Source organism: Olivibacter domesticus (genome assembly GCF_900109575.1).
Classification (GTDB): Bacteria; Bacteroidota; Bacteroidia; order Sphingobacteriales; family Sphingobacteriaceae; genus Olivibacter; species Olivibacter domesticus.
Genome location: NZ_FOAF01000001.1, coordinates 2,219,449 through 2,277,119 on the forward strand (window position 1 = coordinate 2,219,449; position 57,671 = coordinate 2,277,119).

The window sequence follows — 57,671 nt, forward strand, 5'->3', positions numbered from 1 at the left end:
GAGAGCGGGTCTGCCGAAATCGTTCGCGAAGATCACTGTTATACATTAAGGAAAGGGCACTTATACTTAACGCCACCTTATACACAACATGGCTACACCTGTACGGGTGATCTATCGCTCTATTACATCCATATTTATGAGGCTTTGGGTAAGCAATTGAGTATTTTCGACATCCTTGATTTTCCTGTTGAGATCAAAACCGACGAGTTACTTGTTTTCCTCATCAAGCGCCTGGCAGCTATCAACCCCCAGCTTAAATTACAGGCCTTTGATCCGAAACATTATGATAATTCGCCAACACTGATGAGGAACATTAGTCAGCATACCCATACGCGTCCTGCTTTGGAGATGGAAACTGAAGGCATCTTGAAACAGATTCTATCACGCTTTCTGGCGCAAGCTTCTGATAAAAATTTAGGACTGGATGAACGCATATTACAAACTATTCACTACATTCACAGTAATATCGACAAAGCGATAAAAATTGAAGCGCTAGCGCAAATATCTTGCCTAACAGAAGATCATTTTATTCGCCTTTTCAAAAAGCAGATGCAATGCACACCTGGTAAATACATCAACCAGAAAAAAATCGAACAGGCGCAACTGATAATGCTTGTTAAGGACATCAGCATTAAAGAACTTGCATATCAGCTGGGTTTTGAAAATATATCTTATTTTAATCGTCTTTTCAAAAAAATAGCAGGTGAAAACCCAGGCAAGATGCAACGCAACATCCTGGCAAGCAGAGAGTCACTGCGATTGAGGTAAAATCGGCTTTTTTTGAAATTTCTCGTCTATGAAGACTATTTCAACTTGGAGATAGATCGACTTTCATGTACCCCTATCCAAAGCTTTACCACCAGAAGCTTTGAACGAAGCTATTTCTCTCGTAGGTCACCCCGTTACTCACTGATAATTTTCACATCCCATGCACCAAGCGTAATCTCCTTACCAGTTGATTGTCCCGAAAGGAGCTCTTTTCCACTGGGATAGGGATTATTCATCGTTTGGCTTTTACCACTGTAATTGAATAGATAATGAAGCGCTTTTCCTGACTGATTTTTCCCGGAACGGATAATAATAGGAAAGTGGTAATTATTTTCGACTGTGATGATGCCTGCATCCTTTGCTGTTTGGAAGACAATTTTTTCCAGCAGTTCTTGCGAAGGATAGGTGCCAACATATACCAGCTTCCCTTTTCCGTAACTATTTTCCGTTATAACCGGCCATTTGCCATAGAAAGGATGATCAGCATAGGCCAAGGGTTTTGCCGTTTCGGGTACTAAAAACTCATACCATTCACTTATCTCTTTTCCGCTTAATCCAAAAGCATTATCTTTTAAAGACAATGGAGGGATGTTCGCATATTCTTGGTAATAAAAGCCAGTGGCTTTTCGTAATGGCCCTGGCGCAAGTGTGGCGCGAACGGCGGAATGCTCGTTGGTGTACCCACTTTTATATAGCATCACCACATAACCGCCATTTTTTACAAATTCATCTATTTTCATCAATAAATTATCGTTAGCTACATACAATGGTGGGATAACCAACATTTTGTATTTGCTAAAATCCGCCAACTCATCACAAGGAACGATATCAGTTTCAATATTTTGATTATACAAGGCACTATGAACGAGCCCTGCTGGGTAATGTGCTTTATTCGTATAAGGCATAAAGCTTAAGGCATGATAAGAATCATGACTAAACAAGATGGCCACTCTATTTTCCTTTTTCAGGTTTACCAAGTCTTCACCAATGTGCTTAAGCTCTTTGGCAGTGGTAGCAAATTCGTTATAAATTCGATTAGGCTGCAGATCTTGCCCCAATATACCGCGCCAATAAGTTTCTTGTCCGTAATGCAGGGTATGCCAGTGCCAATACTCTACCATATTAGCACCTGAAGCCAGGTGTGCAAATACGTTTTGCCTTAGTTGTCCGTCGTAAGGAGGTTCTTGTTTTCTGGCATCCCAGCCCGTAGCCTGCGCATTCGTTTCCGTTATCAGATAGTTCCCTTTCGCCACGGTACGCATATAATCGCCTGAATAAGCAATAAATTGCCCGTTTTGCCCGTCTTGCACATCATGGTAAACATTTATTGCGGGGTATTGCATTTGCCTGAAGCTCTCCAACTGGTCAATGTTTTGGAAAGACGGCATGAAACAATGGGTAACAAATTGATCTTTTCTTTTATACTCGTTTACGATATCAACCTGCCAGTTCAGAAACTCGGCGACGCGATAACGATTGTAGCGCTCCCATTCGTTTTTATAGGACGGGTTGGTTACTCCGTCGCGGGGATAAAATTCTTCCCAAGTGTTGATGTTCATTCCCCAATAGTTCAGTCCCCATTCCCTGTTCAGTAATTTAAGATCTCCGTGGAATTTGTTTTTCATATAATCAACAAAACCCTGAAAATACCCAGGATTATTAATCCCTCTTGCTTCCACTTCATTATCTACTTGGAAGCCTATAATGGCGGGGTGTTCGGCAAAGTGTTCCATCATTTTACGGATCACTCTTTCAGATAATTTCCGGTACACAGGATTGGTGATATCCATATTCTGACGGATACCATAATAGGCTTTTCTTCCCCCGGTATGCGCTGCTAACACCTCAGGGTATTTATGGGCCATCCACGCCGGAATGGAATAGGTGGGCGTGCCTAAGATCACTTTGATACCGGCAGCATGCATTTTATTGAGGATGGTATCCATCCAGGCAAACTCAAAAACACCTTCCTGCGGTTCAAACAACGACCATGTCGATTCACCTACCCGCACTACCGTTAGGTCGGCTTCTTTCATCATCTGTATATCTTCATCTAAACGGGGAGATGGCATATATTCATGATAATAAGCTGCGCCGTAAAGCACATTGTCAAAACGATATTGAGCCCTCGCCTGAAACATGAGCAGACAAGCCAATATTACAGGCAGATAGATTTTGCAGAGATTTGATATTACAGTACGATAGCCTATTAATTTTTGTTTCATAGCAGTGTTTCCTATAATGGTTAGTTTATTCATTAATTGTGAGCAGCGGAACTAAAAGTCACTCATTGGCTTACCAATGTACCGATAAAACAATACATTTTAAAAGCTGAGGAATGCCAAACTCGTCGACACTCCATTTACAACAGTAATTAAAGCTATTTGAATGAATACTATGGTTTTGAAACACGATAATCAAAGTAATCAAAATAGGCCTTTGATGAGGTTTTTTGTCCGTTAGACGAAGCATAAAGCCCAATCATAACCCCTGTAAAACCACCGGCCACTTCAGTGCTAAGATACCTAGTATCCAAACTTTTTAACTCTACAAACTTACCGGCCTTCGTATTGAAATAGCTAAAAGTATAATTCAAGGGTTTTCCTACTACTTGAAGGCGAACCTTCGGCTCATCGATCAGCTCTTCCGCGGCAAGGTAGGAAAGGGAGCCAACGACTACCCGAAGCTGAATAGCAAACCGTTTTCCTTTACGTTTAAGCAGCAGATCATAATGATGCGTATTGTTTTGTATAAGGGTTAAACCAGCCTCCTCTTCTTCCTTAGTAGACACTATTTCCAAACTAGTTTCTGCTGTAAAATCGTGTTCAGTTTGTCGTCGGCCAATAAAACTGACTGCTGCAGGCTCATTGAGTGTAAAGGGCGAAGCACTCATCCGCAAAAATCCTTTTCGCTCGGTTAGTGAATAATTTGATGAGACAGGATTTCTGAGGTATTGCCATTCATAACCTAGTTTGGGCGTGTCAAAATCGGTTCGATTTGCTTGTTCTTCAAACGGCTGGAGCGGCAAAGTTGGCACTTGCATATCGATGTTTATAATGCCGTTTCCATTAATCTGTGGCCATCCGTTTTTAGGCCAGTCTACCGGTGCAAGAAATGTCTCTCTACCCAATACGTGATAGTATGAATAAGGTTGAGTAACCCTAAAGCCCAGAAAAACGGCCCACCATGAACTATCGGCTGCTTGAATAAGATCGGCATGCCCTACTCCTTGTATCTGATTACCTTGCCCCATTCGATTGCTATGCGATAGGATAGGATTTAACGGGCAGCTTTCGTAAGGACCAAAAAGATATTTACTGCGTCCTATCGTTGCACTATGAGCATACTCGGTTCCACCTTCGCCAAGCAACAGGTAATAATAATCATCTTTTTTGTAGACATGGGGTGCCTCAGGAAAACGGCCACCCGTACCACCCCAAACTAAGCGTTCAGGTGAAAGTGTTTTTCCGGTGTGGATATCGATTTCCGTAATCCGTATTCCCTCATTACCCTGTGTTACAAAATATGATTTACCATCATCATCCCAAAAGATATCCGGATCAATGCTTTTTATACCCACCCAGATCGGGTCACTCCAAGGGCCGGCGGGATTATCCGCTGTGCAATAAAAATTGCCACCACCTGATACGTTGGTGCAGATCACATAAAATTTGCCATCATGATATCTTAACGATGGAGCGAAAAGCCCACCGGAAGAAAATGCCTTATGCAAGGGAAGCTGGGATTCACGTGTTAAACAATGCCCTATTTGCTGCCAGTTAACTAAATCTTTACTGTGGTAAATGGGTAATCCGGGAAAATATTCGAACGATGAAGTAACTAAATAGAAATCGTCATTCACCCGGCAAACACTTGGATCTGGATTAAAGCCACGTAATATTGGATTTTTATACCCTTGTTGGGCAATAAGCGCTTTGGGCAAAACGAATAGAAGTGCACAGATAAAATAGAAACTGAACTTTTGAATCATAATGTATTGGTCTATTATTTAATTTGAAAATAAGTTAAGCGTTTAATCAGCGATGTAGAATCCGCACAAAGCTAGCGGATACCCGATGTAAACAAGGGCTGCTTTTGTTAATATTTTAGGGTTATTTTGTTAACTCGCTGAATGGTGTTCGATAAGATGTATTGAATGTCGCTAATGAACACCCTGTATATCATATATAGATCACACCTCCCTATTCAACATTCTTACTTCTAATTTAAACAAATTTACCCGTCATATAAATACTGTTTTATTAGCTTTGTTAATAGGAAGGGAAGAGCGGGAAATGCACCAAACAAGAAAAACGATCTTTCCTAACGCTAACGAACAAGACAATAATCAATTATATAAGCTTTCGGCTCATACCATGCTAACGGTAAAACTTGAAAGCAGCCATACAATTCATAGACATTACCGGGACAGTCAGGAATCAACAGCTGCTTCTATGATAAGCTTTGATTTATAGCGAGGCTTTCGGTAAGTGCCAGTAAACCGATATGATGATGAAAATCAAAAATTTAATTCCACTGGTATGCCTGCTGATTATCCCTACTATAACCAAAGTAGCAGCACAATCGGGCAAATTGTTTACGCTTGAATCAGGACTATCCAGTAGTATGGTAACGGACATTCATCAAACCCGGAATGGTTTTGTATGGGTGGCTACAGAAGATGGACTAAACCGTTTCGATGGGTCTAAGAACACGCTGTATAGAGCCGACAAAAATATACCTGGTTCGGTGTTAAACGACATGATAGTGACATTAGGATCAGACGCAAAGGGCGTGATGTATGTAGGATACTTAAATGGGCTACAGTACTACCATGATGCCAATGATTCTTTCTTTAATGTTCCACTTTGGACGGATGAGGGGAAGCTTTCAGAACCTCATGTAACATCTATTCTGCAGCGGAAAAATGGACAATTGCTGGTTGGTACCTCAGGTTACGGAATTTTTGAAATACATCACGGTGAAGACGGCCAACCCTATGGCCTTCGATTGGTAAATTTTGAACCCAGTAATTTCATTGTTCGTCTTTTTGAAAACAAAGCGCAAGAGCTCTGGATTGCAACGGAAAACGACGGTTTATTCAAATTTTCGAACCAGCAAAAACAATGTTATTTTTCCAACAAAAAAGGTCAAAAAAACGTGATCATGAGCATTTGTGAGGACAAATATGGCACGCTACTAGTAGGTAAATTAAATGGTGGCCTACATCGCTACGATGCATCGACAGATATTTTTGATCAGGTCCCCTCCGCTGACATTTCGAACTCAACCGTTTTAGATCTTTATGTGGGGACCGATAACCGCATCTATGTAGGAACCGAGGGTTACGGTATGAAAATCTATCATCCAGAGACAAATGCCTTGATCGATCTGAATCCGGCACTCACGACATTCAATCTTTCTACCACCAAAACAAGCTCTATCTTAGAAGATCACGCTGGCAATCTTTGGGTAGGGATTTCTCAGAAAGGTGTATTTCTTTTACATAGACATAAAAACAGGTTCAGCTATATAGGAAATCATTCAAGCAAGCAGGACTTCATTGGAGATAATGCCGTCACATCGATATACGAAGATCGATCGGGATGGTTATGGGTTGGAACCGATCGGGATGGTTTGTACCAGTTAGATGGCAGCCATGCGAAGAGTATACGGTATAAAGCAACCAGCAAATGCCAACCGCCTGCGTCTATTATGGCGATATTTGAAGACACTGACGGTGATTTCTGGCTAGGCGGAAGTAAGGAAGGGCTTATCAATTTAAATCGCCGAACCGGTATTTGTCGAAGGATACCTGGATTGACAGATAAAAATGGTGATCAGGTAGAGCTGATTCACAGCATTTGTGAAGATAAACGACACCGATTGTGGGTTGGAAGTATGGGGGCTGGACTGTTTTGCCTGGAGAAAAAGTCGGGTGCAATAAAAAACTTTTGCTTCGTCAAATCTAAAGACACTCATGCAGGAAAAGGTTACCTGCCCAACAACTGGATCAATTGCTTACTTATCACACCATCAGACAAATTATATATTGGAACTTACGACGGCTTAGCCTGCTTAGACCTCAACCATGAAAGCTTTATTTCCACTTTTGGCACCGACAAGCTCTTTGCCGGCAGTGTAGTCTATTCGCTGTTAGATGATCAAAAGGGCAATTTATGGGTAGGAACTTCAAAAGGTCTAATGCGTTTAGATATGGAAACAGGGAAAACACTCCACTATCAGATGGAGCATGGACTCCCCAGTAACACGGTTTATGCGATTGAAATAGATACGCAAGGTAATCTCTGGCTAAGCACTAACCGTGGCTTGGCCAAAATGGACATCCACGAAAACCGTTTCATCAATTTCTATTCCGACGATGGTCTTCAGGGCAATGAATTTACAAGAGGAGTCTCCTTGCTTTCTGAATCTGGAGAATTATATTTTGGCGGGATAAATGGTATATCGCACTTCAACCCTTTGGAAATTCAAGTGCGCCCAAAATCGCTATCTGTCAATATTGTAGATTTTTACGTCCATGACAAACCGGTAAAAACAGGAATGAAATCAGGTAAATACCAAATAATTGACACCGTGATCACCAGTGCTAATGTATTCAATCTGGCTCATAACGACAACTCGTTCACTATTGAGTTTTCAACCATGGATTTTAACCAATCCGACCGTGTACAATTTGAATATCAGGTAAATGATAATGACTGGGTTACATTGAGAACGGGGTTGAATCGTGTTACTTTTGATCACTTGGAAACGGGTAATCATCGCTTACGCTATCGGGCAAAAGTTAATGAAACCTACTCGCGCACACGGCACGCCCAGATTATAATAAATCCGGTATGGTTTCTATCTTTTCCTGCTAAAATACTGTATGCACTTTTTATAATTCTTAGTGCCATGTGGATTTTAAAGACCTTACAAAATCGACAACTATATAAAAAACAAATGCTTGCCCATCGACATGCTGAAGAAATTAACGAAGCAAAACTTCAGTTTTTTATACACATTGCTCATGAGATCAGAACCCCTTTAACCTTAGTTATAAATCCGCTAAAAAAACTGCTAGGTCGAACAGAAATGGGCGATCAAGATGGCCTCTATCGGCTTATTGATCGCAATATCCAACGAATGTTAGACCTTGTTAACCAATTGATGGATATCCGCAAGATTGAAAACGGTCAAATGAATTTACACGTCGATCGAGTGGAAATGGTTAGTTTTGCTAAAACGGTATCTTCCTTATTCAGTGAAGAATTTGCTATAAGAGGAATAAAGTTCTGCATATCCCATCAACCGGATACGATATATGCGCAAATTGATATACGCAATTTTGATAAAGTACTGATCAACCTGCTATCTAATGCGTGTAAGTTTACACCAGATGATGGCGAAATCCGCATGGCAATGATAAAAAAACACAGCACTGTGCCAAATAGACCGCCAGTGCTTCGCATTGAGATCGCTGATTCTGGCCAGCTATTAAGCGATGACGAGTTTGAACGTATCTTCAATTGCTTCTATCAAGCGGAAAATTCAAAAACCTATCAAGGCTATAGCACCGGCGTTGGATTGCACTTAACCCGTCAACTAGTAGAAATGCATAACGGTAGCATCCGTGTGGAAAATGTACGGGATTGGGGTTATGCCTTTATTATTGAAATCCCACTCGACTCCGATCAGGAAAGTGCAGTACATATTAATGAACATGCCTTTGGTAGTCGCCCACAACCACTTGTGCTAACTTCACCCTTCGGAAAAAGAAGAAGGATCCAGAGAAGCACTAAGCGAATCCTTGTTGTCGACGACGACATCGATATCCGTGAATACTTGAGAAAAGAGCTTTCTCCCACCTATTTGGTTAACACCTTTGCAAATGGCGAAGATGCTTATAAAAGTATGCTGAGTGCAGTTCCAGATTTGGTAATTAGCGACGTTATGATGCCTATTATGGATGGAATGATACTTTGTAAGAAAATACGTGAAAGCCCACTGGTTCATCATATACCCATTGTATTGTTAACTGCCAAAAGTGAAGACAACCATCAATTACAAGGTTTAGGCCTTGGAGCAGACCTCTATATCATTAAGCCATTTAATATGGAGGTTCTAGCTGAAAACATTAAGACTTTACTGAGAAATCGTGAGATTGTACGTATTGATGAGCGCGAAGCACAATTGCAGGAAGCCTACATTTCGAAAGTCAATCTGAAAAGTTCAGATGAGAAGTTATTGGAAAAAGTACACAAACTGATTGAAAAGCATATTGGTGATCCTTCTTTAAGTGTAGAAATGATTGCTTCCGAAATTGGCATTAGCCGTGTACACTTACATCGAAAATTAAAGGAACTTACGCATTTAACAACCAAAGACCTCATAAAGAACATCCGGCTGAAACAAGCAGCAGATCTACTAATTTCTAAAAAACTAACGGTATCAGAAGTGGCTTATGCCGTTGGGTATAATGACGTTAATAGCTTCTCAGTAGCGTTTAAGACGCTTTATGGTGTAGTACCAAAAGAATTCGCCACACAGAAAAATGCGTAATATACATCATCGGGCCTTGCACAGTTTGTGCAGGCCCGATGATGTATATATTATTCTATATCCCAGAATACGCGAACCGATAAATTGTCGCCTCCCATTGCAGCAACAACGGCCTGATAGTTATTCGGGTTCTCTGACATTTCATCATTCGGATAGGCCATCCGCCTTACAAAGCCACCATTGAGATTATTGTTGTATCGATTAGGGGTCAATGCAGGAAAGCCGCTTCTTCTGAAATTAGCGAAGGATTCCGTTCCATTGCCAATGTTGGATACCCAATATTGGGTATTGATTAGCTCCAATGCATTGTTTGTATTGAATGCAACCAGAGGATCCCTCACATAGCTTTCTTTTTCTTCCTCACTGATTGCACGATCAGGCGTGTTCGGGTACAGTGACCACTGATCCATGCTGGCGCGTATTCCCTCCTCATAATAGGCTTGGGGTGAACCACTGATCCAGTTACGATAGGCCGCTTCGGCCATCAAAAGTTTTGTTTGTGAGTGTGTGATATAAAAAAGAGGCGCAAATGGATTTCCGATAATGGCATAATTGAGCTGTGAATAATTAAAGCCTGTACCTGCTCGACCACGGAAGTTAGGATGTTGAGCCACATTGTTTTGATCGTAGCCAACAGGAAACCCAAATTGGTTGGTAAGTGTTACATCGGGCACCGAACTCAGTACGGCATTCGGATCCGCATACTTGCCAGCGATGTATTTTGCGCGCGGGTCATTGGTAGATTTCAATTGATTGACGAAGGGTTCTGCCAAGTAATAATAGTAAGCATTAACCACGGCACCATCGTTAAGTGTGCTGTTGTAGGCGTTTGTAAAGATCATATAAGCATCATCGTCATTTGATTCCATCACACCCCCATCCACGGCCTCTTGAACAATTGCACGGGCTTTCTCGGGATCAACTTTTGAATAGCGCATACCTAATCTCAACAACAAAGAGTTTCCTAACCGCTTCCATTTAACCACTTGTGCCGCCGCTGAACCTGTTGCTCCATAGAAAAAGTCTTCGGTAACATAATCAGCTGCGGGGTTCATATTGGCAACAGCAGATTTCAATTCGTTATATAGATCTTCATAGATCACCCTGTCGTCGTCATAAACCGGATAAAAAATAATCTGCTGATATGCTTTCCCAGCCTCGCTATAAGGCACATCCCCATAGGTATCTACCAGGGTCATAAATACGTAAGCTTTCCATATCCGCATCATGCTCATCAGGTTGACTCGCTCCGGCGTTTCTTGCGCCATTTGGATTGCTTCAACCAGTAACTTAACAGCATTCTCATAACAGCTATTCCACTTTGGGATGTTGAAATTATTATTGTCTTCATTAAAGTTGAAACCGGCTGTAGCACCCAGGTTATATGCATTCACAAATTGTTGAACGATCGTTTGTTCCCCTTCCCAAGCGCCAACATGGGTTAACCTCTCCGCATTAGAAAATAAAAGCGCTGGATCAATATTGGTAACGCCATATTCATTAGTATTGATTGTTTCAAAATTCTTATCACAACTGCTTAATGAGAAACAGATAGATCCTAAAAGGGCTAAAAAATATTTTATCTTTTTCATGATCGTTAGAATATTATGTTTAAGTTGAAAGCGTAGTTACGTGTGGTAGGCACAGTTGCTTGCTCATATCCTATTCTATTGTCGCCCGAAGAGGCGAATGCTTCGGGATCGTAATCTGGCAAATCTTTATATAAGATCGCAACATTCCTGCATGAGGCTGTCAAGGTCAGTCCTTTGATAAAACCAAATTTGTTTTTCACGTAATCACTCAGGTTATACGTTAACGCAATGTTTCTTAATTTAATGAAGTCTGATTTGAAAATGAAGGGATCTGCTATCTGTAGGTTGCGATAATCCGTATAAAAGTCTTGCGGATTAACGGCTATTGTATTGGTCTCGCCATTCTGATATACACCATCAAACACCACTCCATTTTCACCCTCGCGACGACCAACCAAAGATGCTTTGGTATGTCCTTGCCGCAAACCGTTTAAGGCGCTTGAAGACAATACTTTTCCACCAGCTTTGAAATCAATATGCATGGAAAGACTCAGGTTCTTATAGATAAAGGTGTTGGTCCAGCCCCCCACCCATTTCGGAAGGGCGCTACCAAAATTCACAACAGGTCCCTGAAGCAGACGTCCGTTATCATTTAAAAGTATTTCCCCATTTTCATTTCTCAGATAGGTGTTAGCAGACAACTGATTCAGGGGTAATCCGACCTCATACACCAACGACCCAATGAATTCGTTCCCTTCAAAACGTTGAGCAACAAACCGTTCGGTACCAGGAGCGATAGACAACACCTTAGTCGTGTTTAATGATGCATTGAAAGCACTTGTCCACCTAAAATTATCTCTTTTCATAGGTATTACTTCCAGCATAAACTCCATACCCCGATTTTGCAGCGAACCGACATTTTGCTGCGTATCTGTGTACCCTGATGCATTTGAAATCTGCACTGGCAATATCTGATCGGTTGTAACTTTTTCATAGGCCGCGATATCAAGGTTTACCCTACTATCAAAGAACCGTAGCTCTACACCAAGTTCCCGCTCTTCTACACTAAAAGGCTTCAATAAGGCATTTGGAGAACGCGTACCTAATATGGTACCCAATGTCCTTCCGTGTAACTGATTCGGTAGGATGTCATAAAAAAGATGGTTGGAAAAGGGAGGAATTCCGTTTGCACTACCCACCTGTGCCCAGGAGCCTCGCAGCTTACCATAAGAAAGCCATGACTGATCTTTCATTAATTCCGAAAAAATGAAGCTACCCGATACCGATGGATAAAACTCGCTATTAGCGTCTGGGTTCAACACAGAAAACCAATCCTTCCGGCCCGTCAAATTAACATAAAGCATCCCTTTATATCCAACTTCGGCAAATGCATAAAGTGAATTGGTCTGATCCCTAAAGATGGTATAATTGTTAATCGTTTTATTGATGCCATTTTGGATAGAATAAAGGTCTCTAACCGTAAAATCCTCCACTTCGTCAATAAAGGTTCCGACATCCCGTTTAAAAATATTCCCACCCACGCTTAAATCGACCGAAAAGTCGCCGAATTCCTTATTGGCACCAATGAGGAAATCTGTGTTAATTTCTGTACCCTTTGCCTGTTCAATATGATACATCCCATTAAAGCCCGGGCCCTGTCCGTTATTGTTAAATGCTGTAGAAGTTCCTCTCCCGGTGGGTGTATTAAATTCGAGCTTAGAAACGGAGTAATCGTAATTATATCTTCCCTGCACATACAACCAATCGGTCATGTCGTACCGCAAGGTTGCCGTTCCGAGAAAACGGTCCCGATCGTTTAGGATAAACTCCCGGCCTTTGGCAAAATAGGGATTCAACAAGGTACCTTGAAATCCGGATGTTTGTCGCTCGGTTCCATTTTCTGCAACCGCACTTTCCCGAAAGGCCGCAAGCGGTATGGAGGTTGACATTCTAGTAAGAAAGTTGGGTGCTCCCGGTCCCTGAGCTCCTACCTGCGGTGGATTCTCATTATTCTCTTTTGTATAATTTACGTTGAAGGAAAAATGCAACCTCTTGGTTAAATCCTGATTTAGACCTAAATTAAAAATACGTTTCGTATACCGATTATCTGGTGCAGGGGTAATCCCCTTTGCATCCGCATTGGAAAAAGATGCTCTGAAATTGCCCTTATCACTTCCGCCCGATAAGGCAACGGTATTAGTAAACACCGCACCATCTCTGTAGAACTCCTTAATACGGTTCGGGTTTGAGCTGTATGGACGCATAATTCCATCAAAATTGATAATCGGCTCGCCATCCATCCTACTCCCCCAGCCCAACATACCTGTTGAAATGGCGCTGCCAACATCTGTGGGCCGCTGTCCGCCCTGCCCTTGACCGAACTCCTGTTGGAAATCGGTAAAATCCAACACACTATTAACCGTAAAATTTGACGTATATTCGATACCTATACCTTGATCACGTTGACCATTTTTAGTGGTAATGATAATGGCTCCATTAGCAGCACGCGAACCGTAAATGGCCGCAGCAGTGGCCCCCTTCAACACCGTCATACTTTCAATGTCGTCCGGATTAATCTGCTGCATATTATCGCCAAGGTCATAGGCAGGTTCCCACCCATTCGAACTGCGAGCTCCCTGATCCATTGGTAGCCCATTGATGACAATGAGCGGAGAGTTTGCTGCTCCGGCAAATGCCGATTGACCTCTTAAGCGTATTTTAGTACTTGATCCGGCTCCTGCAGCAGGCGGAGATATATCCAACCCAGCAACCTTACCTTCCAAAGATTCCATCACATTGACGGTTCTATTCTGTAATAAATCCTGCCGCTTCACGGTTTCTGCCGAATAACCTAGTTTTTTCGACTCTTTCTTAATACCAAGTGCAGTAACAACAACCTCGTCCATGCTCCTTGATTCGGGACTCAGTTGTACGTTGAGCACCGCTTGATTTTGAAGCGTTATTTCCCGCGTCTGATGGCCGATCAATGAAAAAGCTAAAACAGCACCACTGGGTGCATTGATGCTGAAATTACCGTTTGCATTGGTGGCTGTAGCAATGGAAGTGCCTTTAACTTGCACTGTAACTCCCTCTAAGGGTACATTTTCTGTATCCCTTACTTGCCCACGCACCGGTTTTTCCTGTCCCTGTAAGAAAGCAGGATTGAAACTCATCGTGCCCACTAGGATGAGCACCTTGAGAAAAATAGACGTCCTATCCCCTATAGAAAGCCGATTTCTTTGTTTAATGTTACCTTTAATCATCATGTTTTAATTGGTTTATAAGTCTTTACACGGTTAGTTTTCTCAGGGCGAACGAAAGGCGATGCCCTTGTCTATAATAGATTTAATAAGTCAGTACTTACTGGAGTACTTAAGTATGCTATTCTTCATTAAGTATCATTTTGACACTTATATATCCGGAAACCAAGAAATGTCTCCGGTAAAGCATAAGTATTAAGTCGTTTTAAGCCGATGGATTATATGCGACCGTATTCCTTAAGGTGCCAATCGGCTCAATAGTAATAAGAATCTCGTCTCCCGGAAGTAATGTAAAATCACTGGGAGGTACCAAACAAGTGCCTGTCATGAGAAAGCTGCCATCGTTGAAAGTAGACTCCCTGTAAAGATAAGCTACTAGTTCCGTTAGCGGCCGCTTGATTCGCTTTATCGCTACCGAATCCCTGAACATCAGTTGTCCTTCCCTTAAAATATCCATTTCGATCAAGGTATTGGAATCCAGCGGCGAAACAGGAACATACAGACAGGGCCCCAGTGCTGCGCTTCGGTCATAAACCTTTGCCTGTGGCAGGTACAGAGCATTTTCTCCCTCAATGCTACGCGAGCTCATATCATTGCCAACAGTGTAACCTTCTATATTTCCATATGAATTAATGAACAAGGTTAGTTCGGGTTCGGGAACGTTCCATACAGAGTCCTTCCTGATGCTGACAGCTCCCTTATGTCCGGATACTTTGTGTGGGAAGGCTTTAAAAAACAGCTCAGGTCGTTCTGCATGGTATACACGATCATAGAGATCGGCTCCACCAGATTCCTTCGCCTCCTCCATACGCGCTTCCATACTTCTTAAGTAGGTAACTCCGGCAGCCCAAACCTCCTGCGAACCTATTGGCGGCAAGATACTCTCCTCGATGAGGCTTTTAGCTTTTTCTTCCGAGATTGAGATCGCGTGGTTAAGCTGTGATTCCAAATAGCCATGGAGATGCTGCCTATTGATTAATTGATTCCAATCGCCTGCTATGATATGATAGTTATGATCTACTTGCAATAGGTTTTCCGTTTTTGTTTTATAGAGTTTCATCTGTAAATAATTAGTTCGTTCGTGTTTGTATCTTTTTGGCACTCATGAACCGCGTAGCGGTTTTTATTCCATCGGTCAGATGGAGCTTACCATGTTAAAAATTTACATTCTCCCGTGTGACAGAAATGAAATTTTTGACATGGACGGTTCATATGTAAATATTATTTATGAGTGTGCGTATTCAAGGAATAAATGATCTCATTGCACTCGGTTTGTTTTTAAAGGCCACATGGAATATCCACTTTATTTCACTGGTATTTGAGTAAGCTGTGCCCCGTGGATATTTCATAAGCAATGCGCATTATTAAGAATTAAACTTCGTTTTTCGTTACCTCTCCGTTTATACGACGCCAAATGTGCTGCGGATTGCTATCTTGCAGTTCAATGGGCAACAAATGTTGAGGATAATTTTGATAGGAAAGGGGTCGCGTAAATCGGTAAATTGCTTGCGTACCAACCGAGGTACTGCGACCATCCGTGGTGGCAGGAAATGGCCCCCCGTGTACCATGGCATGGCAAACCTCCACACCTGTAGGTGCGCCATTGACAATCAATCGGCCAGCCTTTTCTTCCAGCACCTGAAACAGCTTGTCAAATAATTTAGTATCTTCTTCCGTGCACCACACGCTAGCTGTTAGCTGTCCGTTTAACGAGGCTGCTATTTGTAGCAACTCCTCTTTGTTCGCTGCAGTAACCAATACAGATGCAGGCCCAAAATACTCTTTGCTGTACAAAGCCTGTGAAAGGAAGTCTCGACCACTGACACGTATTGCGGTCGGCACCGGTTGTTCAGCTTCCCCTGCTTCTACTTGTCCGCTGGCAAGTAAGGATGCGCCTTTCGCCGCTTTTAACTGTGCTATCCCTTCGCGATAAGCTTGATAAATGCCAGCACTCAACATACGATGCACCGATTGTTCTTGAACTTGCTCAGCATAAGAAGCTAAAAATTTCGCGGTATCTTCCGATTCAATCAGCACGAGCAATCCGGGATTCGTGCAAAACTGACCTGCTCCAAGTACATTTGATGCTACTAACATGGAAGCTGTTTTTTCCCCCTGTTCAGCTAATCGGCCAGGCAATAGAAATACAGGATTAATACTGCTCATTTCTGCATACACAGGGATTGGGGTCGTGCGACGGGCTGCCGCATTATACAATGCCATACCTCCTGTATAGGAACCAGTGAAACCAACCGCTTTAACTAGAGGGTGGCTTACTATCTTTATTCCTATATCTTGCGATGTAAGCCATAAAGATGCAAAAACACCGTCAGGCATTCCTGTTTTATGTGCTGCTTTTGCGATGCATGTAGCCGTCAGATGCGCGGTCTCCGGCTGATTTGGATGCACTTTATAAAGTACCGGGCAGCCTGCTGCCAGTGATGAGATGGTGTCACCACCTGCTACCGAGAAAGCGAACGGAAAGTTACTTGCTCCATACACGCATACAGGCCCCAGCGGAACCTGCATCTGCCGGATATCGGGTTTTGCTATAGGCCTCCTTTCCGGAATAGCCGTATCGATAATGGCATTGATCCAAGATCCTTCTTTAAGCAAATCTGCAAACAGCTGAATTTGAAATAATGTCCGATCCAATTCGCCTTGGAGCCTAGCCTCAGGAAGATGAGATTCCCGACTACAGGTTTCTATTAATCTTTCTCGGTCGTTAGCAAGCTCTACGGCAATTTGTCGAAGGAAATCCTCTCTAGAACGATTTGGCAAACATCGATAAATCTCAAATGCAAAAGTCGCTTTCTCAATATCCTGCTCTACCGCTGCCCAGTCCTTTGGGATATGATCATTAATAACATCTGATGTATTCATAATACAATCGATTTTTATATTAAGTAAAAAAAGGATAGCCTGGTGCCGCATATTTCTTCATTCCCTCTTCGTTAATATCCACACCTATACCGGGAGTCTCACGGAGTTTAATAAAGCCGTCTTCCACCATAGGTCCTTCGAAGGTGACGATATCCTTAAACATCTGGTCTGTATGAAAGTAGCTCTGCCATTCCAAAATCATAAAATTGGGCACAGAAGCGCAGACATGGCATGATGCCATCGCCCCTAGAAAAGAAGCTACCATATGCGGGGCAAATGGTACGTAATAAAGATTTGCCAGGTTGGCAATACGTTGTCCCTCACCAAGTCCCCCTGCTTTTTGAAGGTCGGGCATAATAATATCCACTGCGCCCAGCTCCAGTAAGCGCCTAAAGCCATAAGCAAGATAGAGGTTTTCACCGGCACAGATAGGAGTTGACGTGCTATCGGCAATTATTTTATAGGCCTCGGGATTTTCGGCCGGTATAGGCTCTTCCAACCACATGAGATTTAAGTGCTCCAACCGTTTCGCCACTTGCTGTCCCGTAACCAGATCGTAACGTCCGTGCATGTCACAACAGATATCAATATCTGGACCGACGGCTTCACGAGCAGCGGTCACCTGATCGACCATACGCTGTAGCTCTTTGGGGCTAGCTGTCCAATTATACTGATCGTATTTATTGGGGTCATTTCCTTGGTCAAGGTCAAATTTAATAGCTGTAAAGCCCATTTCTTTGGCTTGAGAGGCCGCTTTTGCAAAGTCTTGTGGCGTTGGTAAATTTTGCTGGTAAAGAGCCGTGTCACAATACACCCGTATTTTATCCCGAAATTTACCGCCGAGTAATTGATAAACCGGTACACCAAGCGCTTTTCCGGTAATATCCCAAAGCGCAGTCTCGATGGCCGATAAAACAGCGATGTACATCCCTGCCTGCGCACCTTGGAAAACACCGGATTTACGTAGCTCTTCGAAAATCCTGTGCACATTAAGCGGGTTCTTCCCAACCAGCCTGCGCTCAAGCGATTTTACAAAATGGTAAGTACCGGGCACGGCATCAACCCCCTCTCCACAGCCATAAATGCCTTGATCTGTTTGTATCTTAACAAAAAGCCCGGAACCGTACCTTATAAAAGCGCATGTTACTCCAGTAATCTTGAGCGCAGAAGGTGCTGATCGTCTCAGCGATCGCTCTTCCGACTGCAGGAGTGCGCTTCCAAAAGTGTCCGACAAAGGGCTTAGGGCAGCTCCCATCACCATGGCTTTTTTAAAAAAAGCTCTTCTTGTTTTTGCATTTGACATTGTTATCTAAATTAAGTGAATAAGGCGCTACCAAGTGCGCTGTTTGAGAAGTTCATTTATCTGTTCTTTAGCTACAGGAAGTTTATCGGCATTTGTGTTAAGCCAATCCATAAAATCCTTTTCAATTGCTTCAGACCACCTGTTATCTATCTCCCCGGGGGTATATTTCTGCTCGCGTAAGCGTTGATGACCGAACATATCACGCAGGCGAACTACTTCGGAAGTCTTCACAACCTTCTCCGCCAAGTGGGGAGGAATAAAAATAACACCTCCATCTCTACCCAGCGCAATATCTCCTGGCATAACCGTAGCTTTGCCAATTCGAGTAGGCTGGTTTATCCCAACAAGCGTTGTATTCAGTTTTCCGTCCGGATTATTGAGATGATGCGATGGATGATAAGACCGAAAGAACGAAGTAAAGGCACCTATTTCCTTTAAACCACCAATATCCCGTAGCGCACCATCATACACCACACCGTTACCTGTTTTGGTATAAATGGAGTTACCTAGATTATCTCCTATGGTTGGTCCATCAATGTGGGCACCAAATTGATCCACCACATACACATCTCGTTTAACCAGCAAGTCGATTGGCCAGGAATTTTGTGATTTGATCCGGCCATCCCGGTTATGACCGCGCTCGTCAATTACCCGATGAATATCTGGCCTACCTGGCATAAAAGTGGCAGTAATCACCCGTCCAACCAGCACACTATCCGGATGAATACACATCCAGCCATCTTCATATTGATAATGATAGTTTTCATTCCGCAATACCGCCCAAGCCTCTTCCAACGTAACCAATTTCATTCGATCTAACATCTCATCCGATACCCTGGGGCGTCCATCTTCAAAACGTTCGCCCTGCCATTCCGGTGTTAGAAAAATTAGTTCCTTTTTACTGATTTGCTGTCCTTTTACCGCCTTTGTGTACAGTGTATTCATAAAAGCCAACAATAATAGCATGCTATAAATCTTCATACCTTGATGGATTTAGTTTTTCGGTTTATCATTTCAATTTCTTCTAATTTTTGATTTTGCAGCGGGCGCGACCGCCACCACAATGCAAGTGATGAACCGGTAATGTTCATAATCGGCGAAAATACGGCTGATGCTAAACCCACAGTAGATAGCTTCCCCATTGCTAAGGCTAAACTCGAACCTAAGCCCGCATTTTGCAGCCCAACTTCAATGGCAATTGTCCTACAGTCCTTCTCTTCCATCCTCAACAAACGCGCAAGCCAATAACCGAGCACATAACCACTCGTGTTATGCAATAACATCGCTAACACTAAGGCAGGTCCTACAATCAGCAAGTCTTTTTGACCGGCGGCGGTAATTACGATGATGATCAATGCAATACCTGCCATGGATAATACAGGCATAACATCGTCTAGCCACTTAGCTTTTCCGTGCAAGAATCGATTGAACACCAGCCCAGCAAATACAGGTATGATGACAATTTTGGTAATATCCCAGGCCATTTCCCAAAAATCAATCGATACATAGGCTCCCGCCAACCACTGCATAAATAAAGGCGTCATCAAGGGCGCTAGCAGCGTCGAGACTGCCGTAAGCGTTACCGATAAGGCAAGGTTCGCACGGGCTAGATAAGTCATTACATTAGATGCTAATCCGTTTGGACAACTACCGATTAAGATAATTCCTGCTGCTACTTCTGCAGGAAAATTGAAAATACGGGTAATAGTGAAAGCTACTGGAGGCATAACCATATAATGACACAGTACGCCTACAACTACACCTTTCGGCATTTTAACTACACCAGCAAAGTCTTTCACGCTCAGTCCGGTTCCCATTCCGAACATAATGATCTGCATAAGCGGCACGATAAGCGCTGAAAGACGGAAGTCTCCGATACGGATAAAAAGTTGCGGGTAATACATCGATACGCTCACCGCAGCAAATATCATCACGGTAAAGGAATAGCCTTTTAGTAATGAATAATAACGCAGTCCAAGAGCAATACAGAGAAAAAAAATCATTAGCAGCCAACCGCCGTAATTATGAGCCTCTCTCCAGGTTGCAAGAAGAAATGCCGAGAGGAAGAGACCTCCTGTAATAAAAAACACGATGGGTATACCTTTTTTTGTCATTTAATTTTAATTGGTTCACATGATACATAATTGGTTAAGGCACGTAAGCACTAATCATACCCGTGCACCTTCTTGAACGAAAGCCTGTGTCTATGGTCCCATAGCTACCTCCTTGATATTGGTTTATAATTGGAAAGAATAATCTCTTTCCTGTAATTTAAGCATTACTACAATCGTTCGACAATTGTACCTAACAGAAAATAAACCTTTAAGGATTTATGTTACAAAAAACCCTTTAAATGTTACAAAACAACCAACACACTATAAATCAGTTAATTAAAATCGCAAACACCTATTAAATAACCGCGCACTAGAAGGATATAACATTACAACTAGCACTTGGCTGCTTTATTTTAAAGTTTGTTTGCCGTGGACGAAAGATTTTACATAGAAGCAGATATGAAAGTACCTGGGGATTGGGTAACTTTTATGCTCTTCTTCAATGATTAATCTCAAATCATTTACGCGCAGCAGAAACCTACAAAAGTCTTTCAAAGAGACATATCGCACCAATAGTTTTCATTGAACCATCGCATTTTTTTAGTTCGGTTGGATAACAGCGAACCAAACTAGAGTGAGACTAATGTACTTTGACAAAAAATAACGACAATGAACAAGCGTAAAACATCATTTTTAACCCTATTTTTCATGGTATTGTTATGTAACATGGTTAATGCCCAACGGCAGCATGAGAGTTCTCCGATAGCGGAAATAGACCAATTGCTCAAAAAAATCGATACCGTTCTGCAAAAAGAACACATACCCGGATTGATGATTTCCATCGTAAAGAAGGACAGTATCTTGTTTTCGGGAGGATTGGGATATGCCGATTTAGAGCAAAAAATAAAAGTTGACCAGACAACGCAATTTCATCTGGCATCCATTACAAAATTCTTTGTAGCAATGGGTATCCAAAAATTAATAGCAGAAGGTAAGCTAAAGCTCAACGACCGATTGCAGTCAATCGCGCCCGAGATTCCCTATACCAACAAATGGGAGTCTACGCACCCTGTAAGACTCGTTCATTTGTTAGAACACACTGCCGGATTCGAGGATATACAATTGAATAAAATGATAAATACTACCGGAAAGCCGCTAACAGGGATAAACAAAGTAAAAGCAGTAGAGAGCTCGCTGAATTCCCGTTGGAAACCTGGCGAAAGGATGTCCTATTCAAATCCGGGATATAACGTTTTAGGATACATAATAGAGAAAGTATCGGGCATTTCCTGGAATGCGTATATCCAACAGGCGCTGTTTAAACCATTAGCGATGAATAACACCCTGTTTGATTTAAGTGGCGAACGTCAACAAACCTATGCTAAAGGGTATGACTTTAGTAATGGAAGCTATACATTATTACCGTTTTATATGCCCAGTAGTAACGGAGCCTCAAGCGCCCTGGTGTCGAATGCAACAGATATGGCTAAATTTATGCATTACCTCCTAAATGTAAACACAAACAACCACATTGATTTACTTAGTGGAAATGATATTTTGGAGATGGAAAAAGTCCATAGTACATTAGCTAGTCAGCACGGATTACAGACTGGGTATGCTTTGGGCAATGATCTATTTCCGAACAACAAAAAAGTAACATTTAGAGGGCATAATGGCAAAGGTGAAGGCTTTAGCTCCTGGATATTTTTTAACCGGGAGGCCGGTATGGCATATACGATCTCTGCCAATTGCAATACAAACCTCTGGCCTGTATCCCAGCTTATTGAAGATTTTTTAACCAAGGATATTGCATACCCTACTATGAATAGTATAATGATAGATAAGTCGAAAATAGAACCTATGCTGGGATATTATCAATTTATGAATCCCAAGAATGAACGATGGGAGTTCTACAGAAGAATATTCGGAGGGATTAAACTGTTGTCCATTGACGAAGACAAACTTATTGTCGATAGAGGGCGTGGACAGATAGATTCCTTAATACACATGGGAAATGGTATCTTTCGATTAAAAGGAAATATAATTCCTTCGTGTGTTATTGGGCACGACCATGGGGGTCACCCTTTCTTTCAGGGTTATGGTAATAGTTTTTACAGTAAAACAATTTACCTACCAATTCTATTGCAAAAAATCCCTGTTTATCTCGGGTCGATTGCTGCCCTACTATCTATCATCTACGCGATTGTCGGGATACCCTTAGCCTTATTTAAAAAACTAAAAATAATAGACCTTTGCATAGTTCTTTTACCCGCTCTGGGCATTGTCTGTTTTCTGGCTTCCTATCGTCTATTGGGGACAACAGACGCGGTCAACAAGGAACTGTTTACATCTGCGAATAGTACAAGTATCTTCATTTTCGCAGGTATGCTTTTTTTCGGAATCAGTGTTATGATTGCAGCATATTTATTGTACAAACGTTGGCATCAAATTAAAAAAAAATGGATAAAGTTTCCCTTGGTTTTTAATATTATATTCTTGTTTTATCTAGCGATGTTATTTTCAATACACGGTTGGATCGGGATTCCTATCTGGAGTATGTAATTTATAATCTTAGCGGAAATATCCTAAATTTACGGAAACAGTCCAAATTATCTGATGTCCGAAATAAATACTTTAGCTATTTTTTACGCCTTTTCCGGAGGAGCGTCATGGCTGCTTGGATCGTTATCCTTTCTCGGTGTCAATCGGGTAAATACCAAGGCCGACCGATGGCTTGGAGCATTCTATTGTATTTTGGCCTGTACATTTACCAAAATCTTCTTTGAGGAATTTAATGTTGGCGGCGGATTTCTGCTACATCTACTTGAACTGCCAACATGGGCAATGTTTCCGTGTCTTTATATGGCGATAAATTATTTTGTAACGCCTTCTACAGCCAAAAAAGACTGGCATCTGCATTTTGTACCTTTCCTGCTTTTCCTTATATTTTCTCTGGTCTACTTAATGCCAAATATCTTCAATAGGGAAAACCAGCTACCAGTATTACCTCCGTGGATACAGTTTATCGTCCGGTATTTCTTCTCTGGCCAGATGGTTTATTATTGGATCGTTTGTTTCGCGTTGCTCCGCCGTCACCAAAGGAACTTAAAGATGGTCGCTTCATTTACCGAAAAAATAGATCTGGAATGGCTTAGGTACCTATTGATTTCCGTATTATTCTTCATTCTCATCCGTATAGGGAGTATAGCTAATATTCACGTAACTTACTACTCCCCTATTCTATATTTTTTGGGAATAATCCTTTTGGCCTATTCAACACTTACTCAAAAATCAATTTATACTATCGAAACCTATCAACCTTCGGAGAAAGACGAAATCACAGCAAAAAAGACGCTAAATGAACGACTTACCACAGAACAAGTGGAGGAACTCAAATCCATAGTCACGCAAAAAACAGTCGACGAAAAACTATACCTCGACTCAAGCCTGACACTTTCAGTCCTTTCAGCTAAAATTGGTATCAGTACTCATGAACTCTCCTACGTCCTTAATAACGGACTTGGTAAGAACTTTTATCAGTTTATAAACGAACTGCGAACGGAGGAAGCAAAATTATTGCTATTATCGGAGGACACCAAGCATTTAGATCTGCTCGGTATTGCGATCAGAGCTGGCTTCAATTCCAAAACAACCTTTTATACTACCTTTAAAAAAGCAACTAACCTCACTCCTAAAGAATACATTAAAGCAAAATCAAAGGTTACTTGACCACAATGCTGTTCATTTGCATCCATCCGAATTTCTTCTAATCGCTCAAGCAAGCTTGGCTCTCACAGGATTACCTCGCTCCGCTCGGTGATCCTGTAGGAGGGAGATGACAGACCAAAAGGCAGCGCACTACGTGCGCTACCTTTTGTTATTTTATACGCTCGCTCAAGCAAGCTTGGCTCGCTATAAAACAACAAAAGCCCTTGCCTTCGCAAGAGCTTTTTATCTGTCGGGGTGGCAGGATTCGAACCTACGACCTCCACATCCCAAATGTGGCGCGATACCGGGCTACGCTACACCCCGATCTTAGTATCACTTTCAATGAGGTGCAAATATAGGTTTAAGTTTGAAATTGTCAAATGTTAATGAGCACATTAAAAGTAACTCACTGAATTAAAATAGGATAATTTTCACCGGTCACCAAAAACTGCACCTAAAAGCCCGTCGAGTAGAGTCTAGCGTTTGTGTATCATAACTAACTTATTCCCTTTGCTTAGATTTTTTTCTAAAATTTCATGTGCCTCTTTAACCGTTTGCACGTTAAAATCTCCTACCACTTTTATTGGTGGCGGACAAATAAGCTCCCTTTTTAAAAAATCGACAACTGATTTTAATTGGTTCCCGTAGTAAGCTAAATCACCCTGCAATGAATAAGCATAATTAGATACATTAATAATTGTTGCACCTTTATCAAATAACTTGGCTCGGGCACCGATCGTCGTTAAGGCCGTAACATCCATATAATAACCATTAATAGCCAACAGAGATGCACAAATCTCAGACATATGATCCCCTACGAGGTCAATACAAGCTTTAAAGAGATTGTTTTGATTAATCCGAAATATTTCTTCCTTTAATTTTGGATGTTTATAATCGATGATGCGATCGCTTGAAATACCGAGTGCCAGCAGTTTACTTCTGCTTTCTTCATTACCAGCCGTTACCACAATATTTAAATATCCATTTGCCAACAATAATTTTGTCAGCATCAGACCAACCCCACCGGCTGCTCCGCTTACAAAAATTGAATCACCGGCGGATAAAGGTAAACGATTAATACACTGGATTGCTGTCAGGCCAGCAACAGGGATGGCAGCAGCTACTTCATAACTTAAGTTAGTTGGTTTATGTACTACTACCGCTTCTGGAACGCTTATATGGGATGCATAGGTACCATTAGAGCCCATACTTCCTGCAGCAGCCAATACATCATCTCCTTCTTTAAATTTTTTCACATCTGAACCTATTTTTATTATCCGACCGGAAAATTCACGCCCCAGTATAAATGAACGCATTTTTTTACTTTCCGGCCTTCCTTGCCGCATTTGATAGTCAATCGGATTAAAAGCTGACGCTATAATCTCAACTAACACCTCCTTTTTTCCTATCTTTGGTAAAGGGATTGCTTCATCGAGCAAAAAATTTTCCACTCCCCCAAAATTCTTCAATTTAATTGCTTTCATACTTAATGAATTAATAATCTCCTAAGGGTAAAATACTGCTTTATCTTGTCACCCATTCGTTTTTCCTAATTGAATTTATCGCAGACCTCAAAAGTATGTCGCTTAAGCGTTATATTTGTTATGGGTTAACTCCAAGTAAGTGGTTACCTTGAGTTAACTCTTCTCATTATGGCAACTATTACAGATAAAGAAAAAATACGTGAGGCGAGCTGCCAAGAAGAATTGGTAGCCATGCGAGACAGCATCGAAATACTTGGTGGTAAATGGAAACTTAGAATTATGCGCTATTTGGCTAACCGCATCGCACAAAAAAATCATTTCAAAAAAATATTGCGGGAAATTGATGGCATCTCTGCAAAGATGCTTGCAAAAGAATTAAAAGATCTTGAAATAAATTTGTTGATTACCAGAACCGTTCAGGAAACGAAACCAATTATGGTTGAATACGCCATTACAGAGTACGGCAAGACCGTTTTACCCGTCACGGAAACACTCGTTCAATGGGGGTTGAACCATCGGCAAAGAATTAAAGAATAACAATGCTCCGCCCCCCAAAGTGATTTGGCTATCAACCAAATTCAACAGGCTCTAAAGGTATATATCCGATTAAACCAATGATACCACCACAATATCTTCGTTAAAAAAAGATGGTTCAAAACGTCGTATTTTTCCACGGTTTAGATAGGTCTGTAACTCCTCGTACACACGATTCTTCAAGAGGCCCCTTCCTTGACCATGAATAAACCTGATTTCCTTACAGTTATCGGCGATAGCTTTTTCCAATACGCTTTTCATCCTTTCGATGCTAAATGCGAGCATCTCTTCGCCACTTAATCCGTTGGTATTACGCATAAAAGCCCCAAGATGAAGATCGACCTCGATCGTTTTATTATTCATTTTACAAAATTATTCATTTGCGTTAGAATAGCTATTCGGCTTTTTATAAACTGCTATTTTTTTATCAATATATGCGATTCATTCTTCCTTGGCTAAATGGATGTTTGTGCCAAAAACAACTAAAGATTGATATTTTTTGTTAAAATTGTAAAAATATAAACCCAATCTCTTTACGTAATATGAATCTACCTTCTAGAAGATCTTTTATTAAAAACACTGTAGGAGCAGCTTCGCTTCTTTTGATTAACAACAACATTTTCGCGAAGGAGGTAAAAGAGCTATCCCTTCCGGAGCGTATGCTACCAGCGCCTTTAAATGGTGGTTTTCGTATGGAAAATTATTGGGTATGGGATCCTTCGATAGTGAAAGGAGAAGATGGTCTCTATCATATGTTTGCCTCTCGATGGTCTAAAGATTATGGCTTTGGCAATTGGGTTACTAATTCAGAAATTGTAAGAGCAGTTTCTCAACATCCGGCAGGTCCTTATGCTTTTGCAGAAGTTGTATTGCCTGCTCGTGGTCCAAAGTTTTTTGATGGACGTACTACCCATAATGCCCGGATTATAAAAAGTGGCGACTATTATCTGCTATATTACTTCGGGAATACGTATCCCGGTCCCGATCCCGAACCAGGTATTGATGTATGGGGAAACGGATTGGCACAAAAGGCGTGGATGAATAAGCGCATTGGATTGGCGTGGTCCAAATCAGTTTTTGGGCCCTGGCAACGGAGTGAACAGCCTATCCTGGAGCCTAGACCAGGGCATTGGGATGCTTCAATTACCTCCAATCCTTCTCCGGTTGCTTTACCAAACGGTAGCATTTACCTGATGTATAAATCATCGCAAAAAGATCATAATCCCCCTTTACTACTGGGCGCAGCAGGTGCCCGCTCTTTTCAGGGTCCTTACGAACGTCTTGCCGACAAACCATTGTTCGAATTTCATTCAAAAGGACAAATGGATAACGATGTAGAAGATCCTTTCGTGTGGTGGGCTAACGACCATTATGAATTAATTATGAAAGATCGATTTGGGCATATCTGTGGTGAAGAAGGAGGTGGTATTCATGCACGGTCTAAAGATGGTATCAAGTGGAAACTTGCTGATCCTATAAAAGCTTATTCCCGACATATTTTGTGGGAAGACGGCAGTAAGACCAGACAAGCCAACTTCGAAAGACCTTTCCTATTGTTCGAGGATGGCAAACCCACACATTTATTTGCTGCAACGGGCTCGGGAAGTAGACCTTATGAGCTTGAAAATTCTTGGAATATGGTCATTCCATTGAAATGAAAACAATTACTTTTAAGATCTAAGGTGATCTAAGGTCCTAAAATTTAAGTGTCTTATAATAGAGTTTACTCAATTCAATCAACATGGCTGGCAAAATTTCTTTGTGGACCATTTTTGCGTATGAATAATAAACGGTGCTATTTGGATTAAACTCTTTCGCATAAAGTAAGTGATAAACAGGCTGATGGTGATGATGTTGCTCCGTGCTTTTCTGTATCACAATACTAGTAAACCATAATTTATCTTCAGTAGTTTCAATGGTATAAGTGAGCCCGTGCGTACTGATATCCTGCTGATCCAATTCTTGAACCAGGTATCTTTTCAACAAGAGAGCCTCTTCATCAAGTACAGGTATATGCCAATTTAATTCCAAACTGGAGTGCCTCATATTGATTCCCATTTGGCCCATTAATTTTTCCCAAGATAATTGATCAGCAGCATTAATCCCTTTAACAACAAATGATTTCCACGGACTGATATAGATATAAGCAGGACCTGTTTGCATACATAACTGGCAAGCTTTCCGTAAAAAAGCAATATCAAATTCATTATTCCGCCAATATAACCCCAACCAGAGTAAGCTTTCATCCACGTTATTTAATCCTTCATAGTACGGAAAAAGGCTATTGGGTAATCTCAACTCGACTTTAGAGACAATACTATCTATCTTTAAGTATTCAGCCAAACCAACAATTAGGTCAGCTAGCAATGATTTAGGACTTTTTACCAACCTATTTTCTACATATCGGCTAAGTTTGGATAAGTCAGCACTACGAATAAGCGTAGGCCATTTTTCTAATCTATTTCGATTATGCTCATTACGGATATATAGGTACCAATAATCAGCACGTTCGGCCGCAATATAATTCAGATGCCCCGTAAATAAAGGCACCATTGATTGCTTCGGGTCGGTAATATTGATCTTTAACCTTGGCGTAAAATCAAAGCTCTTCAGAATTGAAAGATACTTATCTAAATTAAGCCAGCTCGTATTGGCCGTAATATCTAAAGCGATAGCACTGCTCACGATGTTCTGATAGGCATCTCTTTTACCGTATTCAAAATCAACATGATGAGTTGTTAGGTACTTTTCTATTCGCGGCAGTATACTGGGCTCAACCGGAAATAAAATATCCTCTCTTGATCCAAAATGAACAAAATAATTACCGGCCATTTCCGAGGCCTCTAAAACCGTCATGAAAATCTGGGGCGTGATCATGCCCCCCTTTACAAACACTCGAACCAATTGATTACGATCATAGGTTACTGAAAGGTCTCCTGTCATGGTATTTTAATTTCTCAACAGCATGCTAGTGTTGAAATATCATCGGTTTAATCGTTAACATAAGCCAGGCCCATGAAGATTGTCCATTTTTTTGATCTACCTGCTTCAGCACAGCCATGCTTGACGTATAAAATAAATGTGAATACCCCCCTTTAACATTAACAGATTCGGCTAAGTCATAAGAAAAAGTTAAATCTAATTCTGTTCCTAAATACTTATTTTTATTATTGTTAGCAGCATCAACAATTCCCGCAGTAGCTGCAAAACGGTGCCCATCCAATGATAAGATCCAATCATTCTTTGACCAGCTTGTTCTCAAAAATACATCATTTAGCCCTTTATTTCCATGACCATTTCCAACATAAAAATAATCCATATATCCATAAAATTTATGATGGGTACCATACAAAGGATCAAAAGCTTCATTGTTACTAGTGGTAGCTTTATCACCGCTTAAATAGTCGGCTCCAAGTTCAAATTTAAAATGTGTACGCTTCAAAGCTACACTCAATGAAGCCATATAGGCGCGCTTGTTAGCCCCCGTACTATTCTTGCCCATTTGATAATAATATTCAGCAGAAAATATAAGGGACGATAACGATGCCTGACTGTAAAACCCACCCGTTTGCATATAATACGATGTATCAGGTGCATATTGTCTGCTTTCGTTTAAAATAAGCATAGAGGCATAGATCTTCTTAAAATCTTTATGAAACCAAGCAAATTGAAAAGACTTATAATTATTTAAGCCTCGGTAATACGTTTCTGCAAGCTTAGTTGGTTCAGGGCTGTTACTATCCTGATTAAATGCAGCACCGAGATGCAGTCTACTCGTTTTACCATTATATTCATATTTTAACAAATCATGGCTCCTACCTTGCTGTGCCCAATCCAAATTACCTAAAATACGCGCATTATCATAATCAAGTTCCATTCTCCCTACCAAGAACCGCTGTTCAGGATTAAATTTATAAGCGGCCCAAGCTTGCTGAAAACTGGTTAATGCTTTATCTGTTTTACCTGCCTGGTCCGTATTGCCCCATATACGGACATCCTGAGGAACAAGCATAAGATCTATTTTTTCACTATGGAATTCAACATATAATCTAGATCGCTGTTCGATAAAAAACGCGGGGTTGGCATTTTCAGGCAAAGGACTTTTAAATCCATTTCGCCATTCAGCCCTCGGCCTTATTTCAGCTGTCAATTTAAATTGTGCAAGCGCATCTGGGACAAAAATTATCACTGTAAATAAAAGCGTAAATACTAGCTTCATAACCATTATATTTTTTAAGTAAAAAAACGTAAAAAATACAACAATAACAAGTAAATTTACTTAAAAACTATACTAAATTTTCTTTTACTGCTTTATTAACCATGTCTACTGCATTGTTCACACCTAATTTCTTCATTATGTTAAATCGGTGTGTCTCTATCGTACGTATACTTTTGCCAAGTAGATCAGCAATATCTTTATTGTGTTTGCTATTTATAACCATACTCAATATTTGCTTCTCCCTTTTGGAAAGTCCGTAGGCTTCTGAGGAGACATTTTCGGTATTGTTAATGCTATTCCTTTTTTGCTGGGTTCCGCCACCTAACAGCTGATTTGCTAAAATATTAGAGACAGCCCCACTATAATACCTTACACCATTATTAATCTGCTTTAAAGCCTTTATAAATTCGACCCTATCCGTGTCTTTTAATAAATAACCCCAAGCACCTACCCTTAATGACTGCAAAACATAATCCTCTGTATCGTGCATGGATAACATGACTACCTTAGTGTTTTCGAGCTTGCCTGCTAGGGCTTCACAGGCCTCTAAGCCATTCATTTCGGGCATTCGAATATCCATAATGGCTAAATCAGGCTGCAATTCTCGTGCGCGTTCTACAGCCTGTAAGCCGTTATCTGCCTCTCCAACCACTATGATTTCTTCATCCGCCTCTAGCATCGCCTTGATACCATTACGCACCAACACATGATCATCCGCTAAAAGCACCGTAATTTTACTCATATTAAGTATTTCCTGGTTTATTAACCAAAGGTACAAAAAGCTTTACAATTGTGCCTACACCAAGATTAGATTCGATTTTTAATTTCCCATTAATATACGTAGCTCTTTCTTGCATATTCAAAAAGCCATGACCAAATTCTACATGAAATATATCAACCGATTTACTTTCAAAGCCAACACCATAATCCCTAATAGTGAGTACGAGTTCATTTTGATCATGTTCCATGATTACTTCAACCTTTGGAGACTCGGCATACTTTATGGCGTTATTCAAGGCCTCCTGCACAATTCTATAAATGTTATTTTCTATTTTAGGAGACAAGCGTTTACTAAAATCCGTCCTGTTCTCGAAAATCAGCTGATTATTGCTCAGTTTATCAATTTCAAGCACCAAGTTTTTTAAACCCGCAGCTAGCCCATAATCACTTAATACAGGAGGTTTTAGGTTAAAAGTCACTACTCTTACCTCCTTGATAATATCCTTTGTCAGCTTGTTAATATCTATTAATTTCTGCTCAGCCTCTTTTTCTTTTGTAAGATCGATAGATGCCATGTGAAATTTCAGCGAGGTGAGTTGCTGTCCTATTCCATCATGTATGTTCATCGCAATCCTTTTCCTTTCTTCTTCCTGTCCCTCTAGTACTAATATTGATCGGAATTTTTGTTCATTTACCTTTCTTTCAATTTCCGCCCTATCTTTTTTATACATATTCTGTTCAGCTAACCTTCTCGGGGTCATATCTGCTCCAAAAACATGCAGCTCGTCCACTTCATTATCATGACCATAGATAGGCACAATACTCACATCCATATAATGCTTGTTCTTCGAACGATCATTATAGATAAGCTCTTTATGCCAATTTTGTTGATTTGCTACCGTATCAATCAGCTGTTCATTAAAATCATCAGCAGGCTCACCGGCTAAACCAAAAAGGTGCGCAATACTTTTAAATGCGACATCATTTCCTAAAAATTTATGGATATATTGGTCGGTAACATAATAAACATTACCTCCGCGATCAGCTTTTGCAATCAACCTTGGTAAGGCCACCGGTAACGTAATGCCAGATATACGTTCATACGATTCTTCTAAAGAGGCATATAACGCGCCAATCTCCTTACTCATCTGCTGTGCATCACTTTCTGACCTGATAAGTTTAAGCAAGGTATCATTAACTTTCCTTGTAGTTGGTATGAAAATGAGAAATATTTCGAGGACAATAATACTCAACGATACCGCCAATAAGATATATTCTGTACGTTTTAATTGCAGGATCTTCTGTGAAGCTATGTATTCAAATGCAGATACAATGGCATCCATATGCTGCAAGAACAATCCTTCATGCTGTAGAATTGTTTGCACATTGGCCGCTAGCAAAGGATAAACTACATCCGCCTTGTTTTCTATTTTCCTACACAGCTGGGTACTTGCTAGAAATATGCTATCGAAGGTTGGTTGATTGTCTGTAAACAATTGATTGACAAAAGCATTTTTATTAATAGGCAATGCTAAACTATCATTACCATACCGTAAACTACGGTTATTTCTATCCCACTCTTTATTTGCTGTTTTTAATTCATCAAGTAAATGTAGACGTCCTTCTTGAGAGTTGATCTCATTCAGTCTGAGTGCTAATTTGCTGATCTGCTGACTGAGCATTCGCTGCCTGCCAGCTAAGTTCACAATACGCGCATCACTCTCCTGTTCACGTAAATGTTTCTGCACTAAAAATTGCCCAAGAACAATGCTTAACGCAATTGTACTCAGTGCTAACAGGTAATAAATCCTTAGTTTACTAAATTGGTCTTTCTTATATTCTATTCGCACGGTTTGTTCGGCATTCATTTGCTTACCCTCAAAGCTACTAAATATTCACCATCCGCAATATATCAAATGCCTGATATGTCAAATAGATTAAACCTCTTCTACCACTCCTAATTTTACCTGTTCACGTAGGACTGTTTTTCTAATAGGGTTGTTTATTCTTGTTTCAGTCCGTTTATTTCTACCAAAAGTATAATACAATGCCCATGCAGTGAACACAACTCCTCCAAGCAGATTACCAAATGTTACCGGAAGTTGGTTAAACAACCACCAATCAGCAACCGAAACATCCGCTCCTAAAATAATTCCTGCCGGAATAACAAACATATTTACAACAGCATGTTCAAAGCCCTGGCCAAAAAATATAAAGATCGGTAGCCAGGCAGCTAAAATTTTCCCAGTTGATGAATTAGAACTCATTCCCAACACAACACCTGTTGTGACCATCCAGTTACACAAAACTCCTTTTGTAAAGGCACTGAACATACCATCTAAACCATACTGTGCATATCCAACGGTTTTTGCTTCCGCTATTTTTACAATCAGTTGTGCTACAGCATTTTTTTCTTCGTGCCCAAACTGCGAAACAGAAACACAAAAAAGACAAGCATAAAGAAGGCCTCCGAGCAGATTACCTACAAATACCAAGGAGAGATTTTTCAGCATGGCCCAAAAGCCGATTTTCTTATCAAAATAGGCCATAGGCAATACAGCAAAACTACCCGTAACCAATTCAAGTCCCATGAGCACTACAATAATAAAACATGCCGGAAAAAGTGCCGCACCAACAATCGCCAAGCCTGTTTGGGCAGTAGCCGTCAATGCCAAAGTAGTACCAAAGCCTAATATAGCGCCAGAAAGTAGACCTCTAACCAATAAATCGCCGGCAGATAAATTTATTTTATCGACACCGGCCTGTATCATGGAGGCAGCAACGACAGTGGGTTTGTTATAATCCATCCTATAAATTTTAACAGCTTACATAATAATTATTAAAAAATTGCACTTCCCTGTAAAACATCTCCGGTCATTTTCGCCAATCCAACATAAACTTCTCCATTTTCTTCTCTAACAGGGAAGGTAACAATAGCACATTCATCACCGTTTAAACATTCGCCCGTTTTCAGAGAAAATGTCTTTTTATGAAAAGGGCAAGCAATTTTAGGTTCCCCGCCTTGGGAGCCGATCATACCTCGGGCTAAAATCATCTGCATTTTATGCGGACAAAGATTTTGGCAAGCATACCATTCCTTACGGCTACTGAAATTAAAAACAGCAATCTGTAAAACGTCATGTTTAAAGCATAATCCGCCATTATCAGGAAAGTCCGACACGTTACCTACATTTAACCAAAAGTCAACGTCCTGACCATTCACAGGCACAAAACTTGAATAATCAATTGTTTCCATCATTCATTTATTTTCTAATCTTAATTGAACTAAACAACACTTCCCCACTCAACCGGCATCTTCTGTCCGCGAACTTCTTGGAATTTCATGTTTGGATCCCCTTCCTCACTATTTGCAAAGTGACTGAAACGTTTACGGAAAGATTCATTCTCTACAGCGTGCTTCCATTCACATTCATAATTTGCAATCAATGTTTCCATTTCAGCTTCAAGCTGATTACCTATTCCAAGTACATCATTCACTACCACATCATACAGATAAGTCAAACCGCCTTCCATTTTATTTAACCAGGTAGCAGTGCGTGTAAGCGGTTCTGCCGTCTTGATATAAAACATCAAAAAACGATCAAGATAACGTATGCAAGATTCCTTATCTACATCACCCACTAATAAGAGTGCATGTTGTGGTCTTGCCCCACCGTTTCCACATACATACAAGTTCCATCCCTTTTCGGTCGCTATAATCCCAAAATCTTTTGATTGAGCTTCTGCGCATTCGCGTATACAACCAGAAACAGCGCCCTTTAATTTATGAGGAGATCTCAACCCCTTATACCTATTTTCAATCTCTATGGCAAATCCAACAGAATCCTGCACACCAAACCTACACCAGGTAGAACCTACGCAACTTTTAATGGTCCGTAATGACTTACCATAAGCATGTCCACTTTCAAAGCCAGCCGCAACCAATTCCTCCCATATAGCAGGCAATTCATGTAACTGCGCACCAAAAAGATCAATTCGTTGCCCGCCTGTAATTTTTGTATAGAGTTGGTATTTTTTAGCTACCTGTGCAATAACCAATAACTTATCAGGTGTAATTTCTCCTGCTGGAATGCGCGGAACAACAGAATAGGAACCGCCCTTTTGTATATTCGCCAAAAAGCGATCATTTGTATCCTGAATAGTGCTTTGTTTTAAGATTACTTCGTTCCAAATACTAGCCAATAAAGAAGCCACAGCAGGCTTACAGGTTTCACAACCATCCCCCTCACCGTATCTTCCTAACAGTTCATCGTAACTTTTTATATCGTTCACACGGATGAGGTCGTACAATTCTTGTCGGCTATAAGCGAAATGCTCACATAAGGTCTTCTTAATTTGCTTACCTTGAGATTCAAGCACAGATTTTAATAGATCAGCCACCATAGGCGTACATCCGCCACAACCTGTACAAGCCTTCGTCACTTTCTTCACTCCTGCCAAGTCCGTTAACTCATTCGCCTCGATAGCTTCACAGATACCACCCTTTGTAATTCCTTCACATGAACAGATCTGCGCGGTATCGGGCAAAGCTTCTACCCCTTGCCCACTAGCCGACTGGTTAGCGCCTCTTGCACCTAATATGAGATCAGCAGGGTCCTCTGGCAGGCTTAGTCCATTTTGAGTAATCTGCAATAACATATTGTAGGCATCTGCCTCTCCCACCAAGATGCCCCCCTTCAGGTACTTCCCATCACGCGTAATATTAATTCTTTTATAAACGCCCTTTGCCTTATTTTCATAAACAATGGGCACACATTCTTCTTCCACATCCAATGCATCACCAAAGCTTGCCACGTCGACACCTATTAATTTTAGTTTAGTCGACATATCAAAACCGGTAAAAGAGGCCTGGTTATCACCGCTAAGCACTGTCGCCACTACTTCAGCCATATCATAACCAGGAGCAACCAACCCATAAATCATTTCTTGGTGCAAGGCTACTTCGCCAATGGCGAAAATATCTGGGTAATTCGTCTGCAACTTATTATTTACTTCAATCCCCCCCCTGCTACCGATACTTATACCACTGTTTTTAGCTAACTCATCCCGTGGTCTGATACCGGCCGAAACTACTAACATATCGCAATCAAGCACAGAACCATCTGCAAAGGATAAGCCATTGATTTTACCTTCACCAAGTACTTCTTTCGTACTTTTGGAAGTATGAATATGTAAGCCTAAGGCTGTCAACTTATCCTTTAAAATGAGCGCACCTTTAACATCCAGCTGACGGGGCATTAAACGATCTGCAAACTCAACCACATGCGTCTCGAGTTTCATATCCAACAATGCTTTCGCCGCTTCCAAACCCAGTAAACCTCCCCCAATGACAACCGCTTTTTTGGCTGTTCTGCCATAATCTTCCATCTGCTGAAGATCCTCAATTGTTCTGTAGGCAAATACACCCATTTTATCAATCCCATGAAGAGGTGGCATAAAGGGTGATGAACCGGTTGCCAATATAAGTTTATCATACGTATCAATCGTTCCCCTATGCGTACTTATTGTTTTCTTTGATGGATCGATATTGGTTACTAGCTCACCTGTTATTAAATTAATGCGATTCGCTGCATACCACTCCTTTGGAGCCATAAGCAGATCATCCGCTGTTTTACCGGCAAAGTATTCACTTAAATGAACCCTGTCGTATGCTGGTCTGTGCTCTTCACCATACACAGTAATCTCACAGTGTTGAGCATTTTCTTTTTTACGTATTTTTTCGCAAAACTTATATCCAACCATGCCATTTCCAACAACAATAATTTTCATACTCAGTTATTTTTACGTATTAAAACTTAATTTTAATCAAAAAAAAGAATATTTTTTCACAAAAACAAATAAACAGTAAAATATTTTACGTATTTTTACTTAAAATTTAGAAGAAATGGATTTTGTACTTATAAAAAATGCAGAAAACGCAGATTTTCTTACGATAAAAGCTGTCAGACATATCAAAGAAGCCAACTTATTAATTACTGAGTTTTTCATTTCAGAAAAACTATCTAAGTATTTACATGCGAACTGTAGCATTTTAAACCAACACGAATACCGGCATTATTTTATAGGCACAAACCGAAGAAGTGCAAAAAAAATAGTTTATTTAATGGGCGATAGTAGCATTAACAGAACAGAAGAAACAAAGACAACAGATTATTTCAAACATCTCGGATACAGGGTAACTGTTTTACCAGGTATCAGCGAAATTAATCGTATAACAGGACAGAACCATTTTCCTTTAACTATTCGTCATCGCAATGAAAGCTTCTGGGTCTATGATGGAAAAACAAATAATAGTATATCGGAGACGGAAAAATTCAAACAGATAGCAGCCACCGCTGCCACCATAGTTATCAAGAACCCCTTTAAACAAACGCACGCCCTCATATCGCTTATCTATCAATACAGAAATCCAGACACTCCTGTACTACTAAGCACAAAGCAGCATGACGTTATAAATTGCACACTAAAAGATTTACTTAAAAAGAAAGCAGACATAGAGAGGTATCTGATGATTGTCATCAATCCAAGTTCGAAGGATTCTCCTTCAATAGAGCTTTCCTATCAATCCTCCCCATTAAACGCAAGCTTAGCAACCGGATAATTACATAGTTGGAAACCCCACCACCTGACCAATGATGATAATTGCAGGTGCACCTATACCTTGGTTGATTATCTTTGGCTCAATATCATCGATTGTACCAATCGCGACGCGCTGATCAGGCAGGGAACCATTCTGTACAATGGCCACTGGAAGCAACTGTTTCTGCTCATGCCGATAAAGAGCTGTGATAGTACTTATATGTTGCATGCCCATCAAAATCACCACTGTAACATCTAATTTAACTGCCGTTAATAAATCTTCTGACAAATTTCCATTTTTTGTTGAGCCAGTTATCACCCAAAAGTCAGCAGAAACTCCCTCATGAATAAGCGGAATACCTATCAGATCTGCCAAAGCTAAGGAGCTCGACATCCCCGGTATTACTGCCGTTGCTATATTTCTTGCCTGCGCATATTGCAACTCTTCATTCCCTCGCCCAAAAACATACGGGTCTCCTCCTTTTAAACGCACCACATGCCCGTATTTAAGTGCGCAATCTACTAACATCTGATTAATTTCTTCTTGTTTATAAGCATGATCTCCCAATCGCTTACCAACATAAATCAACTCACATTTTTCCGCGGCATATTCCAAAATAAGTGGATTCACCAAGGCATCATACAGAACAGCATCAGCACTTTCCAATGCCTCCAGGCCAGCCATGCTTAATAACTCAGGGTCTCCAGGACCTGCCCCAACAAGGGTTATTTGAGGTAATTTAGTTTCCATTTAATTAATTTATCATCGCTTTCGATGTGCCACAATACAGACAGAGAATCTCAAACGGGGTATTACATGCCATTATTCAATGTTAATCTATATCGTGATGCACACAACAGACTAAACACAAATTCCAAATATTGACATCCCGTTTCACTTGCTTAACTATGAATTGTACACGTTATTTTTTTCGTATAAATAATAAATAAGTAAATTTACTTATATTTATATACAAAAATACGTAAATATTTTGCTTAAATACGAATTTTTATTATAAATTTGCCCCAATACAAATATTTTATACGTATAAAAACGTAAAAATACATAAAAATAACTGTTTTTGACTTAACAAGGATGTATAAACAAACGGTCACTCGAATATACCTTCGCACATCTCATCACAATAGGCGATGTAAAGCAATTTAATAAATTATCTTTTTCCGCATTTTAAAATGTTCAACCTTCAATGGCAAAATTTATGAAAGCAACCTCTCAGCAACCGCTCCCTTCACTGCCCCTGTTTTCAATCAAAGGTGTACAGATGCGAACGTTCCACATTACCTGGTTTATGTTCTTCATTTGTTTTTTCGGCTGGTTTGGCCTGGCACCCTTAATGCCTACTATTCGGACAGAAATGGGCCTCACGAAAGAACAGATTGGCAATATTATTATCGCTTCTGTATCGTCTACCATCATCGCTCGCCTTATTATAGGAAGGTTATGCGATCTTTTTGGCCCTCGTAAAACTGCCGTATGGCTTTTAATTATTGGCTCTATTCCGGTCTTTCTGGTTGGGTTAGCACATAATTACGAAACTTTTCTCCTGTTTAGGCTTGCTATCGGGGTAATAGGTGCTTCTTTTGTCATTACGCAGTACCATACAAGTATGATGTTCGCACCCAATATAAAAGGTACAGCAAATGCCATTACCGGAGGCTGGGGTAATTTGGGTGGTGGTATTACCAACATGGTTATGCCGCTTATTTTCGCTTGTATAGTAGGCTTTGGTTATACGGCAGAAATAGCTTGGCGTTATGCTATGATAGTCCCCGGTGTATTTATGCTCTTGATAGCTTTCCTTTATTGGAAATATACAAAAGATACACCAGCCGGTAATTTTAATGAAATAGAAAGGCTAAAAACAGCCAAAAAGAAATTCAGCTGGAAGGTTCTGGGCGATTGGCGCATCTGGGCATTAACCTTTGCTTATGCCATGTGTTTTGGCATGGAAATAACATTTGATAATGTGGCAGCGCTCCATTTTGTAGATAGCTTTGATTTAAGCCAGAGCAGCGCTGGGTTTTGGGCAGGCATCTTTGGGTTCATGAATCTTTTTGCCCGCGCCTTGGGCGGTATTATGGCAGACAAAACGGGTCGAAGCTATGGCTTAAAGGGTAAAGGATTACTGCTTGCATCCATGTTGTTATTAGAAGGTATCGGTGTATTACTCTTTGCACAAGCCGGTTCTCTTATGCTCGCTATTATTTCGATGTTAGGCTTTGCTTTATTTCTAAAGATGGCAAATGGCGTAACCTATGCTATTGTTCCATTTATTAACAAAGAACATGTCGGACTTATCAGCGGAATCGTGGGTGCTGGAGGCAATCTAGGGGGCATGCTCTTCGGCTTCTTATTTAAATCAACAGCCATTAGCTATGCAACGGCATTTCAATACATTGCATTTATCATTTTAGCTGTCGCTTTTGTGGTACTGCTTACGCCATTTAAGAAAACCAGGAAAAAAACTGTTGCCGAAAAAGAGCTAGCCATACAAGCATAAGCCACTAAATACCATGAAAGAAAGCAATGATAAATCGACTACTCAACTAAAAAGCACTTGTTGTTATTGTGGTGTTGGTTGTGGTGTTATTATTGAGAAACAGTTTAACGGTTTAATCAATATTAAAGGAGATGAAAGTCATCCTTCCAATAGAGGGCTTCTATGCAGTAAGGGCATGAACTTACATCATACCGTAAACGATCAAAGTGATCGTTTGCTTTTCCCCCAAATGCGTTACGGAAAACACCTACCCTTGTTGCGGGTCGATTGGAATACGGCGCTCGAGCGGGCGGCAGCAGTGTTCAGCACTTTTATAGAAAAATATGGACCGGACAGCGTTGCTTTTTATGCTTCAGGGCAATGCCTTACAGAAGAATATTATGTATTAAACAAGCTAGTTAAAGGATTTATTGGCACCAACAATATCGATACCAACTCCCGCTTGTGTATGAGTAGCGCCGTAGCAGCCTATAAAATGGCGCTTGGTGAAGACACGGTGCCCGTTTGTTACGATGACATCGAGCTTTCTGATTGTATTTTTGTCGCAGGTGCCAATCCCGCCTGGTGCCACCCCATCATTTGGCGGAGGGTGGAACAACACAAAGCGGCAAATCCGTCTGTAAAAATTATCGTGATAGACCCTCGTGTAACAGACAGTTGTGCCATAGCAGACTTACATCTACAGTTAAACCCAGGCACTGATATCACCCTTTTTCATGCTATAGCCAAGATATTGATAGAAAATGGCCAAATAGATGCCTCCTTTATACAATTACACGCTACGGGTTTTGACGCTTTTAAAAGGATGCTCGCACAACAATCCGTCCATGAAGCGGCGCTAATCTGCGGATTGAGCGAATCGCAGATCCAGCTCGCAGCAAACTATATTGCACAATCAAACGGCTTTTTGAGCATGTGGACGATGGGATTGAATCAGAGCGCTGTAGGAGTTAACAAAAACCTAAGTCTTTTAAACTTACACTTAATCACCGGTAAGATTGGCAAACCGGGTTCAGGACCACTTTCGCTTACCGGACAACCAAATGCAATGGGAGGCCGTGAAGTTGGAGGTCTTGCCAACCTGCTTCCTGCACATCGCGATTTAGGCAATTCGGCACACAGACAGGAAGTACAAGTTTTTTGGGGAGGTAAGGAGATCGGGAGTAAGCCGGGCTTAACGGCTACCGAAATGTTTGATGCATTAGCCGACGGACGGCTGAAGGCTATCTGGATTGCTTGTACAAATCCATTGATAAGTCTACCGGATGTTCGCAAGGCAGAAGAAGCACTGAAAAAAGCAAAATTTGTAGTCGTACAGGAAATAAGCAACAAAGCGGAAACATTACCTTATGCAGATGTCGTCCTCCCTGCTGCTGCCTGGAGTGAAAAAGAAGGTACTATGACGAATTCCGAAAGACGCATCAGCTACCTGCCAAAGGGGAATATAGCTCCCGGAGAAGCTTTAGCAGACCAAGAAATCTTCTGTAGATTTGCCAAAAAAATGCATTTCAAGGGCTTCGATTTCCCAAATACTGAAGCCATTTACCTGGAGCATGCGCAACTTACCAAGGGTACCAATATTGATATAAGTCAGCTAAATTACCGTCTTATTCAAGAGAGCAGAAGCATACAATGGCCTTATAAAAACCAACAATCTACGCCACGTCTGTTTACAGATCATGCCTTCCATACGCCTGATAAAAAGGCACGCATTCATACCGTTACAGCTAATTTTAACAGTGAACAACCAGACGATCAATATCCCTATATCCTCACTACCGGACGTATTCGAGATCAATGGCATACCCGCAGCAAAACAAGCAAGGTAAACAAACTAAACCAACATATTCCAAGGGCTTACCTGACCGTTCATCCAATAGATGCCAAGCCCTTAGGTTTAAGAGAAGATGACATCGTTATCGTACGTTCTCGCCGGGGAGAAGTTACTGTGCCTTGTAAAATCGATAGGGCTATTAAGCCAGGTGTTGTATTCCTACCGATGCATTGGGGCAAAATTTCAGGAAGCGACTTAAACAGGGTCAACAATCTTACGAACAAATTATTAGATCCCATTTCGAAAGAACCTGATTTTAAATTTTGCGCCGTCCAAATAGAGAAGTTTAAAAAACCCAAACAACGTATCGTAATAATTGGCGCAGGTGCCGGAGCATATGGTTTTGTTAAAACGTACCGTGAGAAAAACCAGGATGATGAAATCATTATTTTCAGTAAGGAAAATTTTCCTTTTTATAATAGGGTAATGCTACCCGATTATATATGTGGCGAACAAAGCTGGGAACAGCTTATAAAAATGCCCGAAGAGGAAGAAAAGGATTTTAATATCACTTTACATAAAGGACTGGCGGTTACGTTAATTGACCGCAAAGCGAAAAAAGTAACGGATAACCGCGGCCTAAAAACAAGTTATGATATTTTAGTTATGGCTACCGGAAGTAGGCCAACACTTCCGAAAGGCGTACCCTTGCTTGAAGGCATCTTTACGATGCGGAGTCGTACAGATGCTGATCAATTTAAAAGCTATACGCCAATAGACGGCCACGTAGTGATTGTTGGAGGAGGTTTGCTAGGCCTGGAGATGGCAGCCTCCTTACGAACTATGGGTACGCGCATCACTATTATTCAACGGGTATCCCGCTTTCTCAACAGACAGCTCGATACGTTAGGCAGCCAGTTATTACATGAAGAGATGACCGAGCAGGGCTGCGATATTTACTATGATGAAGAAATACAGCTTTATTACGGCAGTAAATACCTCACTGGAATAGGGCTTAAGAATGGAAAGAAAATCGAGTGCAATGCACTGATATTTGCTATCGGAACGACCCCTAATATTGAATTAGCCAAAGATTGCAACCTAGTTTACAAACGCGGGATAACTGTGAACGACCATATGCAAACAGATGATCCTGCTATTTTTGCAATAGGTGAAATTGCTGAACATCAAGATATCCTTTATGGTATTACCGCAGCAGCCGAACAGCAAGCGACTGTAGTAGCGAATTATTTAAATGGAGATATCGCTAGCAGATACCAGGGAAGTACATTTATGAATATCATCAAAATACATGGATTTGACCTATGTAGCATCGGTTTACCTGCAGCTCCAAGTGGGCAGGCAGGCTACGAGGAAATAACGTTTACCGACAAAGCCAAACGTTATTATAAGAAATGTGTCATCTACCAGGACCGTTTGGTTGGAACTATTTTGGTGGGCGACAAATCCGAATTTTTGGAATATAAAGAACTCATTGAAAAAAAACTGGAATTAGGTGAAAAAAGACTAAAACTTCTTCGAAGCGGACAAAGCGCTGAACCGGTAATAGGCAAATTGGTATGCAGCTGTAGTAACGTAGGTGCTGGAAATTTACTTCAAAAAATAAAAGAAGGACACGACGATCTAACAGCGCTCTGTTCCGCAACCGGAGCGGGCTCCGGTTGCGGCTCCTGTAAATCGGAGATCAAGCGCATCTTATTGGAGAACATAGATCAATCTATCGTTTCAGCTTAATCAAATAGAGATGAAAAATAAGCAGCACCACATAGTAAAAATCAACTTACCTGGAGGTATCATTTCTGCCGGTAATCTACTCCAAGTGCTTAAACTTGCGCATGCATTGGAAATAACAGAACTAAGTTTTGGACATCGCCAACACCTGTTACTGGAGGCATCCGACGCTCAAATACGTCAGCTTCAACTCCATATTGGCAACAATACAATGGAAGTGAATGCAGACGATTACCCCAATATCATGAGCTCCTATGTAACCGACGAGGTATTCGCGCCTTATAGTTGGTTAAGTGAGGGCGTATACAAAGACATTATCTACTCATTCAATTATGCCCCTCGTTTAAAAATTAATATAGTAGACCGGGAACAAAATCTTATACCTTTTTTTACCGGTAATCTGAATTTTATTTCATCTGATATCAATAATCATTGGTACTTATATGTCAGGTTTCCAAAAACGAATCGGATGTTCCACTGGCCATCGCTCATTTATTCAGGCGACATAGCAGAATTCAGCCGATCAATAGAATTTATCATCTTATCCGAACACCACTTATTCTATAATAAATCGGATGCCGACGGACATCTGCTGGTAGAGAAATTAACACGCAAAGCCAATTTTAATACCCAGCCTTTTTTGCAGCAGCTGCTACATACGGATTTTCAGTTACCCTTTTACGAAGGGATCAACACCTATAGTGAACAAAAACTCTGGTTAGGCATTTATCGAAGGAAAGAAAGCTTCCCCATTGAGTTTTTAATAGCGCTCTGCTCTCTCTGTATAGAGCGTCGTATAGGTCAGTTGTACACCACCCCTTGGAAATCGCTTCTGATAAAGAACATCCTTCCGGCAGATCGTATCCACTGGAGTACGCTGCTCAATAAATACCGCATGAATGTACGCCACGCTTCCAACGAATTAAACTGGCAATTAGAAGATCGTTGCGAGGAGGCTTTAGACTTGAAATGGAAATTGGTAAAAGCATTTGAAGAAGCCGATTTACGAACATCAAAACTTTGTTTTGCCATTAAAACGACTAAACAAACTGGCCTTTTTGGATCCATTGTCATTCAAAAAGAAAAAACAACAGATGGAGTAACCTTATACCAGGTAATGCACACCCATAATTTCAACCCCAATTCAAAGCAATTTATTCATTATGGAAGCGCCACCGATATACAAGACCTTAGTAGCCTTCTCATTCATCTATGTCATTTTTATTATGATATGCACAGCGATCTTCCGGAAAAAGAGGACCAAAATGAAAAAGAAGTTAGGGAAAATGAAAATAATTCTGTCGAAATATATGCATGTAAATACTGTCTTACACAATATAATCCCTTATATGGAGACCCTCAGCAGGCGATTCCGGAAGGTACTTCTTTTCAATTATTGAAAGAATATCATTGTCCGACATGCGACGCCACCCTAGCAGATTTTAGACCTGTCATGTAAGCCATTAAATACGGCAATAACTTTCAAGCAGCTGGAAGTTAATTATTTTAAAATTTTTACCCTCAGTAAGAATCGCCCCCTCTTTTGATAAGTCTACGATCGTCCTAAAAAAAGTTTCGTAGGTTGTTCCAGCATAATAGGCCAGATCCAGTCTTTTCAACTTCATACGTATAAAACCATCCTCCTCCACGCCAAAGCGACTCTGCAACATTAATAACGTGTCGGCAATTCTACCTTTAACATCCATCAGTGCCAAATCACGCATTCTTTTTTCAGCAATACGCAGTTCATTTAAATGAAACTTCAAAAAGTGCAAGGTTAATGTATGGTCTTCCAGCAATAACTTATTAAAGAATGCTAAACTTATAAATGCTATTGTGCTTTCAACTAATACTGTTGCTGTAATAGGATAAATCGTTTCATCTCCCATCCCCCTGTAGCCAAAGATATCTCCCGATTTATTAAATTGCAGTATTAATTCCTTATCCTTGCCCCACTCTTTATGGATTTTTACGCATCCGGCTAACAAAAAATAGATACCTTTTGTTGCTTCCCCCTCCCTAAATATAACCGCCCCCTTTCTAAACGTTTGCGTTTGTTTTTCCCTATCAATCTTATCTAAACCAGCTTTAGAAGCTAATTTATCAATAAAACAATCATAAAAGTCACGTTCATTCTGTTTCACCTCCATAATAAATTCTTAGGCAACAAAGCTACAATCTTCAGCATCGTATAACAATTACAAAATAAATATAAAAAAACATGATATAAATCATATTTTTGCAAAAAAATAAAGAATCGATGTCTATTAATAAATCGCCCATCCCCATATCTATATCGCTTGATGATAGTTTTAGTTCAGCCGCCACTCGCCCTTCGCATCATAAAAACTATCAGCGCGTATTGTTAATTTCTACCTATGCAATCTTAATAGCTGTATGCATTAGCTTTATAGCTAAATTATTGGTCTATCTCATCAGTGTAGTGACCAATTTATCCTTTTTTGGCACCCTATCCATACATGAACATTCACCTGCCACCAACGAGTTAGGTTTATGGGTAATTGCTATCCCAGCTTTGGGAGGTGTCATTGTTGGCATCATGGCGCTATACGGTTCAAAGGCAATCCGAGGGCACGGCATTCCAGAGGCCATGGAACAGATTCTAACCAATCAAAGCAAAATAAAACCGTCCATCACCTACCTCAAACCCCTATCTTCTGCAATCGCCATTGGAACTGGCGGACCATTTGGGGCAGAGGGTCCGATTATTGCTACTGGTGGCGCGCTGGGTTCTACCCTTGGACAGTTATTACATATAACCAACACAGAACGAAAAATATTACTTGCATCGGGAGCCGTAGCCGGCATGACAGCTATCTTTGGTACACCCATTGCAGCTATCTTTTTGGCAATAGAATTATTGCTTTTTGAATTCTCGCCCAGAGCTATTATAGCAGTGTCACTTGCCTGTATCACCGGAGCGGGAGGGCACCATCTCCTATTCAGTTCACATCCCGTTTTCTATACGGAGCATGTCATTTCCACACCAACAAATATGGCTACTTTTTATTATAGTCTATTAGGTATCATTATTGGTTTCATAGCTATAGGCATTACAAAAGCTGTTTATGCGGTAGAAGACCTATTTGAACATCTACCCATACACTGGATGTGGTGGCCCGCTATTGGCGGTTTAGCAGTCGGAATAATTGGCTATTTTGCTCCAAGAACCATAGGTGTTGGTTATGAAAATATTACAGCGCTTCTTGGTGGAGAACTGCCATTCTATGCTGTCTTAAGCTTATGCCTGTTTAAATTTTGTTCTTGGGCAATTGCGCTTGGAAGTGGTACTTCCGGAGGTACACTTGCTCCATTATTAACCATAGGTGCAGCCACAGGTATATTAATAGCGCATGTTTTTATTTATTTCTTCCCGACGGTTGAGATTGATTTAGGACTGGCCGCGCTGATCGGTATGTCAGCAATGTTTGCCGGCGCATCTCGAGCAGTACTTACCTCTATCCTTTTCGCACTCGAAACCACTGGACAGTTTAATGCCCTAACACCCTTATTAGCTGCTTGTCTGGCAGCGTATGCCATCTCCTATCTTTTCATGCGCAACACCATTATGACAGAGAAAATCAGCCGGAGGGGAGTGCATACGCCCGAAACATACGAGCCAGATCCGCTTAGCCTGATAAATGTTCAGCAAGTAATGGAACCTTGTGATACGTACATGCTAGAAGACACCTCACTGCTGAAAGTAAAAGAGTGGATTGACTATCAGCAAGACAGTCCAAGTTATTATATAGTTGTAAACGAACAGCAATCTTATGTAGGCATTGTCAGCACTTCAAATTTACTGGCTACACATCATGATGAGCAAAGCACCGTTGGTTCCCTCATCCAAAGGAAAGCAATCTCCCTTCGTCCACAGGACAATCTACGTACTGCTCTTGGTAAATTTATGGCAGAAAATATCGATGTCATTCCAGTAGTTGAGCACGAAAACCGACATATTATCGGCATTATTTCCTATCAAAAAATAATCAAGACCTTTCAGGAAATTACAAGCACCGAACAACAGAAAAGTGTTAACATCTCGCTAAAAAGGAAGCGGTTAAGATTTCTGTCCAAACATCGAAAAGCCAGCCATCATTAATTCTTAACTAAATCAAAATTTTCACTATTCTTTTAAACAATTAATGAAGAAAAGAATCCGGAGACATGTAAGAAGAGCAAAATATATTTTTTACAAAGAAACACTTGTTGATGCTAGAGAGCATTTTTGGACATTCATCGGATCTTTTTGTGGTATTGGCCTTATTGGATTACTCCAAAGCAGCTATTTTTCATCCACTGACAATTTATTCCTTATAGGATCCTTTGGTGCCTCGTCTGTGCTAATTTACGGCATCATCAATAGTCCACTCGCGCAGCCCCGCAACCTAATTGGTGGTCACCTTATTTGTGCACTCGTGGGTGTAACTGTTAATAAGTTGATCCCCTCTGAGGTATGGCTATCTTCTGCACTTTCTGTTTCCCTGTCAATTGTCATGATGCAGATCACCAAAACGCTCCACCCACCCGGAGGAGCTACTGCTCTTATCGCCAATATAGGGTCAGAAAAAATTAAATCTTTAGGTTATTTATATGTGCTTAGTCCTGTATTATCAGGCGTAATCATTTTATTTTTGGTAGCACTGTTTTTTAACAACAGAACCTCGCATCGAAGCTATCCTAAAAATAAAATATGGTATCAGTTTTGGCGCAGGTATGAAAAAAGGGCAGTAAGAAGGTAAGAGAGTGCCGAAATGACTACTACAGGCTTTTCAGGCACCCTCTCTATCAAATGAGTTCCTGCTAATAACCAGGATTTTGTTTAAACGTATCTTTATTTGTTACAGCGTCCAATTCACTTTGAGGAATAGGCCTGATCATATGAAAATCTTTGATAAACGACTTTGCATCGGGATTATGTAACTGAACACGTTCCAATAATTTATTGGTCCGTTTTAAATCAAACCACCGTAGTTGTTCACCAGCAAATTCCCTTGCCCGCTCATCTAAAATGAAATCCAATGTGACCATGGACGCAGTAATATCCATCTCCTGCCGATTTGCACTGTTAATGGCCGCCCGCTCTCTGATGGTATTGATATACCCTGCAGCCGCTGTATTATTTCCCCTTTGCATTTCAGCTTCGGCAGCAATAAAATACATCTCCGGCAAACGTATAAGGAAAACGTCGCGTGCGCTTTCGGTTTCTGCTGCCGATGCGCGCGTTGGGTCCTCAAACTTTTTCAGTGAAATATAGTGAAACCGATCGGCAGGTGTTCCATCCGGCCTGTAAACATCGTTAATATCATAAATTTTGTAGACCTTCCCTGTCCTTGCTTCACTGCTTATTGCATATTTACTGCAAAATATCGCAGTATCACCCAAAGCCATCCCCTCAGGTCGTTTAGCAGCATCCGTTTCATTACAAAACCAAGTGGTTTTAAAAGAACTGTTGAAACGTACATCCTTTGTTTCATCAAAAAGGTTCAGCAAGAACTTGGTAGGCATATAGCGCACATTAGGAAAGCCGTTAGCTACATCCCTCAGCATCCCTGGTTGTGTATCATATTCCATCAAGTACATCGAATGACCTACATTACTACCATCATTAAATTCGAGGTTTGTAGAATAATTCAATCCCCAAATAATTTCCCCATTCTTTTCGTTATCCATTTTCCATAAATCCGCATAATTCGGCATTAAGCTATAACCATAGTTATTCATCACATGTTGGGCATAAGTTAAAGCCTCTTCATACCGCCCTCTTGTGAGGTAAACACGCGCACTAAAAGCCTCCGCTATAGGCTTCGTAATTTTCCCGTAGTCGGTATTATTAGATGGCGCATTGTCAACTGCATATTGAAGATCACTAAAAATCTGTTCATAAACCTGATCAACTGGTGTGCGATTAGCAATGGTAACAATACTTTCGGTAGGCTCCAATGTAAACGGAATATCGCCGAACGACTCTACCAAGTGCCAATAATACCAAGCACGCATAAATCGAAGTTCCGCCTCTAATATAGGCGCTTTGGCAGCTTCTACTCCTGCTGTTCCAATATTTTTTAAAGCAGTATTTACCAAATTAATGCCCGCATAACACGGTTGCCATAAGTTCGATTTAACCCATACATTATCCGAGATAAGCCCCTGGTAATTCATTAAGGTAGGCTGCGGGTATATACCATTCGTTCCGGAATTGCCACTGTTCGCACCGCCCGTCCAGATATCAGTACCCATTTCCAAGAGGGCATAGCCCTGTTCTTTTCCATATAGCTTTTGATTGTATGTATATGTACCATTGGTGGCCGCCTCAATACCTTCCGGCGTATTTAGTAAACTCTCAACAGTTGCTCCCCCGGGATTGTATTCATCCAGCGAGCAGGAAGCAAAAGAGAGAAGGGAAAAAGAGAGGGTATAAAAAACTTTACTCCTCCATGTCAATATTTGATGATTATTCATAATCTTTAATTTTATAGTGCGCATCATTATGGCTTAAAATCCTACGTTAAGTCCGAAAACAAACAAACGATTTAAGGGTTGATCAATCACCCCTTCACCCTCTGGATCAAAATCTTTCAAGCTACTGAAGGTGTGCAAATTTTTACCTGATACATATACCCTTAAGCTCTGCAACTTCAATTTGCTGAGTGCAGATGATGGAAATTTATAACCAAATGTTATATTTCGGATCTTTACATAAGAAGCCTCGCGCTCAGTAAGTGTGGTTACATAATTCGAGTTTTTGTTGGCATTAGGCCGTGGATACTCATTAGTAGGATTTTCAGGTGTCCAATAATCAATTTTGGCACCGTTCTCCAAACCGTTCCGTTTATATTTAGCGTAGTAATCAGAACTGATCCACTGACCAACGCGTGCAACAAGCATAATATTTAGATCAAAGCCCTTAAAGCTAAAATCATTGCTTAAACCCGCCGTCCATTTCGGCACACGCTGACCGATGATTGTCCGATCGAAGGCATCAATTTTTCCATCATTATTAAGATCGGCAATCTTAATATCACCAGGTTCCGCATCATACTGAGCAGCCTGCTCCTCTTCTCCCAATTGCCATATACCTATTTTTTTATAATCATAATAGATTTGGGCCGCTTGTCCTACAATAAGCGATTCGCGGTAATCATCTGCAATCACGTTGCCATTCGGCAAAGAAACAATCTTTTCGTTGTTGCGTGCAAAAGTCAGATTTGTATTCCACGAGAATGTTTTATTCTTGATATTATGCGAGGTTAAACTCAGCTCTACACCCTTGTTCTGCGTTTTTCCGATATTTCGGTTGACAGTTGTTACACCAGTAGAAAGTGGTAAAGTATAAGGGAATATTAAATCATCCGTTTTCGCATTGTAATAGTCAATACTTCCTGTGATCACATTATTAAATAAACCGAAGTCTAAACCGATATTGAGTGTTTTTGTCAGCTCCCATTTCAAGGTATTATTACCAATCAGACCATTAATCACGTAGGCATTGGCTGCATTCGCATCATTAAAAGAGAAATTCTGAACCAGTACGGAATTCTGTGTAGCATAAGGGCTGATTACATCATTTCCCGACACCCCGTAACCTACACGCAATTTTAAATCGCTGAAGGTTTGTTGGTTCTTCATAAAATCCTCATCAACTATCCGCCAGGCTGCAGCAGCTGAAGGGAAAAAGGCCCATTTATGCCCCTGCGCTAATTTAGAAGACCCGTCATTTCTTCCAGTCAACGTAAGTAAATACTTGCCTTTATATCCATAATTAACCCGTCCGCTAAAAGATAGCAATTTACTTTCTACATAGCCACTTCCATAAAATGGATTCTGGTTGGCACCGCCAATATTATAGTAATATTGCGAAGGAAAAAGCTGGTTATTTCCACCAGCAAAACTATTGGTATTTGTCCACGACAAGTAACTGGTAACTCCCGTTAACTGTAGAGAATGGTCATTAAATTGTTTATTATATGTAATCACATTTTCCCAGCTGATGTTACGATCCTGGTTATTGGTAATGGAAGCCTGCGAACGTGAACCTTTACCGTCGATTGTGTTTTTGGCGTAAAAATTACCTGCTTCTGAAGTGGAGAATATGGCACCGAAGGTAGACTTTATAGAGAGGTCTTTTAAAGGTTTTAATTCGATGTATCCGGAAACCGTCGCCCTATTTGATTTCGTATTCCGTTTATATGCATCTGCCTGCTCATCGGCCAAAGGATTAATTAAAGTTCCCTGTAGTGGGAATATATTTAGTTCCCCATTTTCGTTATAAGGAAGTCCTATTGGAGCAATCTTCGAAGCCTGATTCAGAGGATCTCTTCGGATATCATTATCAATGTGCGCAAATTGGGATTGCAACCCGACAGTCATCCAATTATTGATCGTTTGATCGATGTTCAACCTTCCCGAATAACGTTTGTACTCGTCCATTTTAAGCAATCCTTTTTCTTGAAAATAACCGCCCGAAAAATACACTTTAGTATTCTTTCCACCGCCACTTACACCAATCTGATGATTTTGCTGAAACCCATTATGAAGTAACTGATCGCTCCAATTAGTGAATTGTCCTTTCTGAAAGGCGTCTAACTGCAATGGATTAAGAATTTTGTTGTCATCCGCAGGTGAATTCCATAGACCCACAGCACGGTAGGCTTCCCTGCGAAAATCAACATATTCCTGACCTGTCATAAATTCACCATAACCGGCCACTTGAGATACACCCGCATAAGCATTGTAACTCAATTTCGCTTTCTCGTCGCTACCTCTCTTAGTGGTGATGATGATAACGCCATTCGCTCCCCTTGAGCCATAAATAGCGGTAGAAGAGGCATCCTTTAATACTTCGATCGACTGAATATCATTTGGATCGACATCTTGTGCAGCAACGCCTTGGATACCATCGACAATGTAAAGTACATTATTGGAACTTTCCGGATTAGCAATAGAACGATTTCCCCTGAGTTGCACCGAGGCCCCTTGCCCTGCATATCCGTTGTTCCTTGTAATATCGGCGCCAGGTACCTTGCCCTGCAATGCCTCCATGGGTGTGGTAACGGGCACCTTCGTCAGCTCCTCTCCTTTAACAGATACCACTGCCCCGGTAAGGTCGCGCTTCTTTACTTCACCATAACCAATCACTACCACCTCATCCAATGCCTCCGCACTTTCTTGTAAGGATATTTCGATACTTGTTTGATTAGGAGCGACCGCTATCTCTCTAGAAGTATGCCCCAAATGATTAACAAGTAAAACCAATGTTCCATTTGCAGGTAGGTTTAGCGTAAACTGGCCAGCAGTATTGGTAGAAGTTCCTAATTTGGTGCCTTTTATTGAAACGCTAGCGCCAGCAATAGGCACACCTTCTGCATCTTTTACTATTCCCACTAGCTTAGATTGCTGCTGATACAGTATTGCATGTCCTTTGAGGCCATTGGTTCGACCAATACTTGGCACAAACGCTATCATGAATGCAATGCCCTGTAAAGCAGATAAAAAGAAGCTACGTACTCTAAATTTTTTAGGATAATTGACCATATTTATTAACATATAAATGGAAGTGAGTAAACAAACTCACTTTCGGTTAGCTTTAATAGGGCCAAGTTAGATGTTAAATAAATATTGAATATATATGAAATTTGCATCTTATTATAGCATTTTAACCTGCTAAAAAGAGGCTTTATACTTGGATTTGTTGGTAGCAGCTATCCTAGCTTATCATCTTGAAAAAGCAGCTTTCTCCTTTTCAGTTTTTTTCTTTTTCCTTTTTTTCATAAATTCTTTCGGCTCCCAGGTATAGGTATTAAAACGATAAGCGAGGTCATAAAAGATGCCTACTTGAATATTTAAGGAAGTCAAAAAATGTGCCCATGGTCGATTATAATTATGGTGTTCTTGCTGCTCCATTTTAGCTACATAGACGGGGTCATATTCTTCTGCATTAGATTTAAAAACCTTCGTCTTTTTTGTTGGGATAAAGAGCCCCCCATTTAGATTAATAAAAAGACGCTCAGCAATGGCCATTTTTGCTAATCCCATTCCTATATAAGGGCGGACTTTACTTAGTTCAGCATGATAGAATTGTTCACGTGGATAACCTTCTACCCTGGATTCGATGAAAGTATTCACTTCATGCTTCATAAAATAATACATTCCGGCAGAAATAAACCATTTGCGTGCCCACCAGCTATTCTCGCCAAATAATGGTTGCCAATCGATATTCAAACCGGCATTTGCCCTTTGTGGCTGATAAATTAACCCTTTATAATGTTTTCTTATCTCAGGAAAATAATTTGCCTGCACGCGTACATTAAGATCGTCTTTTAACGGCAGTCCCATTTCAAAGCCTATTCCAGGTGTGCCTAATTGCAAACCGGCCGAACGTGTAAAAGCAGTATGTGCAGGATATCGACTCTGTGCGGAACTACCAAGTATTAGCACATTAAAAAATAGGAAAAGTCTAAGATGCTTCATAATAGGATCAAGAAATATCTTATGAAGATAATAAATCCAAGATCATCAACAAATTATACAACATTTTGTTATTAAGCTAGTCCAGAAATGACAGATACCTTCTTATTTTACTCTTTGCGATTTTTTTCTATACCAACAGCGTACCTGCTCCGACACTTGTTCGAGGCTCCTTCGACAAGTCTTCGACAGCGCTTCGACAGATCTCCCCCTATTTGTCGAAGCGCTGTCGAAGAACACTGGGAGAACAGTCGAAGAACTATCGGAGCTGGTATTTATCAGATAATGCGCAGGTATCCAGTAAAACAGACCAAAGCTCGAATAGTACTCGAGCAGCAGTTTCGCCCGAGATGATTTCGGTTCTTCTTTTCTTTAGAAATCTACGACAATTGTCTACGACAATTTCCGATGAATTCTTTTATAGAATGGCTTAAACATTAGGGAGAGGTGTTGATCACGGAAACCTGAATGCCAAAAATGAGCACTTGCAAAAAAAGCTAATTTAACTAAGTTTGGGTATTAGTAACCATGTTAAACAACAACAATCGGACATAATTGCATCTAATTATAAGAGAAAGAATATGAGAAAGTTTATTATGTGGAACCTTATTACCCTTGACGGTTACTTTGAAGGTAATCAAAATTGGGACTTAGCCTTCCATAATGCTGTTTGGGGATCAGAACTTGAAAGGTTAAGCATTGAACAATTACATTCAGCAGACTATCTTGTTTTTGGACGTGTAACGTATGAAGGTATGGCAGCTCATTGGACAACAGCAAAAGGAGAAATTGCCGAGCTAATGAACAAAATACCCAAACTTGTTTTTTCTAAAACATTAAAATCGGCTGATTGGAATAACACTACGTTAATTAAGGAAAACGCTTCTGCCGAAATTATGAAGCTTAAAGAGCAAGATGGTGGAGATATCTATGTATTCGGTAGTGCAAATCTTTCGGAAACGTTTGTAAACGACAATCTATTTGACGAATACCGTATTGGAATTGCGCCTATAATTTTGGGTGGTGGAAGACCGCTTTTTCGACAGGGAATTTCTTCCAAAAATTTAAAACTCATTTCAACACAACCGCTTACAACAGGTGGTGTAGTATTAAAATACGCAAAGTAATTCAAATGAAAGCCTTGAAGTAAACAGAAATTCCAAAAGTTGACGAATTTGATGGCCACGCTCAATGCGGCCGACTCGAAGGAATTAACGTTGATAAACAATAAAAAATGGATAATACGAGAGTTTACAAAATGTCTTTTGCTAGCGTGTATCCGCACTATATACAAAAAGCGGAGAAAAAAGGTCGTACAAAAGCAGAAGTAGATAAAATAATATTTTGGCTTACAGGGTATGATGAACAAACTTTCCAAGAACAACTTGTTAATAAAATTGATTTTGAAACGTTCTTCGCTCAAGCACCCCAAATTAACCCAAATGTCTCAAAAATTACTGGTGTAATATGCGGATATCGCGTGGAAGAAATCGAAGACAAACTCATGCAAAAGATTCGCTATTTAGATAAATTGGTCGATGAATTGGCAAAGGGAAAGACGATGGAAAAGATTTTAAGGAAGTAAGGAAAAACAGATCTACATGCCCAGTATTGCTGCTAAAGAGGCAGCAGAGCTGGCACCACTTTTAATTAAAAATGTCTTTACCGGCTTTTAGATCGAAATAAACGACTCAATTGAGTTTTTCAATCTGCAAGCGGTAAGATTGATTTTGGAGATGTTATTCAATAAAGTTTAATTACCAGCTCAACTTTCCATTAAACGGAATCAAGAGAATAATATCCAGTAGTTTCGTCTGATCAATTTTACCATTGATCAGCAATGTCTCTGAAACGCCTTCCGCATACAGTGTCCAGGGATTACCCTTTCCCGGAACCAGTTGAGGAACTAGAGGATCATCGCCGGATATTGGCAACATACCATCATCGGCTGTCCAGCTCTTTATTGCATTGTTCAATTTGAATGTCGGCAGATCTCCGGTATACCCCTGTTGCATCACCGGAACCAGTCCGATTTCACCCTCATCATTTCCCAACTTTACCGAACCCTTATCTAGGTTTGCAGGATACATTTGCGCAAGCAATTCAAATGCCAGCGCGTAAACATCATCCACCGGATGCTCACAAAAGTCAAACCAAGCGGTGCTGTATAACTGGCGCAGACTAAGATACTGCCAGCCTTTGTAATCGGTGAGTGGTGCGAGCGCTGTAACCTTCGAAGCATAAGTGCTTCCCCCATCTTCCGCGGTATATTCTACCGTAATAATCACATCACTGATGGAACGAAGGGAAAACGCATTGCTCGCCTGCGGGATACGCAGGTTCCAGGACGATATCGCTCCCGTTCCTTCAAAAGGCAGGTATTGTTCATCGTTAAAATTCAGCTGGAAAACACCCGCATCGTTGATACCGCTAGAAATAATTATTTCCTGATTCGGATTCCAATTAACACGTAAAGAGCCATCAGTTGGTGCAGCTTTATCCGGTAGCCCGAGCAAATATTCTACTGCAGCAATATTCGGCTTTACAATTACCGTATTACCCATTTGTGTAAGGGTTGCATGTATACTTTGATATGGCCCTACCACTGCTGGGATAGTGATTGAAAGTGATTTTATTTTCCGGTTATAATGGCCGGGAAAGTCCAGGTCGTAATTTAGCTCATTCAGATCAAAGTGGCAATTACCCGTCGAAACGAGTACCAACAAAGCCCGTGGATTGTTCTGGCGCATCGACCAGATTTTGCGTATTTCGAGTTTACGGTTATTACCACTTATATACGCATTTTCCATCTGCTGTAACGCTAATGATAGCGCATCGCCTGCCAGTAAGCCTTGATAGCCGGCATTCCATGCGGTCTGGTTGAGATAGGTTTGATTCAGGTTGAGCTCGTATTGCAAAGCCGTTTGTGCGCTTTGTGCCAGCGACCAGGCCAGTTGAAACATTTGAAAATACAATGTAGAAAGCTGGCCTGACATCCAGTCGTAAAGCTCCTCATTGGTAAATTTAGTTTGGAGAAATTGATAGACCTCCTGCGATTGCTGCCATTGTGTTGCTGTCAGCACCATCTCCCTTTGAGCTGCCTGAAGCGAAAAATCATTGGCCGCAATCTGCGCCTCGATTTCCCGTATCTGGTTCGACGAAATATTCAACTGCATTTCCCACTCCTCCTCGCGTCGGTTAAACTGTGCCGTCTGGGAAGTCTGTTGCGATCGTGTTTGTGCTATCTGTGCTCCTGTATCAAAAACACTTGCTGAGGCATTGAAACTTTCTCCCGGATTAAATCCCCCATTTGCTAAACCAAAAATGTTTGGAAGCAGCAGGGAAATTGTAGCAGCACCTTTAAGCGCCACACCTACCTCTTGTAAGATTTCAGCATTTGCAAGCTGATCAAGTGCTACTGCTTCTTCAAAATTTATTGATGTTTTCAGCCAACGTTTATAAGTATCTTGAACATACTTCGCATTGTCAAGATTCGCTTGCAGCC

The 57,671-nt window shown here is 40.8% G+C and carries 38 protein-coding genes and 1 tRNA gene (2 of these 39 only partly in view); 14 read left to right on the forward strand and 25 right to left on the reverse strand.

Going from position 1 to position 57,671, the window contains the following annotated elements; all coding sequences use genetic code 11:
• Window positions 1-768: the 3' portion of a helix-turn-helix domain-containing protein gene (locus BMY50_RS09730; RefSeq protein ID WP_093322922.1), read on the forward strand. 117 nt of this gene lie to the left of the window's left edge; the window shows 768 of its 885 coding nt (coding positions 118-885); the start codon falls outside the window, past its left edge; its stop codon occupies window positions 766-768.
• A 134-nt stretch (window positions 769-902) separates the two neighbouring features.
• On the opposite strand, the gene BMY50_RS09735 is transcribed toward BMY50_RS09730, so the two are convergent.
• The gene (locus tag BMY50_RS09735) at window positions 903-2,993 is read right to left on the reverse strand and encodes a beta-galactosidase (protein ID WP_202907776.1); all 2,091 of its coding nucleotides are present in this window, start codon (window positions 2,991-2,993) and stop codon (window positions 903-905) included.
• 170 nt (window positions 2,994-3,163) lie between these two features.
• Window positions 3,164-4,759 (reverse strand): glycoside hydrolase family 43 protein, encoded by a 1,596-nt coding sequence (locus BMY50_RS09740; protein ID WP_093322925.1) that lies wholly within the window; start codon window positions 4,757-4,759, stop codon window positions 3,164-3,166.
• Window positions 4,760-5,274: 515 nt separating this feature from the next.
• Here BMY50_RS09740 and BMY50_RS09750 point away from each other — a divergent pair.
• The gene (locus BMY50_RS09750; protein WP_238383705.1) at window positions 5,275-9,333 is read left to right on the forward strand and encodes a two-component regulator propeller domain-containing protein; all 4,059 of its coding nucleotides are present in this window, start codon (window positions 5,275-5,277) and stop codon (window positions 9,331-9,333) included.
• Window positions 9,334-9,383: 50 nt separating this feature from the next.
• Here BMY50_RS09750 and BMY50_RS09755 read toward each other — a convergent pair whose 3' ends face one another.
• The 7 genes from BMY50_RS09755 to BMY50_RS09785 form a co-directional block, all read right to left on the reverse strand.
• A complete protein-coding gene (locus BMY50_RS09755) occupies window positions 9,384-10,925 on the reverse strand; it encodes a SusD/RagB family nutrient-binding outer membrane lipoprotein (RefSeq protein ID WP_093322931.1) in 1,542 nt (513 codons plus the stop codon).
• A 5-nt stretch (window positions 10,926-10,930) separates the two neighbouring features.
• On the reverse strand, window positions 10,931-14,131 hold the full coding sequence (locus BMY50_RS09760) for a SusC/RagA family TonB-linked outer membrane protein (RefSeq protein ID WP_093322934.1): 3,201 nt from the start codon (window positions 14,129-14,131) through the stop codon (window positions 10,931-10,933).
• Window positions 14,132-14,330: 199 nt separating this feature from the next.
• Window positions 14,331-15,185, reverse strand: a complete 855-nt coding sequence (locus tag BMY50_RS09765) for a fumarylacetoacetate hydrolase family protein (protein ID WP_093322937.1) — start codon at window positions 15,183-15,185, stop codon at window positions 14,331-14,333.
• Between the two features lie 311 nt (window positions 15,186-15,496).
• Window positions 15,497-17,008, reverse strand: coding sequence for an aldehyde dehydrogenase (NADP(+)) (locus tag BMY50_RS09770; protein ID WP_162276571.1), 1,512 nt, complete (start codon window positions 17,006-17,008; stop codon window positions 15,497-15,499).
• A 19-nt stretch (window positions 17,009-17,027) separates the two neighbouring features.
• On the reverse strand, window positions 17,028-18,311 hold the full coding sequence (locus BMY50_RS09775) for a mandelate racemase/muconate lactonizing enzyme family protein (RefSeq protein WP_238383706.1): 1,284 nt from the start codon (window positions 18,309-18,311) through the stop codon (window positions 17,028-17,030).
• Window positions 18,312-18,338: 27 nt separating this feature from the next.
• Window positions 18,339-19,292, reverse strand: coding sequence for an RraA family protein (locus BMY50_RS09780; protein ID WP_093322943.1), 954 nt, complete (start codon window positions 19,290-19,292; stop codon window positions 18,339-18,341).
• Window positions 19,289-20,242, reverse strand: coding sequence for a bile acid:sodium symporter family protein (locus BMY50_RS09785; protein ID WP_238383707.1), 954 nt, complete (start codon window positions 20,240-20,242; stop codon window positions 19,289-19,291). The genes BMY50_RS09780 and BMY50_RS09785 overlap by 4 nt, the downstream gene beginning before the upstream one ends.
• A 792-nt stretch (window positions 20,243-21,034) precedes the next feature.
• Here BMY50_RS09785 and BMY50_RS09790 point away from each other — a divergent pair.
• Together BMY50_RS09790 and BMY50_RS09795 are read left to right on the forward strand one after the other, a co-directional pair.
• A complete protein-coding gene (locus BMY50_RS09790; RefSeq protein ID WP_093322948.1) occupies window positions 21,035-22,927 on the forward strand; it encodes a serine hydrolase domain-containing protein in 1,893 nt (630 codons plus the stop codon).
• 54 nt (window positions 22,928-22,981) lie between these two features.
• On the forward strand, window positions 22,982-24,094 hold the full coding sequence (locus BMY50_RS09795) for a helix-turn-helix domain-containing protein (protein ID WP_093322951.1): 1,113 nt from the start codon (window positions 22,982-22,984) through the stop codon (window positions 24,092-24,094).
• Between the two features lie 229 nt (window positions 24,095-24,323).
• Here the strand turns inward: BMY50_RS09795 and BMY50_RS09800 are convergent.
• Both BMY50_RS09800 and BMY50_RS09805 read right to left on the reverse strand, forming a co-directional pair.
• Window positions 24,324-24,397, reverse strand: a tRNA-Pro gene (locus tag BMY50_RS09800).
• A gap of 152 nt (window positions 24,398-24,549) precedes the next feature.
• Window positions 24,550-25,557, reverse strand: coding sequence for a quinone oxidoreductase family protein (locus tag BMY50_RS09805; protein ID WP_093322954.1), 1,008 nt, complete (start codon window positions 25,555-25,557; stop codon window positions 24,550-24,552).
• Window positions 25,558-25,725: 168 nt separating this feature from the next.
• Between BMY50_RS09805 and BMY50_RS09810 the strand changes: the two genes are divergently transcribed.
• Window positions 25,726-26,094 (forward strand): winged helix-turn-helix transcriptional regulator, encoded by a 369-nt coding sequence (locus BMY50_RS09810; protein ID WP_093322957.1) that lies wholly within the window; start codon window positions 25,726-25,728, stop codon window positions 26,092-26,094.
• 69 nt (window positions 26,095-26,163) lie between these two features.
• Here the strand turns inward: BMY50_RS09810 and BMY50_RS09815 are convergent, their stop codons facing one another.
• A complete protein-coding gene (locus BMY50_RS09815; protein WP_093322960.1) occupies window positions 26,164-26,454 on the reverse strand; it encodes a Smr/MutS family protein in 291 nt (96 codons plus the stop codon).
• A 179-nt stretch (window positions 26,455-26,633) separates the two neighbouring features.
• On the opposite strand from BMY50_RS09815, the gene BMY50_RS09820 reads away from it, so the two are divergent.
• Window positions 26,634-27,749 (forward strand): glycoside hydrolase family protein, encoded by a 1,116-nt coding sequence (locus tag BMY50_RS09820; RefSeq protein WP_202907777.1) that lies wholly within the window; start codon window positions 26,634-26,636, stop codon window positions 27,747-27,749.
• 37 nt (window positions 27,750-27,786) lie between these two features.
• Here the strand turns inward: BMY50_RS09820 and BMY50_RS09825 are convergent, their stop codons facing one another.
• The 7 genes from BMY50_RS09825 to nirB form a co-directional block, all read right to left on the reverse strand.
• Window positions 27,787-29,034: a hypothetical protein gene (locus BMY50_RS09825; protein ID WP_093322963.1), complete on the reverse strand. Its 1,248-nt coding sequence runs from the start codon at window positions 29,032-29,034 to the stop codon at window positions 27,787-27,789.
• Between the two features lie 25 nt (window positions 29,035-29,059).
• Window positions 29,060-30,310 (reverse strand): alginate export family protein, encoded by a 1,251-nt coding sequence (locus BMY50_RS09830; protein WP_162276572.1) that lies wholly within the window; start codon window positions 30,308-30,310, stop codon window positions 29,060-29,062.
• Between the two features lie 67 nt (window positions 30,311-30,377).
• Window positions 30,378-31,052, reverse strand: coding sequence for a response regulator transcription factor (locus BMY50_RS09835; protein WP_093322969.1), 675 nt, complete (start codon window positions 31,050-31,052; stop codon window positions 30,378-30,380).
• Window position 31,053: 1 nt separating this feature from the next.
• Window positions 31,054-32,898, reverse strand: a complete 1,845-nt coding sequence (locus tag BMY50_RS09840; RefSeq protein WP_093322972.1) for a sensor histidine kinase — start codon at window positions 32,896-32,898, stop codon at window positions 31,054-31,056.
• A gap of 69 nt (window positions 32,899-32,967) precedes the next feature.
• Window positions 32,968-33,837, reverse strand: coding sequence for a formate/nitrite transporter family protein (locus BMY50_RS09845; protein WP_093322975.1), 870 nt, complete (start codon window positions 33,835-33,837; stop codon window positions 32,968-32,970).
• 32 nt (window positions 33,838-33,869) lie between these two features.
• Window positions 33,870-34,289 carry a nitrite reductase small subunit NirD gene (gene nirD, locus BMY50_RS09850; protein WP_238383708.1) on the reverse strand — a complete coding sequence of 140 codons (420 nt, stop codon included), beginning with the start codon at window positions 34,287-34,289 and terminating at the stop codon, window positions 33,870-33,872.
• 26 nt (window positions 34,290-34,315) lie between these two features.
• Complete coding sequence (gene nirB / locus BMY50_RS09855; protein ID WP_093322977.1) at window positions 34,316-36,820, reverse strand: nitrite reductase large subunit NirB; 2,505 nt, start codon at window positions 36,818-36,820, stop codon at window positions 34,316-34,318.
• A 115-nt stretch (window positions 36,821-36,935) separates the two neighbouring features.
• Here nirB and BMY50_RS09860 point away from each other — a divergent pair, with 115 nt between their 5' ends.
• Window positions 36,936-37,652 carry an SAM-dependent methyltransferase gene (locus tag BMY50_RS09860; RefSeq protein WP_093322980.1) on the forward strand — a complete coding sequence of 239 codons (717 nt, stop codon included), beginning with the start codon at window positions 36,936-36,938 and terminating at the stop codon, window positions 37,650-37,652.
• Here BMY50_RS09860 and cobA read toward each other — a convergent pair whose 3' ends face one another.
• Window positions 37,653-38,381, reverse strand: a complete 729-nt coding sequence (gene cobA, locus BMY50_RS09865) for a uroporphyrinogen-III C-methyltransferase (RefSeq protein ID WP_093322982.1) — start codon at window positions 38,379-38,381, stop codon at window positions 37,653-37,655.
• Between the two features lie 469 nt (window positions 38,382-38,850).
• On the opposite strand from cobA, the gene BMY50_RS09870 reads away from it, so the two are divergent.
• From BMY50_RS09870 to BMY50_RS09880, 3 genes are read left to right on the forward strand one after another with little or no spacing between them, the layout of a single operon-like run.
• Window positions 38,851-40,152, forward strand: a complete 1,302-nt coding sequence (locus BMY50_RS09870) for an MFS transporter (RefSeq protein ID WP_093323775.1) — start codon at window positions 38,851-38,853, stop codon at window positions 40,150-40,152.
• Window positions 40,153-40,165: 13 nt separating this feature from the next.
• Window positions 40,166-43,681, forward strand: coding sequence for a nitrate reductase (locus BMY50_RS09875; protein WP_093322987.1), 3,516 nt, complete (start codon window positions 40,166-40,168; stop codon window positions 43,679-43,681).
• A 10-nt stretch (window positions 43,682-43,691) separates the two neighbouring features.
• On the forward strand, window positions 43,692-45,137 hold the full coding sequence (locus tag BMY50_RS09880; RefSeq protein WP_238383709.1) for a rubredoxin: 1,446 nt from the start codon (window positions 43,692-43,694) through the stop codon (window positions 45,135-45,137).
• A 4-nt stretch (window positions 45,138-45,141) separates the two neighbouring features.
• Here the strand turns inward: BMY50_RS09880 and BMY50_RS09885 are convergent, their stop codons facing one another.
• Window positions 45,142-45,828: a Crp/Fnr family transcriptional regulator gene (locus BMY50_RS09885; protein ID WP_093322991.1), complete on the reverse strand. Its 687-nt coding sequence runs from the start codon at window positions 45,826-45,828 to the stop codon at window positions 45,142-45,144.
• 110 nt (window positions 45,829-45,938) lie between these two features.
• On the opposite strand from BMY50_RS09885, the gene BMY50_RS09890 reads away from it, so the two are divergent.
• The gene (locus tag BMY50_RS09890; RefSeq protein WP_093322993.1) at window positions 45,939-47,801 is read left to right on the forward strand and encodes a chloride channel protein; all 1,863 of its coding nucleotides are present in this window, start codon (window positions 45,939-45,941) and stop codon (window positions 47,799-47,801) included.
• 43 nt (window positions 47,802-47,844) lie between these two features.
• Window positions 47,845-48,441: an HPP family protein gene (locus tag BMY50_RS09895; RefSeq protein ID WP_093322995.1), complete on the forward strand. Its 597-nt coding sequence runs from the start codon at window positions 47,845-47,847 to the stop codon at window positions 48,439-48,441.
• 61 nt (window positions 48,442-48,502) lie between these two features.
• Here BMY50_RS09895 and BMY50_RS09900 read toward each other — a convergent pair whose 3' ends face one another.
• The 3 genes from BMY50_RS09900 to BMY50_RS09910 all read right to left on the reverse strand — a co-directional run bounded on the left by BMY50_RS09900 (window position 48,503) and on the right by BMY50_RS09910 (window position 54,169).
• The gene (locus BMY50_RS09900) at window positions 48,503-50,161 is read right to left on the reverse strand and encodes a RagB/SusD family nutrient uptake outer membrane protein (RefSeq protein WP_093323783.1); all 1,659 of its coding nucleotides are present in this window, start codon (window positions 50,159-50,161) and stop codon (window positions 48,503-48,505) included.
• 33 nt (window positions 50,162-50,194) lie between these two features.
• On the reverse strand, window positions 50,195-53,233 hold the full coding sequence (locus tag BMY50_RS09905; RefSeq protein ID WP_238383710.1) for a SusC/RagA family TonB-linked outer membrane protein: 3,039 nt from the start codon (window positions 53,231-53,233) through the stop codon (window positions 50,195-50,197).
• Window positions 53,234-53,413: 180 nt separating this feature from the next.
• On the reverse strand, window positions 53,414-54,169 hold the full coding sequence (locus BMY50_RS09910; RefSeq protein WP_093322998.1) for a hypothetical protein: 756 nt from the start codon (window positions 54,167-54,169) through the stop codon (window positions 53,414-53,416).
• Between the two features lie 578 nt (window positions 54,170-54,747).
• Between BMY50_RS09910 and BMY50_RS09915 the strand changes: the two genes are divergently transcribed.
• Window positions 54,748-55,293 carry a dihydrofolate reductase family protein gene (locus BMY50_RS09915; RefSeq protein ID WP_093323000.1) on the forward strand — a complete coding sequence of 182 codons (546 nt, stop codon included), beginning with the start codon at window positions 54,748-54,750 and terminating at the stop codon, window positions 55,291-55,293.
• Between the two features lie 107 nt (window positions 55,294-55,400).
• Window positions 55,401-55,751, forward strand: a complete 351-nt coding sequence (locus BMY50_RS09920) for a DUF2200 domain-containing protein (protein WP_093323003.1) — start codon at window positions 55,401-55,403, stop codon at window positions 55,749-55,751.
• A 172-nt stretch (window positions 55,752-55,923) separates the two neighbouring features.
• On the opposite strand, the gene BMY50_RS09925 is transcribed toward BMY50_RS09920, so the two are convergent.
• Window positions 55,924-57,671, reverse strand: partial view of a Tc toxin subunit A-related protein gene (locus tag BMY50_RS09925; protein ID WP_202907778.1) — the end only. The gene runs 7,801 nt beyond the window's last position; only the last 1,748 of its 9,549 coding nucleotides appear in the window; its start codon lies off the right edge, out of view — the gene reads right to left on this strand; the stop codon is at window positions 55,924-55,926.

Excerpts from the sequence above, each read along its gene's own strand:
- BMY50_RS09735 (WP_202907776.1), bottom strand. The coding sequence starts at position 2,993 with ATGAAACAAAAATTAATAGGCTATCGTACTGTAATATCAAATCTCTGC.
- BMY50_RS09740 (WP_093322925.1), bottom strand. The coding sequence starts at position 4,759 with ATGATTCAAAAGTTCAGTTTCTATTTTATCTGTGCACTTCTATTCGTT.
- BMY50_RS09750 (WP_238383705.1), top strand. The coding sequence starts at position 5,275 with ATGATGATGAAAATCAAAAATTTAATTCCACTGGTATGCCTGCTGATT.
- BMY50_RS09755 (WP_093322931.1), bottom strand. The coding sequence starts at position 10,925 with ATGAAAAAGATAAAATATTTTTTAGCCCTTTTAGGATCTATCTGTTTC.
- BMY50_RS09760 (WP_093322934.1), bottom strand. The coding sequence starts at position 14,131 with ATGATGATTAAAGGTAACATTAAACAAAGAAATCGGCTTTCTATAGGG.
- BMY50_RS09765 (WP_093322937.1), bottom strand. The coding sequence starts at position 15,185 with ATGAAACTCTATAAAACAAAAACGGAAAACCTATTGCAAGTAGATCAT.
- BMY50_RS09770 (WP_162276571.1), bottom strand. The coding sequence starts at position 17,008 with ATGAATACATCAGATGTTATTAATGATCATATCCCAAAGGACTGGGCA.
- BMY50_RS09775 (WP_238383706.1), bottom strand. The coding sequence starts at position 18,311 with ATGTCAAATGCAAAAACAAGAAGAGCTTTTTTTAAAAAAGCCATGGTG.
- BMY50_RS09780 (WP_093322943.1), bottom strand. The coding sequence starts at position 19,292 with ATGAAGATTTATAGCATGCTATTATTGTTGGCTTTTATGAATACACTG.
- BMY50_RS09785 (WP_238383707.1), bottom strand. The coding sequence starts at position 20,242 with ATGATATTTGCTGCGGTGAGCGTATCGATGTATTACCCGCAACTTTTT.
- BMY50_RS09790 (WP_093322948.1), top strand. The coding sequence starts at position 21,035 with ATGAACAAGCGTAAAACATCATTTTTAACCCTATTTTTCATGGTATTG.
- BMY50_RS09795 (WP_093322951.1), top strand. The coding sequence starts at position 22,982 with ATGTCCGAAATAAATACTTTAGCTATTTTTTACGCCTTTTCCGGAGGA.
- BMY50_RS09805 (WP_093322954.1), bottom strand. The coding sequence starts at position 25,557 with ATGAAAGCAATTAAATTGAAGAATTTTGGGGGAGTGGAAAATTTTTTG.
- BMY50_RS09810 (WP_093322957.1), top strand. The coding sequence starts at position 25,726 with ATGGCAACTATTACAGATAAAGAAAAAATACGTGAGGCGAGCTGCCAA.
- BMY50_RS09815 (WP_093322960.1), bottom strand. The coding sequence starts at position 26,454 with ATGAATAATAAAACGATCGAGGTCGATCTTCATCTTGGGGCTTTTATG.
- BMY50_RS09820 (WP_202907777.1), top strand. The coding sequence starts at position 26,634 with ATGAATCTACCTTCTAGAAGATCTTTTATTAAAAACACTGTAGGAGCA.
- BMY50_RS09825 (WP_093322963.1), bottom strand. The coding sequence starts at position 29,034 with ATGACAGGAGACCTTTCAGTAACCTATGATCGTAATCAATTGGTTCGA.
- BMY50_RS09830 (WP_162276572.1), bottom strand. The coding sequence starts at position 30,310 with ATGAAGCTAGTATTTACGCTTTTATTTACAGTGATAATTTTTGTCCCA.
- BMY50_RS09835 (WP_093322969.1), bottom strand. The coding sequence starts at position 31,052 with ATGAGTAAAATTACGGTGCTTTTAGCGGATGATCATGTGTTGGTGCGT.
- BMY50_RS09840 (WP_093322972.1), bottom strand. The coding sequence starts at position 32,898 with ATGAATGCCGAACAAACCGTGCGAATAGAATATAAGAAAGACCAATTT.
- BMY50_RS09845 (WP_093322975.1), bottom strand. The coding sequence starts at position 33,837 with ATGGATTATAACAAACCCACTGTCGTTGCTGCCTCCATGATACAGGCC.
- nirD (WP_238383708.1), bottom strand. The coding sequence starts at position 34,289 with ATGATGGAAACAATTGATTATTCAAGTTTTGTGCCTGTGAATGGTCAG.
- nirB (WP_093322977.1), bottom strand. The coding sequence starts at position 36,820 with ATGAAAATTATTGTTGTTGGAAATGGCATGGTTGGATATAAGTTTTGC.
- BMY50_RS09860 (WP_093322980.1), top strand. The coding sequence starts at position 36,936 with ATGGATTTTGTACTTATAAAAAATGCAGAAAACGCAGATTTTCTTACG.
- cobA (WP_093322982.1), bottom strand. The coding sequence starts at position 38,381 with ATGGAAACTAAATTACCTCAAATAACCCTTGTTGGGGCAGGTCCTGGA.
- BMY50_RS09870 (WP_093323775.1), top strand. The coding sequence starts at position 38,851 with ATGAAAGCAACCTCTCAGCAACCGCTCCCTTCACTGCCCCTGTTTTCA.
- BMY50_RS09875 (WP_093322987.1), top strand. The coding sequence starts at position 40,166 with ATGAAAGAAAGCAATGATAAATCGACTACTCAACTAAAAAGCACTTGT.
- BMY50_RS09880 (WP_238383709.1), top strand. The coding sequence starts at position 43,692 with ATGAAAAATAAGCAGCACCACATAGTAAAAATCAACTTACCTGGAGGT.
- BMY50_RS09885 (WP_093322991.1), bottom strand. The coding sequence starts at position 45,828 with ATGGAGGTGAAACAGAATGAACGTGACTTTTATGATTGTTTTATTGAT.
- BMY50_RS09890 (WP_093322993.1), top strand. The coding sequence starts at position 45,939 with ATGTCTATTAATAAATCGCCCATCCCCATATCTATATCGCTTGATGAT.
- BMY50_RS09895 (WP_093322995.1), top strand. The coding sequence starts at position 47,845 with ATGAAGAAAAGAATCCGGAGACATGTAAGAAGAGCAAAATATATTTTT.
- BMY50_RS09900 (WP_093323783.1), bottom strand. The coding sequence starts at position 50,161 with ATGAATAATCATCAAATATTGACATGGAGGAGTAAAGTTTTTTATACC.
- BMY50_RS09905 (WP_238383710.1), bottom strand. The coding sequence starts at position 53,233 with ATGGTCAATTATCCTAAAAAATTTAGAGTACGTAGCTTCTTTTTATCT.
- BMY50_RS09910 (WP_093322998.1), bottom strand. The coding sequence starts at position 54,169 with ATGAAGCATCTTAGACTTTTCCTATTTTTTAATGTGCTAATACTTGGT.
- BMY50_RS09915 (WP_093323000.1), top strand. The coding sequence starts at position 54,748 with ATGAGAAAGTTTATTATGTGGAACCTTATTACCCTTGACGGTTACTTT.
- BMY50_RS09920 (WP_093323003.1), top strand. The coding sequence starts at position 55,401 with ATGGATAATACGAGAGTTTACAAAATGTCTTTTGCTAGCGTGTATCCG.